General features: G+C 38.6%; 57 protein-coding genes (1 of these 57 running past the window's edge). 51 read left to right on the top strand and 6 right to left on the bottom strand.

What is annotated here, in order from left to right:
* A protein-coding gene (locus IBX42_RS01915; RefSeq protein WP_294927968.1) for a histidinol-phosphatase crosses the window boundary here: on the bottom strand, positions 1 to 478 show its 5' portion. The gene continues 302 nt to the left of window position 1, outside the view; 478 of the gene's 780 nt are visible here — the first part of the coding sequence; it begins with the start codon at positions 476 to 478; its stop codon lies off the left edge, out of view.
* A gap of 84 nt (positions 479 to 562) precedes the next feature.
* On the opposite strand from IBX42_RS01915, the gene IBX42_RS01910 reads away from it, so the two are divergent.
* The 5 genes from IBX42_RS01910 (at position 563) to IBX42_RS01890 (ending at position 4525) form a co-directional block, all read left to right on the top strand.
* Positions 563 to 1300: a chemotaxis protein gene (locus IBX42_RS01910; protein ID WP_294927967.1), complete on the top strand. Its 738-nt coding sequence runs from the start codon at positions 563 to 565 to the stop codon at positions 1298 to 1300.
* On the top strand, positions 1300 to 2592 hold the full coding sequence (locus IBX42_RS01905; RefSeq protein WP_294927964.1) for a peptidase U32 family protein: 1293 nt from the start codon (positions 1300 to 1302) through the stop codon (positions 2590 to 2592). Before IBX42_RS01910 ends, IBX42_RS01905 begins: the two co-directional genes overlap by 1 nt.
* A 70-nt stretch (positions 2593 to 2662) precedes the next feature.
* Positions 2663 to 3160, top strand: coding sequence for a 5-(carboxyamino)imidazole ribonucleotide mutase (purE, locus tag IBX42_RS01900; RefSeq protein WP_294927961.1), 498 nt, complete (start codon positions 2663 to 2665; stop codon positions 3158 to 3160).
* 21 nt (positions 3161 to 3181) lie between these two features.
* Positions 3182 to 3655, top strand: a complete 474-nt coding sequence (locus tag IBX42_RS01895; protein ID WP_294927958.1) for a DUF3972 domain-containing protein — start codon at positions 3182 to 3184, stop codon at positions 3653 to 3655.
* Positions 3656 to 3667: 12 nt separating this feature from the next.
* The gene (locus IBX42_RS01890) at positions 3668 to 4525 is read left to right on the top strand and encodes an ARMT1-like domain-containing protein (protein WP_294927956.1); all 858 of its coding nucleotides are present in this window, start codon (positions 3668 to 3670) and stop codon (positions 4523 to 4525) included.
* Between the two features lie 3 nt (positions 4526 to 4528).
* On the opposite strand, the gene IBX42_RS01885 is transcribed toward IBX42_RS01890, so the two are convergent.
* Positions 4529 to 4975, bottom strand: coding sequence for a DsrE family protein (locus IBX42_RS01885; RefSeq protein ID WP_294927953.1), 447 nt, complete (start codon positions 4973 to 4975; stop codon positions 4529 to 4531).
* Positions 4976 to 5118: 143 nt separating this feature from the next.
* Here IBX42_RS01885 and glyQ point away from each other — a divergent pair, with 143 nt between their 5' ends.
* From glyQ to IBX42_RS01805, 16 genes are all read left to right on the top strand, one after another.
* Entirely contained in the window at positions 5119 to 6000 is an 882-nt protein-coding gene (gene glyQ / locus IBX42_RS01880; RefSeq protein WP_294927950.1) for a glycine--tRNA ligase subunit alpha, read from the top strand.
* 4 nt (positions 6001 to 6004) lie between these two features.
* Entirely contained in the window at positions 6005 to 6565 is a 561-nt protein-coding gene (locus IBX42_RS01875; protein WP_294927948.1) for a zeta toxin family protein, read from the top strand.
* Positions 6562 to 6741, top strand: coding sequence for a hypothetical protein (locus tag IBX42_RS01870; protein ID WP_294927945.1), 180 nt, complete (start codon positions 6562 to 6564; stop codon positions 6739 to 6741). Before IBX42_RS01875 ends, IBX42_RS01870 begins: the two co-directional genes overlap by 4 nt.
* A 155-nt stretch (positions 6742 to 6896) precedes the next feature.
* Positions 6897 to 7664, top strand: a complete 768-nt coding sequence (locus tag IBX42_RS01865; protein ID WP_294927943.1) for a DpnI domain-containing protein — start codon at positions 6897 to 6899, stop codon at positions 7662 to 7664.
* A 57-nt stretch (positions 7665 to 7721) separates the two neighbouring features.
* Positions 7722 to 8162 (top strand): hypothetical protein, encoded by a 441-nt coding sequence (locus tag IBX42_RS01860; protein WP_294927940.1) that lies wholly within the window; start codon positions 7722 to 7724, stop codon positions 8160 to 8162.
* A 189-nt stretch (positions 8163 to 8351) separates the two neighbouring features.
* On the top strand, positions 8352 to 9008 hold the full coding sequence (locus tag IBX42_RS01855) for a hypothetical protein (RefSeq protein WP_294927937.1): 657 nt from the start codon (positions 8352 to 8354) through the stop codon (positions 9006 to 9008).
* On the top strand, positions 9005 to 10078 hold the full coding sequence (locus tag IBX42_RS01850; protein WP_294927934.1) for a hypothetical protein: 1074 nt from the start codon (positions 9005 to 9007) through the stop codon (positions 10076 to 10078). Before IBX42_RS01855 ends, IBX42_RS01850 begins: the two co-directional genes overlap by 4 nt.
* 194 nt (positions 10079 to 10272) lie before the next feature.
* Entirely contained in the window at positions 10273 to 11556 is a 1284-nt protein-coding gene (locus tag IBX42_RS01845) for an ATP-binding protein (protein WP_294927931.1), read from the top strand.
* Positions 11549 to 13786: an AAA family ATPase gene (locus IBX42_RS01840; protein ID WP_294927929.1), complete on the top strand. Its 2238-nt coding sequence runs from the start codon at positions 11549 to 11551 to the stop codon at positions 13784 to 13786. Before IBX42_RS01845 ends, IBX42_RS01840 begins: the two co-directional genes overlap by 8 nt.
* An 80-nt stretch (positions 13787 to 13866) precedes the next feature.
* Positions 13867 to 14739 (top strand): TIGR01777 family oxidoreductase, encoded by an 873-nt coding sequence (locus IBX42_RS01835; RefSeq protein ID WP_294927926.1) that lies wholly within the window; start codon positions 13867 to 13869, stop codon positions 14737 to 14739.
* Between the two features lie 76 nt (positions 14740 to 14815).
* Complete coding sequence (amrA, locus tag IBX42_RS01830) at positions 14816 to 15391, top strand: AmmeMemoRadiSam system protein A (protein ID WP_294927923.1); 576 nt, start codon at positions 14816 to 14818, stop codon at positions 15389 to 15391.
* Between the two features lie 21 nt (positions 15392 to 15412).
* Positions 15413 to 16201, top strand: a complete 789-nt coding sequence (gene amrB, locus IBX42_RS01825; RefSeq protein WP_294927920.1) for an AmmeMemoRadiSam system protein B — start codon at positions 15413 to 15415, stop codon at positions 16199 to 16201.
* The gene (locus IBX42_RS01820; protein WP_294927918.1) at positions 16194 to 16508 is read left to right on the top strand and encodes a cupin domain-containing protein; all 315 of its coding nucleotides are present in this window, start codon (positions 16194 to 16196) and stop codon (positions 16506 to 16508) included. Before amrB ends, IBX42_RS01820 begins: the two co-directional genes overlap by 8 nt.
* A gap of 152 nt (positions 16509 to 16660) precedes the next feature.
* Positions 16661 to 17737: a hemolysin family protein gene (locus IBX42_RS01815; protein ID WP_294927915.1), complete on the top strand. Its 1077-nt coding sequence runs from the start codon at positions 16661 to 16663 to the stop codon at positions 17735 to 17737.
* A gap of 11 nt (positions 17738 to 17748) precedes the next feature.
* A complete protein-coding gene (gene aguB / locus IBX42_RS01810; RefSeq protein WP_294927912.1) occupies positions 17749 to 18591 on the top strand; it encodes an N-carbamoylputrescine amidase in 843 nt (280 codons plus the stop codon).
* A gap of 59 nt (positions 18592 to 18650) precedes the next feature.
* Positions 18651 to 19448 (top strand): J domain-containing protein, encoded by a 798-nt coding sequence (locus tag IBX42_RS01805; protein WP_294927909.1) that lies wholly within the window; start codon positions 18651 to 18653, stop codon positions 19446 to 19448.
* Here IBX42_RS01805 and IBX42_RS01800 read toward each other — a convergent pair.
* A complete protein-coding gene (locus IBX42_RS01800; RefSeq protein WP_294927906.1) occupies positions 19445 to 20383 on the bottom strand; it encodes a DUF234 domain-containing protein in 939 nt (312 codons plus the stop codon). The two genes, IBX42_RS01805 and IBX42_RS01800, sit on opposite strands and share 4 nt — an antisense overlap.
* A gap of 12 nt (positions 20384 to 20395) precedes the next feature.
* Positions 20396 to 21667 carry a DNA polymerase IV gene (locus IBX42_RS01795; protein ID WP_294927903.1) on the bottom strand — a complete coding sequence of 424 codons (1272 nt, stop codon included), beginning with the start codon at positions 21665 to 21667 and terminating at the stop codon, positions 20396 to 20398.
* Between the two features lie 235 nt (positions 21668 to 21902).
* On the opposite strand from IBX42_RS01795, the gene IBX42_RS01790 reads away from it, so the two are divergent.
* Positions 21903 to 22211: a TM2 domain-containing protein gene (locus IBX42_RS01790; protein ID WP_294927900.1), complete on the top strand. Its 309-nt coding sequence runs from the start codon at positions 21903 to 21905 to the stop codon at positions 22209 to 22211.
* Positions 22212 to 22324: 113 nt separating this feature from the next.
* Here IBX42_RS01790 and IBX42_RS01785 read toward each other — a convergent pair whose 3' ends face one another.
* On the bottom strand, positions 22325 to 23128 hold the full coding sequence (locus IBX42_RS01785; RefSeq protein WP_294927896.1) for an ion transporter: 804 nt from the start codon (positions 23126 to 23128) through the stop codon (positions 22325 to 22327).
* Between the two features lie 82 nt (positions 23129 to 23210).
* On the opposite strand from IBX42_RS01785, the gene IBX42_RS01780 reads away from it, so the two are divergent.
* From IBX42_RS01780 to IBX42_RS01745, 8 genes are all read left to right on the top strand, one after another.
* Positions 23211 to 23681: a hypothetical protein gene (locus IBX42_RS01780; protein WP_294927893.1), complete on the top strand. Its 471-nt coding sequence runs from the start codon at positions 23211 to 23213 to the stop codon at positions 23679 to 23681.
* Positions 23674 to 24519: a deoxyribonuclease IV gene (gene nfo, locus IBX42_RS01775; RefSeq protein ID WP_294927890.1), complete on the top strand. Its 846-nt coding sequence runs from the start codon at positions 23674 to 23676 to the stop codon at positions 24517 to 24519. The genes IBX42_RS01780 and nfo overlap by 8 nt, the downstream gene beginning before the upstream one ends.
* Before the next feature lie 17 nt (positions 24520 to 24536).
* Positions 24537 to 25715 (top strand): outer membrane protein transport protein, encoded by a 1179-nt coding sequence (locus IBX42_RS01770; RefSeq protein ID WP_294927887.1) that lies wholly within the window; start codon positions 24537 to 24539, stop codon positions 25713 to 25715.
* Between the two features lie 8 nt (positions 25716 to 25723).
* Positions 25724 to 27460, top strand: coding sequence for an ATP-binding protein (locus IBX42_RS01765; RefSeq protein ID WP_294927884.1), 1737 nt, complete (start codon positions 25724 to 25726; stop codon positions 27458 to 27460).
* Between the two features lie 78 nt (positions 27461 to 27538).
* On the top strand, positions 27539 to 27892 hold the full coding sequence (locus tag IBX42_RS01760) for a CbiX/SirB N-terminal domain-containing protein (RefSeq protein WP_294927881.1): 354 nt from the start codon (positions 27539 to 27541) through the stop codon (positions 27890 to 27892).
* Between the two features lies 1 nt (position 27893).
* The gene (locus IBX42_RS01755) at positions 27894 to 28337 is read left to right on the top strand and encodes a nucleoside deaminase (protein WP_294927878.1); all 444 of its coding nucleotides are present in this window, start codon (positions 27894 to 27896) and stop codon (positions 28335 to 28337) included.
* A 148-nt stretch (positions 28338 to 28485) separates the two neighbouring features.
* Entirely contained in the window at positions 28486 to 29748 is a 1263-nt protein-coding gene (locus IBX42_RS01750) for a serine hydroxymethyltransferase (RefSeq protein ID WP_294927875.1), read from the top strand.
* A 26-nt stretch (positions 29749 to 29774) separates the two neighbouring features.
* Positions 29775 to 30602 (top strand): methylated-DNA--[protein]-cysteine S-methyltransferase, encoded by an 828-nt coding sequence (locus IBX42_RS01745; RefSeq protein WP_294927872.1) that lies wholly within the window; start codon positions 29775 to 29777, stop codon positions 30600 to 30602.
* A 28-nt stretch (positions 30603 to 30630) separates the two neighbouring features.
* Here the strand turns inward: IBX42_RS01745 and IBX42_RS01740 are convergent, their stop codons facing one another.
* Positions 30631 to 31104, bottom strand: coding sequence for a pyridoxamine 5'-phosphate oxidase family protein (locus tag IBX42_RS01740; protein ID WP_294927869.1), 474 nt, complete (start codon positions 31102 to 31104; stop codon positions 30631 to 30633).
* A 247-nt stretch (positions 31105 to 31351) separates the two neighbouring features.
* On the opposite strand from IBX42_RS01740, the gene IBX42_RS01735 reads away from it, so the two are divergent.
* The 21 genes from IBX42_RS01735 (at position 31352) to IBX42_RS01635 (ending at position 57533) form a co-directional block, all read left to right on the top strand.
* Positions 31352 to 32173, top strand: coding sequence for a hypothetical protein (locus IBX42_RS01735; RefSeq protein ID WP_294927866.1), 822 nt, complete (start codon positions 31352 to 31354; stop codon positions 32171 to 32173).
* A 368-nt stretch (positions 32174 to 32541) separates the two neighbouring features.
* Complete coding sequence (locus IBX42_RS01730) at positions 32542 to 33150, top strand: DUF6448 family protein (protein ID WP_294927863.1); 609 nt, start codon at positions 32542 to 32544, stop codon at positions 33148 to 33150.
* A 328-nt stretch (positions 33151 to 33478) separates the two neighbouring features.
* Positions 33479 to 33868 (top strand): NAD(P)H-quinone oxidoreductase subunit 3, encoded by a 390-nt coding sequence (locus IBX42_RS01725; RefSeq protein ID WP_294927860.1) that lies wholly within the window; start codon positions 33479 to 33481, stop codon positions 33866 to 33868.
* Entirely contained in the window at positions 33850 to 34359 is a 510-nt protein-coding gene (locus tag IBX42_RS01720; RefSeq protein ID WP_137014965.1) for an NADH-quinone oxidoreductase subunit B, read from the top strand. Before IBX42_RS01725 ends, IBX42_RS01720 begins: the two co-directional genes overlap by 19 nt.
* Positions 34359 to 35165, top strand: a complete 807-nt coding sequence (locus IBX42_RS01715; RefSeq protein WP_294927856.1) for an NADH-quinone oxidoreductase subunit C — start codon at positions 34359 to 34361, stop codon at positions 35163 to 35165. The genes IBX42_RS01720 and IBX42_RS01715 overlap by 1 nt, the downstream gene beginning before the upstream one ends.
* 8 nt (positions 35166 to 35173) lie before the next feature.
* Positions 35174 to 36412, top strand: a complete 1239-nt coding sequence (nuoD, locus tag IBX42_RS01710; RefSeq protein ID WP_294927854.1) for an NADH dehydrogenase (quinone) subunit D — start codon at positions 35174 to 35176, stop codon at positions 36410 to 36412.
* A gap of 94 nt (positions 36413 to 36506) precedes the next feature.
* Positions 36507 to 36728 carry an NADH-ubiquinone oxidoreductase subunit E family protein gene (locus IBX42_RS01705; protein ID WP_294927851.1) on the top strand — a complete coding sequence of 74 codons (222 nt, stop codon included), beginning with the start codon at positions 36507 to 36509 and terminating at the stop codon, positions 36726 to 36728.
* A 14-nt stretch (positions 36729 to 36742) separates the two neighbouring features.
* Positions 36743 to 38776 carry an FAD-dependent oxidoreductase gene (locus IBX42_RS01700; protein ID WP_294927848.1) on the top strand — a complete coding sequence of 678 codons (2034 nt, stop codon included), beginning with the start codon at positions 36743 to 36745 and terminating at the stop codon, positions 38774 to 38776.
* A gap of 12 nt (positions 38777 to 38788) precedes the next feature.
* Positions 38789 to 41032 (top strand): 2Fe-2S iron-sulfur cluster-binding protein, encoded by a 2244-nt coding sequence (locus IBX42_RS01695; protein ID WP_294927845.1) that lies wholly within the window; start codon positions 38789 to 38791, stop codon positions 41030 to 41032.
* Positions 41032 to 43518, top strand: coding sequence for an NADH-quinone oxidoreductase subunit G (locus tag IBX42_RS01690; RefSeq protein ID WP_294927842.1), 2487 nt, complete (start codon positions 41032 to 41034; stop codon positions 43516 to 43518). Before IBX42_RS01695 ends, IBX42_RS01690 begins: the two co-directional genes overlap by 1 nt.
* 3 nt (positions 43519 to 43521) lie before the next feature.
* A complete protein-coding gene (nuoH, locus tag IBX42_RS01685) occupies positions 43522 to 44508 on the top strand; it encodes an NADH-quinone oxidoreductase subunit NuoH (RefSeq protein WP_294927839.1) in 987 nt (328 codons plus the stop codon).
* 9 nt (positions 44509 to 44517) lie between these two features.
* On the top strand, positions 44518 to 45153 hold the full coding sequence (gene nuoI, locus IBX42_RS01680) for an NADH-quinone oxidoreductase subunit NuoI (protein ID WP_294927836.1): 636 nt from the start codon (positions 44518 to 44520) through the stop codon (positions 45151 to 45153).
* Between the two features lie 11 nt (positions 45154 to 45164).
* Positions 45165 to 45743: an NADH-quinone oxidoreductase subunit J gene (locus IBX42_RS01675; protein ID WP_294927833.1), complete on the top strand. Its 579-nt coding sequence runs from the start codon at positions 45165 to 45167 to the stop codon at positions 45741 to 45743.
* A complete protein-coding gene (gene nuoK / locus IBX42_RS01670; protein ID WP_294927830.1) occupies positions 45740 to 46048 on the top strand; it encodes an NADH-quinone oxidoreductase subunit NuoK in 309 nt (102 codons plus the stop codon). The genes IBX42_RS01675 and nuoK overlap by 4 nt, the downstream gene beginning before the upstream one ends.
* 3 nt (positions 46049 to 46051) lie before the next feature.
* Positions 46052 to 47974, top strand: coding sequence for an NADH-quinone oxidoreductase subunit L (gene nuoL, locus IBX42_RS01665; RefSeq protein ID WP_294927827.1), 1923 nt, complete (start codon positions 46052 to 46054; stop codon positions 47972 to 47974).
* A 3-nt stretch (positions 47975 to 47977) separates the two neighbouring features.
* On the top strand, positions 47978 to 49525 hold the full coding sequence (locus IBX42_RS01660; protein WP_294927824.1) for an NADH-quinone oxidoreductase subunit M: 1548 nt from the start codon (positions 47978 to 47980) through the stop codon (positions 49523 to 49525).
* Positions 49525 to 51033 (top strand): NADH-quinone oxidoreductase subunit NuoN, encoded by a 1509-nt coding sequence (nuoN, locus tag IBX42_RS01655; protein ID WP_294927821.1) that lies wholly within the window; start codon positions 49525 to 49527, stop codon positions 51031 to 51033. Before IBX42_RS01660 ends, nuoN begins: the two co-directional genes overlap by 1 nt.
* 172 nt (positions 51034 to 51205) lie before the next feature.
* A complete protein-coding gene (locus IBX42_RS01650; protein ID WP_294927818.1) occupies positions 51206 to 53569 on the top strand; it encodes a flagellar protein in 2364 nt (787 codons plus the stop codon).
* 171 nt (positions 53570 to 53740) lie between these two features.
* On the top strand, positions 53741 to 54082 hold the full coding sequence (locus IBX42_RS01645) for a TraR/DksA family transcriptional regulator (RefSeq protein WP_294927815.1): 342 nt from the start codon (positions 53741 to 53743) through the stop codon (positions 54080 to 54082).
* Positions 54083 to 54376: 294 nt separating this feature from the next.
* A complete protein-coding gene (locus tag IBX42_RS01640; protein ID WP_294927812.1) occupies positions 54377 to 54751 on the top strand; it encodes an ASCH domain-containing protein in 375 nt (124 codons plus the stop codon).
* A 61-nt stretch (positions 54752 to 54812) separates the two neighbouring features.
* Entirely contained in the window at positions 54813 to 57533 is a 2721-nt protein-coding gene (locus tag IBX42_RS01635; protein WP_294927809.1) for a TrlF family AAA-like ATPase, read from the top strand.
* The last annotated feature ends 138 nt before the right edge of the window (positions 57534 to 57671 follow it).

Raw genomic sequence — 57671 nt, 5'->3', positions numbered from 1 at the left:
AGTTAAAAATCTTAATCAAATCCAAATGCCCTACAATGTCAAAAAGCCTGCTTTTAGCCATCTCTTCTATTGCGCCGAAGTATTTTTGCCATATCTCGTCAATGTCTTGGTCTTTGTAGTTTCCTATAAACTCCGGATTGTCAAAACCCCACTCCTCGATAAAGTGGACAGAGCCTATTAAGAAATCAACATCGGCATTCAAAACTCTCTCATCCATGTAGCCTTTGAGGTAATCTACCTCATAGCCCAAAAGTATCTCAAGGCTCTCTTTATACTTCTCTTTTGCCTCAAGAACACTTTTTTCATACTCTCTCATCTGCTCAAATTTGATGCGGTATTTTTGGTCAAAATTCATTGGCGCATGTTCTGAAAAACCGAAATATTTTATGTTGCACTCTATCGCTTTTTCGACATAGTGGGATATTTCGCCCTCTGCGTGATTGCAAAGTTTTGTGTGGTTATGGAGGTCGACTATCATTAGTATCCATTCTCAAATTTATATATTTTATGATATTATAGTGCTAAAAATTAAATTTAGCCAATTTTAAATGGAGAGTTGTTTATGACTCAAGAAGAACTAGATGCCTTAATGAGCGGTGATATTGAAGATTTAGAATCTTTTGCGGATGATGATATAAGTGATGATGTCTCAGTTGATGAAGATACGGGACTTGAAGACAGTGATGAAAAAGATGACGAGAAAGATTTAAGTTCTTCAAAGTCAGCCGATGAGAAGCCGCTTGGATACACTCCTGAGACTGCGCACCATTGGCCTCTTCCTGCAACAAATGAAAATAAAATGGTGCATCAGCTTGATGATGTAACAAAAGAGAGTGAAGAGAAAGCCAGCGAAATTTTCGACATTATAGAGGGAATCAGCAATGATCTGCTTGAGGAAGAGAAGAGGGCTGAGGAAGTAATAGAGGTGTTGAATAGTAATATCGAGCTCTTTAAAACTTTAAATAGTAAATTTCCGGACGTAGAGGCTTTTAGAGTTCAGCTGGAGAAAAATAACTCAGCACTCAGTAGCACAAATGAAGCGCTAGAGACGCTTCAGTCAAGCGGTAATGCAATAATGGACGTTATGGATATTATGCAGTATCAGGATATTCACCGCCAAAAAATTGAGCGTGTTATCAATGTTATGCGCGCACTCTCTAACTACATGAACTCGCTTTTTGAGGGTAGAGTTGATGATGAAAAAAGGGTCTCTTCTGCTACGCATATTGTCGGAGATACTCATAATGAACTGGCATCCAATGAAGATATAGAAGCACTTTTGGCGCAATTTGGAAGTTAATGCAAAAAGTTGAATTATTATCCCCTGCGGGAACACTGGAAAAATTAAAAATTGCTATTGACTTCGGTGCTGATGCGGTTTACGGCGGGGTAAGCCACTTTTCGCTTCGCATACGTTCGGGTAAAGAGTTTAGTATGGATGAGTTTGCAGAGGGGATTGAGTATGCTCACTCTCGCGGCAAAAAAGTGTACGCAACACTAAACGGTTTTCCTTTTAACTCCCAGATTAACCTTTTGAAAAAACATATTTTGGCTATGGCAGATCTTGGACCGGATGCGTTTATTGTTGCGACTCCCGGCGTGCTTAAACTCTGTCATGATTTAGTACCGCACATGCCGCTTCACCTCTCAACTCAGGCAAATGTCATGAATGTGCTTGATGCAAAAGTCTACTGCGATATGGGGGCAACACGCATCATAACCGCAAGAGAGATTTCACTTCGAGATTTGGTTGAGATAAAAAAAGAGCTTCCTGATTTGGAGCTTGAGGTTTTTGTGCATGGCTCTATGTGCTTTGCCTACAGCGGGCGTTGCCTTATCTCGACTCTGCAAAGCGGACGTGTGCCAAATCGCGGAAGCTGTGCGAATGACTGCAGATTTCCTTATGAGATGTACGCTGCAAACCCAGAGACCGGAACACTTTTTAGACTTGAAGAAGAGGAGGGCGTGGGAACCTACATCATGAACTCAAAAGACCTTAATCTCGCTTCACATGTCAAGGAGATTTTAGACAGCGGTGTTGTTGATTCTCTTAAAATTGAGGGGCGTACAAAAACAGCTTACTATGCGGCGGTAACGGCAAAAGCGTATAGAATGGCGATAGACGACTACTATGAGGGCATAAATGACGTAGAGAAGTATCAGTATGAGCTGAACTCTCTTCAAAACCGCGGCTATACGGATGCTTATCTTATCTCAAGACCGTTTGAAAAGCATGACACGCAGAGTCTGGATTTTACTATGCAGCTAGGAACGCACCAGGTAAGCGGAGTGGTAAATGAAGAGGGCACACACTTTTTATGCAAGTATAAAACATTGCCAAATGATGAGCTTGAGATAGTCGCTCCGCTTGGCACCGTCATAGAAATCGCAGATAATGAGATAGGCAGTACATACGAGCGTGATGGAAAAAGTTACATGAAGCTAAAGAAGCTGTTGGCTCAAAACAGTAAAGTTTTAGATGAGGTTCACAGCGGAAATACTAACCCGATTACACTGCCTATAAAGCTTCCACCGTATACTTTTTTAAGAATACCTGCACATCCAGATATGGGAACATACCCTAAAGTGTAATTTTAAAATATTAATTATTAGATAAGGCTATGATATAATCACGCCATTAAAAAATAAGGAAAAAGCTTAAATGAAATTTGTTTCAATTATAATAGGGTCGAAAAGTGATTATGAGGTAATGAAATCTTGTTCAGATACGCTTGAAGCATTTGGTGTTCAGTATGAGATGATAATTTCATCGGCTCATCGCTCACCTGAGAGAACAAAAGACTATATTATTACAGCAGAGAAAAAAGGTGCTCAAGTTTTCATAGCGGCTGCGGGAATGGCTGCTCACTTAGCGGGTGTTCTTTCATCTAAAACAGTCAAGCCTATTGTCGGTGTTCCTATGAGCGCATCTGCTCTTAGCGGAATCGATGCTCTTTTATCTACTGTTCAAATGCCTGCTGGAATGCCTGTTGCTACTGTTGCAATAGGAAAAGCAGGAGCGATAAACTCTGCTTATTTGGCAATGCAGATATTGGCACTCGATAACGAAGAGTTGGCAATCAAGCTAAAAGAGGATCGCATCTCAAAAGCTAAAAAAGTTGAGATGGATTCAATGGAGATTGAGACAATTCTTTCGTAAATTTGTAACAGGGGCACACGTATGAAGTGGATGAGTGATGAAGAGTATATGGAGCTTACGGGTTTGGATATATCTGCAATTGATGATTTGGCAGACAGAGGCAAACTTACTCTTAAAGTTGAAGACGGAGTGCGATATATAGACCCTTCAAAAGGTGCAGGAGAAGTAGTCCCGGCTCAACTCAAAGAACTCTCATCTCATAACACAAAAGAGATGTTGGTGCAGCCCCAGTTTATTGAAAAGACAATAGGCACCATCATCAATCTTCATGAAAAAGTTCTTGATGCAAAAGATGAAACTCTTGCGGCGGTAAGAGTTGAAAATGAGTTTTTAAGAGAAGCTCTTGGCTCTTTGCAGGAACTTTACGACGAAGATAGAAAAACGATTCACACACTTCAAGAGCAGCTGAAACTTTCTCAGCAAGAGGTTGAGTTCATGAGAAGAAAATATAAGCTCATGTGGAACAAGGCTATTGATGAGCATACAGATAAGTAAGCATTTTCGGATATGACGATTGATGAAGCCTGCGTAGAGTGCATAATAAACCAAAGTGCTAAAGTAGCAAATGCGTTGCATGCAGACGAATCTCTCTCAAACGAGCTTATCTCTAGCGTTACCAAGATGAGCAAATCCTTCTCTTTTGATGACACCCCTCCCGAAATAGCATCCTATGTTTATGAAAAAATGGCGCTTATTGCCCGTAAAACAGATTTGTATGATGAAGTAAAAGAACTCTCTACAAAAAAAGCTCTCTCTTTTGTTCCGCTTTTAGAAAAAGAGCTATCAAACTCAAAAGACAAACTACTAACAGCCACAAAAATAGCCGTTGCGGGAAATGTTATAGACCTCGCCGCAGAAGTGGAATTTGACCTTGAAGAGGAGCTTGAGAAGATATTTGACACGGAGTTTGCGCACAACGATTTTGCTCTTTTTGAGAAAAAACTCAAAAGCGCAAAGAGTGTTCTCATAGTAGGCGACAACGTAGGAGAACATATCTTTGACTACATGTTCATTCAGACGCTCAAAGAGTTGTACCCATGCGCAAAATACTCCTACATGGTACGAGGAAATCCGATTATAAACGACGTTACTATAAAAGAGGCGAAAGAGGCAGGCTTTGAGAAGATTTGCAAAGTTGTCGACAGCGGAGTAAATACTCCTGGGTTTACCTACAATCGTGCAAATTCCTATGCGAAAGAACTTTTTGACACGGCAGATTTGGTTATAAGCAAAGGGATGGGAAATTATGAGTGCATGAGTCCATCACATAGACGCGACATCTGCTTTTTACTAAAGGTAAAGTGCGGTGTCGTCGCCGCCTCGCTAAAAAAAGAGGTCGGCGATATAGTCTGCAAAGTTGTTTGATTTCTACTCAAACACCATCAGTGCGTAACCGTTGTTTTGGTAGGAGATAGTCTCTAAAAAGCTGTTGGGAGATATTTTTACGGATGGAATTACATCCTCTTTTTGAATTGTATTTGCATTTAAACTCATGGCACATACGACTATCTCAACGCCTCTTTTAGCTAGTTTTATAAGTTGTTTTTGAGACAACTCAATGGAGCCTAAATCCTTCTCATCAAGAACTATTTCATCATAGTTTTTTGAAACAATCGGCGCGCACCCTCCATGAATAGTAATGGCAAACTTCGGTATATCACCGTTTTTCTCAATCATATCCATAGTTCTCTCAACAAGGACCATACGGCTGGCAATATACTGCATGTCGTTGGCGTTACAGTTAAAAACTGCTTTGTACTCTTGGGCTTGCAGGGCTGTAATAATAACAGACAATATAAAAAATAGATGTTTCATCACTCTTCTTTTTGTTAGATTAATGTATTATATTAGATAATTTTTAAAATAAACTAAACAAATAAAAAAGCCGCCTTGTTTTTTGAATTATAAAATAAAGTTTTGCTTTGTTATAATTGCGCAACTATTTACAAGAGGCACTCATGATAACTTTTAGCTCTATGTTACTAAAACTACAAGAATTTTGGATGAAACAGGGGTGTAATATTGTCCAGCCCTACGATATTCCTGCGGGTGCGGGAACGTTTCATCCGGCTACATTTTTGCGCTCACTCGATTCTACTCCATGGTCGGTTGCTTATGTGGCACCAAGCCGTCGTCCGACGGATGGAAGATACGGTGAAAACCCAAACCGTTTAGGAAGCTACTACCAGTTTCAAGCGCTCATCAAACCATCTCCAGACAACATTCAAGAGCTTTACCTAAAGTCGTTAGAGTATCTCGGACTTGACGTAAAAAACCATGATATCCGCTTTGTAGAAGACAACTGGGAATCACCGACACTCGGTGCATGGGGTCTTGGCTGGGAAGTTTGGCTTAACGGCATGGAAGTGACACAGTTTACCTACTTCCAACAAGTAGGCGGCATAGAGTGCAGTCCCGTAGCGGTTGAGATAACCTACGGAACAGAGAGGCTAGCCATGTACCTTCAAGGCGTGGACACTGTTTTTGACATAGTTTGGGGCGAAAATGAGCACGGAAAAACACTCTACCGAGATGTTCACAAAGAGGCAGAGATAGAGTTTAGCAAGTACAACTTTGAAGTAGCGGATACCGCGATGCTCTTTGCAGAGTTTAACGCAAAAAGTGAGGAGTGCCTAAAAACCATAGAAACAGGACTTCCTCTTCCCGCATACGACCTATGCATGATGGCAGCAAACACTTTTAACGTACTAGATGCCAGAAAAGCCATCAGCCAAACAGAACGCCAAAACTACATTCTAAAAATCCGCGAACTCTCACGCGGCTGTGCGGAACTATACAAAGCGCAGGAAGCTGATAGAAACAAGAGGGTTAAGGCGTAAATATATGAAATCTGATAAAACTCTGTATATTATTGCAGGTGCGAACGGAAGCGGAAAAACTACCTTTGCACTTAATTATGTAGAGTTAAATAATCTTTATTTCATAAATGCCGATGAAATAGCTAAAAAATATGATCCTCAAGATATCCAAAAATATAAAGTAAAAGCGGGTAAAGAATTTTTTAAACAGCTTCATGTAAGCCTCTCCAAAGAGAGTTCTTTTATGATAGAATCTACACTATCTGGAAAATATCTTGCAAATATTATAAAAGAAGCTAAAAATAGAGGATTCGTGGTAATATTGATATATCTTTTTTTAGAAAATGATGTTGAAAATATACTAAGAGTGCGAAACAGAGTGCTCAATGGCGGACATAATGTACCCGACGAAGATATAAAAAGAAGATATATAAGAAGTAAAAAACTTTTTTATCATACATATAAAGAAATGGTTGATGAATGGATGCTATTTTTTAACGGCGATGATAATTATGAACTAGTTGCTAATAAAGAGCAGATATTTTTAGATGACTTGTACAATAAATTTTTAAAAGGATTGATATGAAAGATTTAAAACTTGAAATGGATATTTTAAAAATAGCTTCAAAGGCTGTTAAAGAAGCTCAAAAAAAGAGTTTGGAAAATGGTGTTGCAAATGTTTATGCCAAGAATGGAACTATCTACTTTCAACTTCCAGACGGAACAATAACACAGCAGATGCCAAAAGAGTATATGAGATAAAAAAGAGGGTAAAGGCGTAAAAATATGACTATTTGTCATATTTTTTAACTATTAAAAAATATTTTATTAAACTTTTGCTGATATAAAACCATGGGAGAGAAGATGACCGCACCGTTAAACCAAGCCAGCTTTACAAAGTATCAGCCGTTTATAAAATGGATTTAGGATTTGATATATCGCTATCATCGGGGTATGAAAATAAATCGCAAATAGCTAGGGTGCTTACTGAAAGTTGGGTTGAAAAAAATATTTTTTGTCCAAATTGCGGAAGTTATCTTTCAAATTATGAAAACAACAAACCTGTTGCTGATTTTTATTGTTCTAAATGCAGTGAAGATTATGAGCTAAAAAGTAAAAAAGACAAAATGGGTAAAAAAATTGTCGATGGTGCCTATACTACGATGATTGAACGCCTGCAAAGTGAATCAAATCCTAACTTCTTCTTTTTGAATTATGATAAAAACACTCTTGATATCTCTAATTTTATAGTTATTCCCAAACATTTTTTTATTCCAGAAATCATTGAAAAGCGAAACCCGCTCTCTTCAACAGCTAGAAGAGCGGGATGGGTAGGATGCAATATTCTTCTCGATACTATTCCAAATAGTGGTAAAATATTTTATGTAAAAGATTCCAAGATACAAAGTAAAGATAAAATTTTAGAAGAGTGGCATAAAACAAGTTTTTTAAAAGAGTCTCATAATATCAAATCCAAAGGTTGGATACTTGATATTTTAAAATGTATTGAAAAACTTGATAAAAAAGATTTTACGCTCCATGATATTTATAAATTTGAAACTTATCTTAAACTCAAGCATCCAGATAACAATAATGTTCAAGCAAAAATCAGGCAACAGCTTCAAGTCTTAAGAGATAAAAATTACTTAAAATTTGAGGGTCTAGGAAAATATATATTACAATAGATATATCGCTTTGTTTTCTATTCTTTTTTGCTAAGATCCAAAAAAAGGAGTTAAGTAATGCCTATCTCAAAAGAATTAGCACTGAAAATTTTAAGATATTTGCTGGATAATCCATCTTTTTATTTTCCATTTAAAATTGTTTGTATAAATTTTGATGAAGATGATGAGCTGTATGATGTTGAGGTTTCCCAAGAGATGCTTGATGAAGTTTTAAATAGTGATGAATTTAAGGACTTTGAACTGGTAGAAAATTTACAACATTTGGATTTAAAAACATTGCAATTGATGTCAAAAGGTTTTATTGAAAAAATAGTTCATGCCGATGTTCTAAAGCAAATTGAGACTGCAGCAAAAGAGTACAGAAATCTTTGGAAAATTGATATTTGTGAATCTGTTGAAATAGAAGAGTATGGTTTTAATGAATTTGTTGGTGGTAAGGCAGAGGGTTTTGAGGAGTCATTGGAGATTTTAAAAGATGGTGCTACTGGAGAGATTTAAACTTTTAAATACTTTCTGTATCTTATCATTTAACAATATGTCTTTTTAAATTATTAATACGCCTTAAATTAACCAAAATACAAGTATTCATCACAGCCTTTAGTTTATTATGATACCATATTAATCTATTTTAAATGTGTTTTTTTATTTTATAAAAATTATAAGCACTGATGTAAAAAAAGGACTTGCATGAAATTTTTGTCAATTATTTATCTTATTATTATTTTAAGTCAATGTATGTTTGGGAATGATGAGTATTTTAAATCGGTTTTGGCTCTCGAAGAAATAAGATTAAAAGCAATGTATTCTAAAGAAGCAAGGCTAGAGAGGGAACTTGTTCAATTAGACCAAGAGAGGGAAAACATTCATAAAAAATATGATAAAAAAAGAAAATTATTAGATGAAAAAGTTAACGCTGATATTGCCAGAATAAAAGTAAAAGCAAACATGGGCAAAAAAGATGATAATGGGGGATATTTAAAAGAACCATACAGTCCTTCCCCAGCAAAAATATCTAAAAGCAATAATATAAACCATAGCAATACTACAAAAATGACAAAAAAAGAGGAGCAAAAATATTTAAAGAACAAATATGAAAATACTCCAACTTTATATGTTAAAGATAGAATTATTTATGACATACTTAAAATAGATTATTTCAGAGGAGATAAAAATAAAATCATAATTGAAGGCAGAGAGCAAAGTTACATGTTCTCTTATAAAGATTTAGATAATGCAAAGTTTTACAATGCGACAGAAGAATTACTGCAAAGGTTTAATTTACTAGTAAAAAATTCAAAAGTTGAATTATCTACTACGACGGAAAACAAAGGCAGTAATAGATGAAATTTTTTTTAATAATTTCTATACTTTTTAATCTTACAGAGGCTATTGATTTAGAAGAATATCGTAAATATAAAACAACCGAGTTATTTAAACTTAATAAAGAAAACCCTACAACGCCTTTTGCTATAGATACAAATATAAAAATAAATTATCTTGATAATGTTGTAGCCTGGAACTTTGTTTTAAAATCAATAGAAGAACAAACTGGAAATTGGGCTGACTTTGGTGCAATTGCAAAGGGGTTACACAGTGATTTTATTTATACAAAAATTTCAATATCATTTATGACTTATGATGATATTGAAGTAGCAAAATCAGAAACAATTAAGAGAAAAATTTATTTTAAAAAACGAAACAATATTAGTGAATTAACCTCCTACCCATCAGATTTAATTTTTACTTCTATAAAAATAAACTTTGATTTAGACTTAGAAGAAGAAACATACCGTAAATATTATCTTAATAAAGAAAAAAAATTAAAAAAAGAAAAGCTTGCCAAGCAACAACAGATAGAAAAGAAAAAGTTTGAAGAAATGAAAAAGCAAAGAGATAGACTTAAGATACGAGATAAAATAAATGAATATTGTAAAATCAAAGCATCAGAATATAAAACCAAAGTAATTCATGAACATGCTTTTAACAGTTGCAAAAAAACAAGTTTAAATGAAAATTTATCATTAACCGAAGTTGAGGATAAAATAGCGTATGCATCCTCTGATAAATTCAAAGAAAAACAAAAAAAATTAAAAATTGCAGCCGAAAAAGCAACTAGTGTTAAAAAGAAAAAACAAAAAATAATTTCTGAAAATAATAATGCCATGCAAAATTATAATAAAGAAAAAAACAGGATTGACACTATCATTAAAAATAGTTGTAGTGACAAATGGAGAGTTGACTATTCAATGGTCAAATATTGCATAGATAAACAAACAAAGGCTAAAAATACAATAGATTTAAGCTACTACAGCTACGAAATTAAAAATTTTTGTTCAAACAAATGGGGGACAGATTATTCAATGGTTAAATATTGTATGGACAAACAAACTGCAGCCAAAAATGCCATAGAATAAAAATACTACGACAGGGAAAATTTGAACTACTGCACATCCGAGGGCACCCCCCCTCTCAAGTAGTGTTTTACACAGCTATTTTTTAAGCATATGTCTAAAAACTATGCATGAACATCTTTTCATATTCAAAAAAAGCTAAAAATTCTTAAAAGTAGTGTATTATTAGGAATACATTCTTTATTTAGGATATAAATATGGATTCAATTCTTTTAGAAGATAATGTACATTGGGTAAATCAGAATATATATGGCGACTTTGTTTCAAGAGAAATTTTAGATAAAGCTCTGAAATTTCTTGGCACAAAAGAGATTTTGGCTCTTGTTGGTGCGAGACGAGTAGGCAAAAGCACTCTGGCAAAATTGCTCATTCGTGAGCTATTAAAAAGTGTTGAAGCAAAAAATATATTTTTCATCAACTTGGAAAAGCCGGAATTTATACCATATAAGGATGACGCTTCATATCTTGGAGTGATTTTTGATGCGTACTTAAAACTTGCAAATCCAAACAGAGAGAAGAAGATATATTTTTTTATAGATGAGGTGCAAATATTTCAAAATTGGGAAATCTTTGTAAAATCAAAATATGAGAACTCCAATATCAAATTTATTATAACCGGTTCAAACGCATCGCTTTTAACTTCAAACTATGCAACCGTTTTAACTGGCAGAGTGCTGAGGCTTGAGATACATAGTTTTAATTTTAGGGAATTTTTACATTTTAAAAAGATAGATTTTTCCACAAAAATTCAAAGAGCGGCAAACAAAATCGAGATAAGCAGAGCTATGGATGAGTACCTCAAATGGGGCGGATACTACTCAGTGCTGTCAAATAACGATGAGATGCTAAAAAAAGAGTATCTTATGAATGTGGCTGAAGATATCATACTAAAAGATATAGTTCCAAGATACAACATTAAAAGCTCTCAAATCATAAGAGACCTCTTTTATTATCTTGTTTCAAATGCTGCAACCACGCTAAATTACAGCTCATTGGCTAAAAAACTAAGTGTTGATCCAAAAATGATAAAAGAGTACATCGGCTATTTTGAAGACAATTTTTTAATCCATACTATTTCTGCACATCACGATAAACTGACCTCGCAAATAAAATCTGCTAAAAAACTCTATTTGAGCGATAACGGTTTTTTAAATCTAGGAGTAAACAGAACAAAAAATCTAGGTACTGCCTTGGAAAATTTGGTATTTAACGAACTATATAAAAAAGATGAAAAAGTCACATACAGGAAAGATAATCAAGAGGTCGATTTTTATACGCAAAATAGATTGTATCAAGTTGCGTATGATATAAGTGATGAAAAAACAAAAAAAAGAGAGTTAAACGCTTTTGGAGAGTTCAAAAAAGAGGATAGCAGATGTATCTTGATAACTTATGATGTAAATGAAGCACTCAGTGGTGTGGAAGTGCTAAGTATAGATAGGTTTTTGCTTGAGGCTGATGAAGGTTTAAATATTGAATGAAACCATAATAGGTCAGATTGACAAAATCCTTTTTGAAGAAGAGGCTTTTTTTATTGCCGTTTTGAAAGGCGGGGAGAAGGTTAGCGGCTCTTACTTTGAGAGCGCTGTCTCACATCTTAAGGATTCTGCGGTTACTCTTAAGGGGCACTGGGAAGAGCATAAAAAGTATGGCAAAACTTTTAAGTTTGAGCAGATAAAAGTGAACCAAAACGAACTCTTTTTCTTTCTCAACAAAATCGTAAAAGGGTTTACGAAAAAACTTACGGCTGAGCTTATAGAGCATTTCGGAAACGAGGGGCTTGTCGAGGTTTTAGACAACGATATAGAGAGACTTTTGGAGTTTAGCGGCATCAAAGAGAAGCGGCTGAAGAAGATTCAGGCTTCATGGAAAAAGTTCCGCTCCATGCGTGAAATAGGGGAGTTTTTAAGCCCTTACGATGTTTCCCCCGCATTTTTAACAACTATTGCAACTGCCATGAGGGACGTTGAAGAGCCTTGTGCAAAGATAAAAAACAATCCCTACGTTTTAACCTCCATAAACTCCATAGGCTTCAAACGTGCCGATGAGCTCGCCCTTAAGATGGGGGTAAATCCAAGCGATGAAAACCGCATAGGTTCGGCAATGGATTATGTACTGCTCAACTACTGCGAACAGCAGGGCAACTCATGTGTGGCAAAAGAGATACTCTTTAGCGAGCTTAATGAACTTCTTCTCTTTAGTGACAAAAATTATCTCTATGAGGCGATTTTGATTGAGCGGGTTAGTGAGGGGAGCATTGTTTTGATGAAAAACAATCGTGTCTCTCCTGCGCGCCTTTATGATGCGGAGAAATATTTATATGATGAGTTTAAAAGAAGAGCAAAGCTGCAAAACGACGGGTTTGTAAAAAATATTGACGAGTTCTTAAAAGAGAAAGAGCTTCAGTTGGGGGAGCAGCAAAAAGAGGCGGTAAAGAAGATAAACGATGGTGCATCAATACTCTTTTTGGTAGGTTACGCCGGAACGGGAAAGAGTACGACTTCTAAAACAGTTCTGGATTTGCTCAATATAAAATATGACAAAAAAGAGATAATGACATGTGCTCTTAGCGGTATAGCTTCGCAGCGCATCGCCGATACGACGGGGTATGAGAGCGCAACTATCCAGAGTCTGCTTGTTAAGTTTGAAGACAGGGACAACTTTCCCTACTCGGTTATTTTAATAGATGAAGCCTCCATGATAAACTCCTCCCTCTTTGCAAGGCTGGTTTCAAAAATAGACAAAAATGCCATCTTGATTATCGTAGGCGATGATGCGCAGCTCCCTCCCATCGGTGCGGGGAATGTATTGAGCGATGTTTTGACATTGGAGCTCGCACCCATTGTAAAGCTTACAAAAATCTACAGACAGAGTGAAGACAAAGCCATAACGGTTATCGCAAACGATATACGAGAGGGGATTGTTCCCGAGTATAGAAAAACATATGAAGATTTTGAGTTTTTGGATGTTTCTATGCAGAACTATTATGTTTTGAAAAACCAACTCTCTCAAAAAGAGCTGCAGGATATGAGAGAGAATAACTCCGCGCAAATAGTTGCCGAGATAGCCCACAAGGTCGTAGAATCAATAGAAAAAGCAAGGTACAGACTCAACAATAAGCAGATAAAAGAGTATCTGAACTATTTTCAGGTTATTACTCCCATGAAGGGTGGAACTCTGGGCGTAAACAACTTAAACACCGTCTTGCAGGATTACTTCAACCCAAACCCCAAAAAGTGCGTAAAAAAGGGCGGCGTAGAGTTTAGGCTTATGGACAAAGTGGTGCATACGAAAAATGAAAACATGACCTCATGGAGCGGCGAGGGGTATAAAAATGGCGAAGATTCGGCAATCAGGCGCATATTTAACGGTATGAGCGGACTTTTTTTTAAGATAGAAGAGGAGGATGAACAGGTGTTCGTTTTTTACCCGAATGAGGATGTCGTGGTAGTTTATGAGTATGAGGAGTTGAAGAGCCATCTTATGCTCTCTTACGCGCTAACCGTCCATAAAGTACAAGGGATGGAGTATGACATTGTCGTCATTCCCATGAGTTTTTCACACTACATTATGCACAATACAAAGCTCATCTATACCGCCGTTACGAGGGCAAAACACAAGTGCATCTTGATAGGCGAGAGCGGAGCTTTTGAGAGCGGATGCAAGAAGTTTGAAGCCACAAGAAGAGATACCGTGCTTTTGGAACTTTAGTGCGCAACATCAGTTATAAGGACTTTTTTATTAACTTAAACATATAATCAAAGCAGATGTATAACCTCAAGGAGTTTTAGATGGCGATAGGGAACAGGCTTAAGATAGCTATTTGCGGGAAAAGTGGTTTAGTAGGCTCAAAACTTGAGGAGTTTTTCAACCCAAATCACAATGAGATAGTGGGCTTGAGGGTACGCGAAGACACCTCCGTGGAGAATATGGCAGCGCAGCTTGAGAAGTGTGATGTTCTAATCAATCTAAGCGGTACTACTATTTTGGCTCCATGGAGTGAGAGTTATAAAAAAAAGCTTCGCAGCAGCCGCATTGAGACTACAAAAAAACTGGTTGATGCTATCGCTGTTTGCAAAGAGAAGCCCAAGCTTTTTTTAAGCGCTTCAGCGGTTGGAATCTATGAGTCAAATATAGCGCATGATGACAGCTCCAAGAGGTATGCCGATGATTTCCTCTCTGCTCTTTGTTTAGAGTGGGAAACGGAGGCAGAAAAAGCCAAAGCCTTTGACGTAAGGGTCGTGACGATGAGGTTTGGCGTTATTTTTGCCAAAGAGGGTGGCGCTATGGATAAGATACTGCCTCCTTTTAAGATGGGAGTCGGAGGAAAGCTGGGAAGAGGCACTCAGATGGTCTCATGGATACATATAGAAGATCTCCTAAGGGCTATAGAGTTTATTATAAAAACACCTGCTATCAGCGGTTCTGTAAATTTTACCGCGCCTTACCCTATCTCAAACATTGAGCAGACAAAGATTTTGGGAGAGGTGTTAAGGCGACCGACATTTTTTTGTGTTCCCGCCTTTTTAATAAAGTTGATTTTTGGAGAGGGCGCACATGTAGTTCTTGACTCGAAAGAGGTATACCCTACAAAGCTGCGTGAGAACGGCTTTGAGTTTCATTATGAAAAATTTGAAGATGCATTAAAAGAGATAGTAGGTTAATCTAAAAAAAATGTTTATTATTTCATAAAGTTTAAAGTTGTAAAATGAACGATTGGTTAAATAAAAAGGGGCTTTAATGATAGATGCTGTTTTATTACAAATCGCAAAACATGCCATAATTGAAGAGTTTAGCAGCGCATATGATTTTGACAAAGAGAAGCTCTTACAGAAGTACCCCTTTTTGAAAAATAGTGCCGCTACATTTGTAACACTGGAGTACGACCATCATCTAAGAGGATGCATAGGCTCCTTGGTTGCGCATCGTTCACTTTATGAAGATGTTTTTCAAAATGCAAAATCTGCTGCATTTAAAGATCCGAGATTTCATCCGCTTAACGAAAAAGAGCTTTCACATATCAATATAGAAGTTTCTGTTCTTAGCGAGCCTGAAATTTTGGAGTATGAAGATTTTGAGGATCTGCTTACAAAAGTAGAACCTCAGTTGGATGGTCTTATCTTTAAACATAAAGGGCATCAGGGGACATTTCTGCCTCAAGTTTGGAAAGAGCTAAAGTCGCCAAAAGTGTTTTTGGAGCATCTTAGCATTAAAGCCGGACTCAGCCCCTTGGTATATGAAGAGTATCCTGATATATACAGGTATAGAGTTCAGGCGATAAACGAAGATTTTGAGAAGATACCTCCATTGGAGTAGCAACAAAAGCAGGAGTTTAAGATGAAAAGAAAGATGAGCGTGAGCGGTGCTTTTTATCCGGGAAGAGCGGTTGAGATAGAGAGATATTTTGAACACTTTAGCACTGTTTATGATGAAAAAAAGAGTCTTCCGCAGTTAAAATCAAGAGTTGCAATAGTTCCTCATGCAGGGTATATCTACTCAGGCTACAGCGCGAATATAGCATATAGAGTTTTGCGCCAAAGTGGAGTAAAGAAGTTTGTCGTTATGGGACCTTCGCATAAGATTGGTTTTGATGGAGCATCACTTTGCGATTTTAGCTCCTACGAGACGCCGCTTGGAGATATAGAGAGCTCGGCTTCGTTGCATCTGGCAATAAAAGAGAGGTTCAATCTTCCATGTGTTCTAGAAGCGCATCAAGAACACAGCACAGAGGTGCAGTTTCCATTCATAAAGCACTATATCGAGGATGCCCAGATAGTGGAGATTGTCTACTCATACGCAGATGCTTCTGAGCTTTGCCAAATCATAGATTATGTTTTGAGCAACAAGGATTGCGGTGTTATCATAAGTACGGACTTAAGCCATTTTCACTCTCTTAGCAACGCGGCAAGGCTTGACAATATCTGCCTTGAAGCAATTGAGAATATTGATATAGGCAAACTCCACAGCGGATGTGAGGCATGTGGAAAGATTGGTGTTGAAGCAGTGCTTCTTAGTGCAAAAAAATTCGGCTTGAAGTCACAACTGCTTGACTATAGTACAAGTGCAGATGCTAGCGGAGACACTGATAGAGTTGTCGGATATGTGAGTGCATGCTTTTATGAGTGAAAACATCTTTGAAAACATCCCAAAACCTGCGGATGAGGAGTTTTTTGAAGAGCTATTTTTAAAAGACGGGGTAAAAATAGAGAGAATTGTCTCCTACGGGCACGCTACGCCTGAGTTTGAGTGGTATGACCAAAGAAGGGATGAGTGGGTGATTCTACTCAAAGGCGAGGCGGTTATAACTTTTTTGAACGAGGATGAGGTAAGGCTAAGGGCGGGGGATTATATAAATATTCCTGCACATAAAAAGCACAGAGTCTCCTGGACAAAGCCTAATGAAGAGAGCATTTGGCTCGCAGTGCACTGTTGAGTTTGCTTGTATATAGATATAAGCTAAGCTTTTTTAAACAGGCAGTAACTATAATATGCTATAATTTGCGCAAAAATTAAAAGGAAATTTTAAATGACCCAAAGCGACCCGGCCTCGCGTAGTTTTACCCACGTTTTCATGGGAGCAGTTCTGTGACTCTGCTCATTGTTTACCTCTCACTTGCCATTTTTATATCGTTTCTCTGCTCAATCTTAGAAGCAGTTTTACTATCAAGTACAAACTCATATATTGAAAGCTTATCAAAAGACCAAAATGAACAGTTAGTCAACAAGCTAAAAGGTTTAAAATCAAATATTGACAAACCAATTTCATCGATTTTAACGGTCAATACTTTTGCGCATACAATGGGCGCTGCCGGTGTCGGTGCTCAAGCGCAGATTCTTTTTGGAGAGGAGTGGCAAGCACTGGTTGCTTTTGTCGTAACACTTCTTATCTTATATTTTTCAGAGATTATTCCTAAGACTATCGGCGCACTTTACTGGAAAAAACTTTTGGTTCCATCGGCATATGTGATTTCATTTATGATGACAATCAGCGCGCCTTTTACATGGTTTTCATCATTTTTGACCAACTATATTTCAAGAAACAAAAAGCATCAAAGCAATTTTTCACGTGATGAGATTATGGCAGTCGTTGCCATGGGTGAGAGAGAAGGAACGATTCTCAGTAAAGAGAGTGACCTAATTGAGAATCTCTTAAAATTAAAAAATATTAAAGCAAAAGACATTATGACACCGCGAAGTGTTGTTTTTTCTCTACCGGCAGAAACAACAATCGAAGAAGCGGTAGAAGATGACCGTATGTATATTCACTCTCGTATTCCTATCTATAGAGAGACGCTTGATGACGTTGTGGGTATTGTTTTTAGTCAAAAAATTCTTGAAGAGAGCAATGAAGATAACGACAGTATGACTTTAGAGAGTATCTCACATGAAGTGCATATGGTCTCCGAAAATGTACCTGTTCCGCATCTTATAGATCTTTTTGTCAAGAGAAAGACTCACCTATTTATAGTCTACGACAGCTATGGTCAGACAGTCGGTGTTGTTACACTTGAAGATGCGATAGAGACTCTTTTGGGTGTCGAGATTGTTGATGAGATGGATGAGATCGAAGATATGCAGCTTTTCGCAAAAGATAGAAGCAAAAAGTTTCAAGACAAGATGAAGTTTGAGAGAACAAAGATGGAAAAAGCTAAAAGCGTTTAGTGAGGTAGAAGATGGTTAAGGTTAGTGCCCTTCAGATGCAAATGAGTGAAGATAAAGCTTCAAATATAGACATAGCCGAGAGATTGGCAAGAGAAGCTGCCGCGAACGGTGCGCAAATCATACTTCTTCCCGAACTCTTTGAGGGTTTATACTTTTGCAAAGATATGGATGAGAAGTACTTCTCATGGGCAGCTCCAAGAGAAGGCAACAAGCTTATAGAACGCTTTGGCAATCTTGCAAAAGAGCTTGAAGCGGTTATCTTAATCAGCTATTTTGAGAAAAGTGAAGAGGGTTATTTCAACTCTTTGGTTGTTTCGGATGCGGATGGCACCATTATGGATAACTACCGCAAAACACACATTCCCGACGGTCCCGGATATGAGGAGAAGTTTTACTTCAAACCCGGTAATACGGGCTTTAAAGTCTACGATACCAAGTACGCAAAAATAGGCGTGGGCATCTGCTGGGATCAGTGGTTCTGTGAAACGGCAAGAGCTTTGACGCTTATGGGTGCGGAGATTATCTTCTACCCGACAGCCATCGGAAGCGAACCTGAGATTCATCTCGATTCAAAAGAGCACTGGCAGAGAGTTCAGATGGGACATGCCGCGACAAATACCGTTCCAGTGGTTGTCGCAAACAGAATTGGCGAAGAGGTTGGCGAGAGTTGCACGCTCAACTTTTACGGCTCATCGTTTATAACAGACTACGCTGGAGCAAAAATTGCAGAGGCCTCTAGGGACAAAGAGGAGATACTCTACGCAGAGTTTGACATAGAAGAGAATCAGAAACTGAGACACTATTGGGGACTCATAAGAGACAGACAACCCCAAATGTATAAAAACATCTGCTAATTTGGAACCATTTTTGCTACAATGTAGATAGCAAAAGAGTCTAAAAAAGGGTTGAGTTGATGGATATAGTATTAAGAGATAGCCTTATTCTTGTTACTACAGATTTTGATACGCTAAATACTCAATGGATGAAGGATTTTTTAAATCATCACTCAAGAGGGATGCTTTTTTTACCAAAAGCTGTAATGGTCTTTAGAAACGACACTTTGGCGGATGATAGAAAAATATTTATAAACCAGCTCTCTCAACATCATGCCGCAAAACATGATTTTTCACACGAATTTTTTCTTCGTTCACTTATTAAATTTGGAAATCAGCCAATTCGAATAGAGCTGGGCAAACAAGAAGAGCCCCAAGAGATAGCGGTCAATCTCTACGCTTACAATAGCGATACGGTGCTTATTTCGCTTGATTATCCAAACTCCTGGATTCTAAGTTATCTGCGTTCGCAACTTGAAGTTTATGTCGAGAGAGGAACCGATGTCTCTTTAGTGCTTGATGTCTCCGAATATAAGGCAAAAGCGAGATTGGAGAGAGCTCTTAACAAGCGCCATGTTTTGCACTACCAGATAAAATATAGCTACAACAACCGTTTTATGAGCAAGCTATATAGTGATTTTGCAAAATATAGTTTTGGAAGTCTCTGCAAAGAGGACGAAGATACACAAAAAAACAATTTTTACGCAATCCTGCAGTGTCCGGTAGGAGCAAGTCAAAGCGCTCTAAGAGACAGCTATAAAAGACTTGCAAAAGCGTACCATCCCGATAAAATTTTGCAAGAAGCTCCACACATGGTAGAACACTATACGCAGAAGTTTCAACTTCTTCAAGAGGCATATTCTGCGCTAAGAGCTTAAAAAAAGTTATCTATAATCTCCTCTTTTTTTGCACTTTTTACAAGTGCTTCAAAATCCTGCGCGCTATAGAGGGCAAGTTTTTTACCCTGATGGCTAAGCAGCTCTTTTGAGAAACCTCTTTTAGAAAAAATAACTGCCTGAGTAGGTTCAATACCGAGTTTTTTACACTTGTCCAGAAGCTTATGCCACTCGCTTTTGTTGACTTTGTGATTTGACCATTTACACTCAGCGACGTAAATTTTTTCATCTTTTGTAATAGTCAATATATCTATTTCTACATTCGCATCCCAATAGCTTCCTGAGCTTAAAATCTGTGCGTCTCTGAGGTTGTAGTTTAGCAAAACTTCCGAGAGCTCCTCAAAAACCAGACTTGTATAGCTGTGTCTTCTTTTGTAAAAATCCTTAAAGAAGGTCTCATACTTGAGCGCTTCAATCTCTCTTGCATGCGGGGCGATAAAGTAGAACCAAAACCTTATGAATGGGTGCGTAAAGAGAACTTTGTGAGAGATTCTATATCTCGCCACCTCTCTTCTTAGTTTGCCTTTTGGATTTAGGCTGCGAGCCGGCTCCTCTCTTGAGAACTCTATCTGAATCAGCCCTTTTTGTTCTAAAAAGTTAAGTGCACTTCCTCCGTTTGCATTGTTAAGTCCCGCTCTGTTAAATGCTGAAAATATCTTTCTATCACCAACCGCCAAAGCACGAAGAAGACGGAGGCACCCCTTGTCCGCAAGAGTTAAATCCTCTATTTTTTTTCTAAGCAGTACAAATTTATTTAAGATGAGTTCTTCTATAAGTGCGTTTATATCTTTAGTGGTATCTATCTCCCAACCGAGTCCGCCAAAGATTGAAAAGTACTCAATCTGCGTCTCCATGTCATCTGGATAATTTCTTGAGTAAAAGGAGCGGAACTGCTCTAAGAGTCTGTTTTTTATCATTGATTTATTCTATCATAATTCACTTCCCCATTTCAACATATCGATGCCGTATTTTTCTCGTATGTTTTGCGAATGCTCGGTCAGTTTTTGCATCCTTTGTTCGTCATGAAAGCCTATAAGTGAAAGCCCTCTTCTTGACTCTCTCGTAAAACTTGAGCAGTTTATGCTTAAGCGGATAACATGGAGTCTTTTATGGATATCTGCTTCATTAAAGAGCGTTACGCACAAAGAGTCAAATTTTTTCTCGGTAAAAATCTCGCACAGAGTGATGTTCTTATGTGATTTTTGACTCATTTCGTAGGCAAGAGAGAGATGAAAAACTGTAGGAATCACTTTGAGTTTCAAGATGGCAAAACTGAGATGGCGGGCTAGAACATGCACTCTTCTTCTAAGTTCGTCTCTATCAAAGAGCGGGTCAAATGTTCGTGAAATTCCTATGGATTTGCGTACATGTTTTGTATGAATTTCATCATCGCTAAGTCCGCAAACTCTGGCGTAAAGCTCTTTTGCATAAGGGCTCCATGACTCAAGCGTGCCTCTTCTTCTGCTCAACTCTCCGAGCGTGTGAATCTGCGCGCTTTGGAGTTTTGCCTTCATGCTTTTGCCGATACCGGAAAACGCACCGACGGGAATCTTCTCTATAAAACTTTGCACCTCATAGTGGCGGACGACTTTGCAGCCAAAAGGTTTGGCATGTGAAGTGGCAAGTTTTGCAATGTAGCGTGTCGGTGCCGCACCGATTGAGACCGGAAGCAGTGTAATCTTTTTTATCTCATGTCGTAAATCATCGATAAATCTTGGTATATCCTCATCATCTATCCACCCGCTAAGATCCCCGTAAAACTCATCTATACTCGCCTGCTCGACAAGCGGGATTCTGGAAGACAAAAAGTTGTGAAGCTCATGCGAGAGTTTTTGATAGAGCGACATGTCGGGAGCTTTTATGATGAGATGAGGGCACAATGAAAGCGCTTCTCTAATGCTCATGGCAGTCTTCACGCCATACGCTCTTGCTTCGTAGCTTGAAGTCGTAAGTATGCCGCGAACTCGCCCATCTGCATCTTTAAAAGCGTCTATGTCGTCATCCTTTTCTTCATAAGCTTTGTAAAAAGTAGGCACAAAAGAACCCGAGTTCTCAAAGTTGACAGTCTGTTTTTTGGCATCTTTGTTAAATATTTTCGTATCGCTCCGCCCGCCGATGGCTACAGGCTTACCTTCTAAAAAAGGCTCTTTGATGCGGGCGGCACTGACAAAAAAGCAGTCTATATCTATGTGTATTTTCATAAATGCGATTATAGGTAAATTTCTACATGTAGGTTTAAAATATGGCAAATTGCAAAGATATTTTTTACTTCTTTATATTTTGATACAAAAGCAGTATTTAATATATATTGACGCAAAATTATTTTAAGATACATATTGTAACACTGGACATTATTATGACAAAATTATCACATTATTATTGACTAAAATATAAAAAATAATAATAATTAGTAAAGTTTAATATAAAAGGATCCAAATGAGTGTAAATGTAGATCAGATGAGATTAGAAGAGCAGAAAAAGAACCCTGTGGTGGCGTATATATTATGGTGGTTTCTTGGACTTTTTGGAGCACATCGTTTTTATATGGGTAAAAGTAATGCGGTTACTATGCTAGTTATTACAATAGTAAGTTTTTTTACTATGATAATAGTAGTTGGTTATATTGGATTAATTGCAATGTTTATCTGGTGGGTACTTGATGCAATATCTCTTCATAAATGGGTTAAAGTTTATAACTTAGAACTTATTAATAATTATGAAAAGGCAAGAGTAAGCAATAATTAAATACTAAAATCCCATGTATCCGGCGATGTGTATGTAATATATTTTCTATATTCTATATAGGAATCATACATGGGTTTAGGCTATAGAAACTTCTGGAGCTAGAAATATGTTCTCTAGCTCTTAATGCTCGCTTTTAGCAGACTCTTTAACTCCGAAATCTCTTCTCTAAGCATAGCTAGTTCGCTGCTTGTGTGATTTTCTACTACATGTAGTTCCTCTACAATATGTTCCTCTTCTTTTTTGTTTATAATCGACATCGCATCAACTACTATAGCTACTATGAGGTTTATCATAACAAAGGTTACGACAAAGATAAACGGAACAAAGAACATCCATGCCAGCGGGTAAACCTCCATGATAGGGCGTACTATTCCCATGGACCATGACTCTAGCGTCATAATTTGAAAAAGGGTGTAGAAAGATTCGCCCAGAGTTCCAAACCACTGGGGGAATTTCTCGGAGTAGAGCTGTGTTGCCATTATGGCAAAGATATAAAAGAAGAGACTCATAAGTGCTGCGATGGAGAGCATACCGGGTATAACGCTGATAAGTGCGGAGACTATCTTTCTCATCTGAGGCACGACCGTGACAAGCCTAAAGAGTCTTAGCACTCTTAAAACTCTCAGTATCTCAAAACCGGCACTCAGTGGAACAAGCGATATTGCCACAATGCTAAAGTCAAAAATGCTCCACGGGTCTTTGAAAAAAGAGAGCCTGTGAACATAGATGCGCATCGCAATCTCTATGGTAAAGATGGAGATAACAAGAGTGTTGAAAAGAGAAGTAACTCCGCCGAAATTTGCCATAAACTCTTTTGAAGTCTCCAGCCCCATGGTTATACCGTTTAGAATGATAAGGTAGGTTATGAAGTTTACAAAGCTCTTGCTCTCTACTATCGATTGGATTTTGTTGTACATTTATTTCCTCTGAATTTTTTTGGAATTTTAGCAACCTTTGAATAACACATGGCAGTTAATTTTATGTAGGTACAATTCGATTATGAAATATATACTACTTGTTTTTGCTCTTTTTTTTAGTGCATGCAGCATCAAGAATTATGAACATACGCAGACAAAAATCATCACTATAAAATCGCCAAAGATGAAGTTTTCAGACGTGGGTTATCTTAGAAACAGTGACAAATCCATAGAGCTTGAGCTCTTTATGGCGGGAAAAAGTATAGAGAAGATAACTCTAAACCATCTAGTCTGCACCAGTGAAGGGTGCATGAGCAAAAGCGGGTTTAACAAAGAGTATTTAAATGCCGCATATCCAGATGATACCATGCAAAATATGCTGCTCTCACATGCCATTTATGATGGGAAAAATCTAACAAAAACGGCAGACGGATTTGAGCAGCATATAAGAGATGAAGATGTAGATATAGTCTATAGAGTAAATTCAGATGCGGTATATTTTAAAGATAGAAAAAACGGCATAATTTTTAAGATAAAGGATTTAAATGAGTAAATTTGTAGGCGCACATGTAAGTGCAAGCGGAGGCGTTTTCAATGCGGTGGCAAATGCAGTGGCAATCGGAGCAAAAGCGTTCGCACTCTTTACAAAAAACCAGAGACAATGGAACGCCAAAGAGCTTGATAATGAGACGATAGAGAAGTTTAAAAAAGCTTTGCAAGAGAGCGGTATTTTGCCTCGTCATGTACTTCCGCATGACTCTTATCTTATAAATCTCGGTCACCCAGAAGCGGATAAAAGAGAAAAATCGATGGACGCTTTTTTGGATGAGGTTCAGAGATGTGAGCAGCTTGGGCTTGATAGACTCAATTTTCATCCGGGGAGCCATCTTAAGCAGATAAGCGAAGATGAGTGTCTCGGCAAAATTGCAGATGCTATGAACAGAACTCTGGAGAAAACGGAAGGTGTAAGTTTGGTTCTTGAAAATACCGCAGGACAGGGAAGCAATCTCGGCTGGAGATTTGAGCATCTGGCACAAATCATCGACAGAGTAGAGGACAAAAGCCGTGTCGGAGTCTGCATAGATACATGCCATATGTTCACGGCAGGTTACGACATAAGAACAAGAGAAGCTTACGATAAAACTTGGAGTGAGTTTGATAAAATCATAGGTTTTAAGTACCTGATGGGAATGCATATAAACGACTCAAAAGCAAAGTTTGACTCGCACGTTGACAGACATCACTCTTTGGGCAAGGGCGAAATAGGGCTTGATGCTTTTAGGTTTATTATGAATGATGAGCGCATGGATGACATCCCGCTTATTCTTGAAACAATCGACGATAGCATCTGGAAAGAAGAGATAGCGCTGCTTTACTCTTTTGAAAATTAAGGGAGAGGGGAAGATAAGTGAGAAATATTACTCTGTTTTTAATGCTGGGAAGCGCTTTGTTTGCGGGGGGATATAAGATACCCGAGACCTCTTTAAACTCGGTTGCACTAAGTGCCGCAAATGTTGCACATGTTTCAAGTGCCGATGCGGCGTACTACAACCCTGCAAATATGGTTTTTATGAAAAATGAATCTGTTATGGAAGCAAATCTGATGTACATCGGACTTAGCGATGTAAACTATAGAGCGGCGGGCATAGATATAGACTCAAAAAAAGAGAACTTTGTCGTTCCCTCTCTTCACTATGTCTCACATGAGATTGGCGGTGCACGTTTTGGACTTAGCGTAGTCTCTCCCGCAGGACTTTCAAAGAGGTGGGATGATGCTCCCGCTATTTACAGTGCGCAGGAGTTTTCGCTTCAAAGTGTTGAGGTAAATCCGAGTGTTGCGCTACCGATAGGCGATAAAATTGCCGTTGCGCTGGGTATTAGAGCAATCTACTCAGAGGGAGTAGTGAGAAGCAGCTCGCCTATCGCATCACGAGACATGGAGGGTGATTCTATAGATTTTGGGTATAATTTGGCACTATCTTACAAACCGATATCCGAATTGGAACTTGCATTAACGTACCGTTCAAAAGTAAATTTGAGTATTGATGGCGATGCCACTCTCTCTTATTTGGCAAACAGTTCGACAAGCAGCGCATCGGTAAGCGTGCTGGTTCCTGCACTTTTAAATGTCGCAGTTGCTTACACATTGGAAAGCGAAACAACTTTTGAGTTTGTTTATGAGAGAAATTTTTGGTCGGAGTATAAAGAGCTTGATTTTAACTATGGCGAGGGTGTAAATCCTGTTACAAATGTCGTTTTTGGCACGCCGATAGTAAAAAATTACAGAGACACGGATGTTTTTCGTTTTGGTATAACGCAAAAACTACAGAAGCTTACGCTCATGGGCGGTGTCGTTATAGACGAGTCGCCTGCACCGGATGCAACGCTCGGATTTGAACTGCCAGACAGCGACTCGGTCTCTTTCTCTTTTGGTTCAAGGTATCAAATAAATGAGAAGATAAATATAGGATTGGCAGCTTTGTACTCTATAAGAGAGGACAGGGCAGTCTCAAACGGCACGCTCGATGGAGAGTTTTCAAACGCAAACGTGCTGATGGTCTCATCGGCTTTAGAGTATAAATTTTAAGGATATATTTGGAAACATTAATCGATTTTTTAGAAGCAAAAAATATAGAAAAAACACTTATTTACGCGCAGTTAAAATGTAGTAAAACAGAAGCACAATTGTTGCAAACACTTGCAAAAAGGTACATGCGCGGAGAAGATGATGCTTTGATTCTTGACCTTTTGCAGGAGATGTACGGCAGTGAAAAATATGAAGCTATTAAGCACATAACAGAGGTAAAGCTTCTTTTAGAACTCGGCTGGCTGCATCAGCAGAGCTTTACTCCCATAAAAATCTCAGACGTAACACCGCTAGAGCTTTTAAACAGTGCAGTCGGACTCTCTCCTTCGTTTCTTAAGCTGCTTCAAGATGGTGCGCTCGAGAGTGAACTGCCCGACATTAAGCCCTATTCTGATCACCTTGAGTATCTTCAAGACCAGTTTTTGCGTATAGATCTCTACCAAAAGATGAGTGCAATCCGCCAAAACGTACATGAGCACTCTTTGGGCATTGACAGAACGCAGGTAAAGCTAAAACTCTTGGAAAAACGCATAGAGGAGAGAGTGGCTCAAACTGCCGGAAAACTAGTACTCGATAAGTTCTTCAAACAAAAAAAGATGGATGCTAAAGAGCAGGTTATTTTTCTTGCCCTTCTTCGTGAAGAGTATAGCGCGACGGATGCCTCTTTGCGCGAGATGAACACGCTTATAGAGCTAATATCGCTTGATGAGTATGATCGCATAAAAAACCGCTCACTTTTGGAGGATGGTTCAAACCTTATAAATGACGGAATCATTGATTATGAGGAGATGTTAAACCCTTTTGGGGGAATTTCGCGCGCTTTTTATATTGTAGATGATATTCTCCAAAGCATCATCCACCCGCAAAAAAACAAAAAAGTTCGCCGCATAAAACTTAACACGCTTATAGATGAGCAGGATATTTTTGAGCTTGTAGAGCCTGAGACTTCACTTGAAGATGTCGTACTTGCAAAAGAGACGCAAGAGACTCTTAAAAATCTTATGAGACAGCTTGATAAAGAGGTTATTGGGAGGCTTGTAGAGTGGGGCATCAAAGATAAAAAAAGCGGCATTGACGCAAGAATCATCTTCTACGGCGCGGCTGGAACGGGTAAAACCATGACGGCATATTCGCTCGCAAAGTCGCTTAAACGTCAGGTTTTGGCATTTGACTGCTCAAAAATTCTCTCCATGTATGTGGGAGAGAGCGAAAAAAACGTTCGTAAAATTTTTGACACTTTTTACGATTTGTGTGAAAAAACAAAATCAGAACCTATACTTTTGCTAAACGAGGCAGACCAGTTTTTGGGTGCGCGTTCAAGCGGAGCAAACAGCGGGGCTGATCAGATGCACAACCAGATGCAGAATATCTTTTTGGAGCAGATTGAGAAGTTTAAGGGCGTTCTTATCGCTACTACAAATCTCTTAGAGAACATTGACAAAGCATTCTCAAGACGTTTTAACTACAAAATAGAGTTCAAAAAGCCAAACAAAGAGCAGAGGCTCTCCCTTTGGAACAAAATGCTTCCTTTGCATGCGCCATATGAAGAGGCTTTTGACCTAAACGAGCTTGCTGAATACTCTTTAACAGGCGGACAAATAAGCTTGATTATTAAAAACACCGCATATAAAGTAGCTGTAAGAGAGGAACCTGTTTTTTATTTAAAAGATTTTGAACATGAGATAAAAAAAGAGAAGAGTGCAAGTTTTGACAGTGAAAAATTGATGGGATTTATAAATAAATAAGATTTTTATAAAATTATATTGATGAGTTGTCAATGAAAAATTATCTCAGTTAGATATAGCAGTAGAGGAGAAGAGAAGATGGATGGATATATACTTCTTTCACATGGAAGTAAAGTAAAAGCTTCAAATGAAGAAAGTTTTAATGTTTTAGAAGAGCTTAGAAAAAATATTCAAAACATAGAGTTGGCCTTTTTGGAATTAGCTGAGCCTGATTTTGAAAATGCCGTAAAACTTCTCAAAAAAGCCGGTGCAACCTCCATAAAAGTTTTACCTCTTTTTTTGGCTCCGGGAAAGCATGTAAAAGAAGATATTCCCTCTCTTAGTGAAGTATGCAGTAAAAAATATAAGATTGAGATTACTGTTTTAGAGCATATTGGGGCAAACAGCGGATATGTAAAGTTGATTGAAGATATTTTTTTATCCGGTAGATAGCATGAAAAAATTTATGCGTCAAGCCGTAAAAGAGGCATTTAAGGGTGTAGAACAAAACCACGGCGGACCTTTTGGAGCCGTAATAGTAAAAGAGGGCAAAATTATTTCAAAAGCTCATAATGAAGTTATAAAACAAAATGACCCGACTTTACATGCCGAGATAAATGCAATTAAAAAAGCTTCCAAAAAACTCCAAACTTTTGATTTAAGCGGATGCGAAATTTATATTACATGCATGCCGTGCCCTATGTGTATGGGAGCGATAAGATGGGCAAATATTAAAACAGTTTACTACGGAGCAACAAGTGACGATGTGGATGCTATTGGTTTTAGGGATAAAGAGTTCTATGAAAAAGAGTTTTTGGAGTTAAAAAATATTGACAGAGAAGAGTGCTTGAAACCATTTGAAGCATGGAGTGCAAAAAGGGATAAAATACTCTACTAATAGTTCAATAATAGTTTTTCAATACTCATAATCAACACCCTATTTTTAAAAAGCTTTTATTAAAGATAAACCAAAGATAGCAATTTTTGGATTGTTAAATCTTTTTGATTCGGTTATTCTTTTAAAAATAAAAGATTGGAGAAAAAGGATGAGTTTTATATCAAATGCAAGCTTGGAAGTTGCAGACAGTGAAGTTTTTTCAATTATTGAAAAAGAGCTAAAGAGACAAACCAATCACTTAGAGATGATTGCTAGTGAGAACTTTACAAGCCCAGCCGTTATGCAGGCTATGGGAAGTGTTTTTACTAACAAATATGCGGAAGGGTATCCATATAAAAGATACTATAGCGGTTGTGAGGAAGCTGACGCTGTTGAGCAGTTGGCGATTGATAGGGTTTGTAAAATCTTTGGCTGTGCTTATGCCAATGTTCAGCCTCACTCAGGAAGTCAAGCAAATGCTGCTGTTTATGCGGCACTCCTTCAAGCAGGAGATAGAATTTTAGGTATGAATCTCTCTGATGGCGGACATTTAACTCATGGAAGCAAACCATCTTTTTCAGGTAAAAACTATTCTGCATTTTATTATGGCGTAGAACTTGATGGAAGAATCAATTATGATAAAGTTTTAGAAATTGCAAAAATAACTCAACCAAAAATCATAGTTTGCGGTGCTAGCGCATACGCAAGAGAGATAGACTTTAAGAAATTTAAAGAGATAGCCGACGAGGTCGGTGCTATTTTATTTGCCGATATTGCGCACGTTGCAGGTCTTGTTGCTGCTAAGGAACATATGAGCCCATTCCCTTATGCAGATGTTGTAACAACTACTACACATAAAACTCTAAGAGGTCCAAGAGGCGGCGTGATTATGACAAATGATGAGGAGATTGCTAAAAAAATCAACTCAGCCATTTTCCCCGGAACTCAAGGCGGACCGCTTGTCCACGTTATAGCTGCGAAGGCAGTTGCATTTAAAGAGGTGCTAGATTCATCATGGAAAGAGTACGCAAAACAGGTAAAGGCAAATGCTAAAGTGCTCGAGAGAGTACTGCTTGAGAGAGGATTTGAACTTGTTTCGGGTGGAACGGATAATCATCTTGTTTTGGTCTCATTTTTAGACAAACCTTTCTCTGGTAAAGATGCAGATACAGCTTTAGCAGATGCGGGAATAACTGTAAATAAAAACACAGTTCCGGGAGAGAAGAGAACACCGTTTATAACCTCGGGTATCAGAATAGGAAGCCCTGCATTAACGGCAAGAGGCATGAAAGAAAAAGAGTTTGAGTTTATCGCAAATAAAATCTGCGATGTTTTAGATAATATTGAAGATAAAGTTCTCCATGCTAAAATAAACAAAGAGTTAGAAGAGTTAGCTGGGAATTTTGTAATTTACAATCAATCTACTTACTAAGGTTTTTTTGAGAGTTTGGAGAGGCGATGCATACTTTTAACAGCAACTATATACAGATAGAAAAAGCAATCAAATATATTGATGAGAATTTCAAAGAGCACCCTTCAATTGATGAAGTCGCTAAAAATATCGGCATGAGCAAATACCACTTCATAAGAGTATTTAAAGAGTATGTAGGCGTTACTCCTATGCAGTTTTTACACAGCGTGACACTAAACTATGCAAAAGAGCATATAAAAGAGTCTAAATCCATACTTGAGAGCAGTTTAGATATGGGGCTCTCAAGCTCAAGCAGACTGCATGAACTTTTTGTAAACCTAATCGGGGTAACTCCAAAAGAGTGGAGAGAAAAGGGCAGAGATGTTTTAATAACTTACGGATTCGGAGAAACTTCTTTTGGAGAGGCTTTGATAGGATTTACGGACAAAGGCATCTGTTATTTGGGTTTTATTGATAATAATAAAAATGAAATTTTCAACAGATTTAAAGAACTTTGGGAAAATGCAAATCTTTGTTTCGATGAAAAAGCCGCAAATGAGTACTTAGAGAATATCTTCATAAAAAATAAAAAATACTCCCTATTTGTAAAGGGAACAAATCTTCAGATAAATGTCTGGAGGGCTCTTTTAAATCTGCCAAACGGGATAGTCGCAACCTACCAAGATATAGCAAACTTCCTAGATAAACCAAAAGCAACCAGAGCAGTAGCAAGTGCCATCGGAAGAAACCACATAGGATACTTAATCCCATGTCATAGAGTTATAGCTAAAAGCGGAGCCATGAGCGGTTATAGATGGGGAATTGAGCGTAAAAAGATACTGATTGCTTATGAGTCTTTAAACAAAGAAAAATAGATCACTTTTAAGGGGAGAAATTTCCCCTTTATTTATAATACCTTCCGACACATGTTAAAATATCCACTCTTATAACAGCGGTTGCATTTATCATCTTAAGAGGCATCTCTCTATCTGCCAAATGTGGTGTAAATTTTTCTACGATTTTAGATAAAGCGATTTTTTTCTCATCAAAATCAGTAACAATTGAAGCCGTGCCCTTAGCGATAATGCTATTGAATGCCGTGTTTACATCACAAGGGTTTTCAACACCTTCATGCAACAAAGAGAACATTTCATCTATCTCAAAACAGACATTTGGGTTAAACGCAATATTGTCAATTTTTTTGCCCTTTGGCAAGCCATGCATATATATTTTATCTTCAAAATATACAAAATGCATAGGCAATATATATGGAAAAGCATCTTGAGAAAAAGTCCCAAGTCGTCCAACTTCAGCTCTCAAAAACAGCTCTTCTATCTGCTCTTTGCTTAAGAGGTGTGTTTTAGTTCTATGTCGCATGTTTGCCCTTTTTAAATATATAAATCTAGCACTATTATAGACTAGTTATAGAACTTGAGTCAATCCAAAAATTGCTAACTCTCTTTTGATATTTTTCTTAACTACAGCTTTCTACAGAAGATTTTGAGCAAGAGATTAAAAAAGAGAAAGATGCAAGTTTTGACAGTGAGAAGCTGATGGGATTTTTAAATAAGTAACTTTCTGTAATCTTATGATATTATGTTAAAAATTAAGCTGGGAGAGATTAATGAAAAAAAGTATAGCAGTATCGTTATTTTGTTTTTTGATTATTAGTTTGGCTGAAGCAGATACATCTGAGAGAAACTTCTCTCTTAAAACTGTTGACTCGTTTGAAATTGGGGTGCAGTCATACCTCTATGAGTACGAAGAAGAGGTAGAGGGCGCTTTTTTTATGTCTAACAAAGGCACAAAGTATGGATTTTCTGCCTCAGCGACTAAAACCCTTGCTGATGCGTATTATCTTAAAGGCGAATTTCGTTATGCAACGGGAGACGTAGAGTACAAAAGCGCTTCCGGAGTGGCTGATGTTCCAGATGACTTGTATGAAATGCGTCTTGTTGTGGCTAACGAAAAAATTGTAGACGGTTTCCTTTTAGGCTCATATATAGGTGTCGGATACCGTGTATTAGAGAATGATTTAAGAGACCTTGGAAGCGGAGGATACCGCCGAACAAGCCACTATCTCTATATTCCAATCGGGGTTAATCACCGTTTTAAAGTCGGCAAAGATGCTCGCATCTCAACAAATATTGAGTATGACTATTTTGCATGGGGTGAGCAAAAAAGCTATCTTTCGGATGTAGGTCCATGGCAAGCAATTGTATTTGGAGACCCCGTAAATGAGCAAAAAAGCGGCTACGGTTTTCGAATAAACTCTGCTTATGAGCAGCAGAGTTGGTCTATAGGCGCTTTTTTTAACTACTGGAAGATAGAAGATTCTGAAAAAAACTATTACTATGACGGTATGTATACATATACATTATATGAACAATCTGAACCTAAAAATACAACCAAAGAGGTCGGTGTAGAGTTAAAGTATAGATTTTAAAAACAAACAAGATAGAGTAAATAACATGAACAACATTATGGCGCAACAAGCAAAGACGCCGATGCGATAGGCTTTAGAGACCAAAAGTTTTACGAAAAAGAAGTTTTGGAGTTTAAAAATATAGACAGAGAGGAGTGTTTAGAGCCTTTTAAAGTGTGGAGCGCGAAAGAGGATAAGATTTTATACTAAGCCATGCATAGGTAAGCGATAAATGGCGACTTTATGTTGCAGACTCTTCGTTTTTGCTTTTAAACTGTTCCGATTTTGACGCAATCTGAAACAATTTTATTTTTGTTTTAAACACTAATCAATAACCTATTAACTTATCTGCAATAAACTCTCCCATAACAAAATTAAAAAGGAATCACATGTTAAAAAAATATATTAAAAAAGGTTTTATCCCTCTGCTTGCCGTAGCATTCTCAGGCAATGCCTTCGCCCACTGCGATACGTTAGACGGTCCTGTTCTCAACGATGCAAGGATTGCTCTAGAGAAAAAGGATATTACTCCAGTCTTAAAATGGGTCAAAGATGCCCATCAGGAGAATGAAATTACCCATGCTTTTAACGGTGCCCTGAAAGTTCGCACCAAAGGAGAAGATGTGCAGGAGATGGCGGACCGTTACTTCTTTGAAACGCTTGTGCGTGTTCACCGCGCAGGAGAAGGCGCCCCTTATACCGGTCTTAAACCTGCCGGCAACGTTGAACCTGCAATAGCGGCGGCCGACAAAGCACTGGAAACGGGTTCGGTTGACGCTCTTGCCAAAAAAGTAGCCCAAGCTGTCGAAACAGCCATCAAAAAGCGCTTTGAAGAGACTAAAGAAAAAGATGCCCATAAAGAGGAGGGTGTCAAAGAGGGTCGGGATTATGTGGAAGCGTACGTAAGGTACGTCCATTTCGTCGAGGGCATACACAACATGGCAGCCGGCAGCGGCGGACATGACCACGGTTCAAAAAAATCGCACGATAACCATTAGAAAAAAAAGGGGGGGGGCGAAGAAATATTGCTCACCCCGTGAATGAATCTCTCAAAATCCGTTGATAGGTAAAATGATAAAAAGTAGAGATTCTCCCACAGTGGCATAAATGTGTGTTTCGGCTTTACACAAGAGTAATAAAAAATCAAAAAAACATGTAGTGTTTAGTAACAGCAACTACTTCAAATAACCTCTTAATCTTTTATTTAATACTCTTTTTGCTACAATCCACGTAACTGTTTTTCCAAAAAATAAGTGAAAATATTTAAGTCAAACGACTTATGTTTTTATGCGTTTTAAAACAATAACAATAACAAAGGTAGGTTATATGGAGCATGTAGTGACTTCAAATCCGTATTTTGGGGTGTTTGTACTTTTTCTTCTGACATTCGGTGCATTTATAACGACGACGGTAATAGCACGTTTGGCAAGTCGCGCATTAGCGGCTAAAAGTAATGAAAAAATTAAACTATCGGTGTATGAGTGTGGACCTGAGATTACAAAACAGCCAAACAGAATCTCTCCGCAGTTCTATCTTTTTGCTCTGCTTTTTCTGCTTTTTGATGTAGAGATAGTCTTCATGTTCCCTTGGGCGGTTGACTTTAAACTGCTTGGATGGTTTGGTTTTGCCGAGATGTTAATGTTTATACTGCTTTTAACAATCGGTTTTATTTATGCATGGAAAAAAGGAGCGCTTGAATGGCACAACATAAAATAAATTATACGCAAAATGGCGGATTGCCGGTTGCACTAACAAGTATAGACAAGATAGTAAACTGGGGACGTTCAAACTCTATTTGGGCGCTTACTTACGGTCTTGCTTGCTGCGGTATCGAGATGATGGCAAGTGGAGCTTCAAGATATGACTTCGATAGATTTGGAACAATCTTTAGAGCCTCTCCTCGTCAGGCAGACGTTATGATAGTTGCAGGAACGCTTACAAAAAAACATGCAGAGTTTATAAAAAGACTTTATGATCAGATGACAGAGCCAAAATGGGTTATCTCGATGGGTTCATGTGCAAACACGGGCGGTATGTTTAACACTTACGCTACGGTTCAGGGAGTGGATAGAATCATCCCTGTTGATCTGTATCTTCCAGGGTGTGCTCCTCGTCCTGAGACGCTTCAGTACGGTGTTATGCTACTACAAAAAAAGATTCGTGCGAACCATGCTTCAAGAGCGCAAAAAGCTAAAAGGTTGATGTAATGAGAGCTTATAAACCTAAAGACGATGTACAGAAAAAAGCGTACTACACGGACAGATTTTATGTGTCACCTCAAGTGCCGAAATTTTCTGTTGAAGATGATGAGGTGTTTGCTCATGATTTAGAGGCTATAAAAGCAAAAGTAGAAGTTCTTGACGCATATATACAAGTAGGTCAGATGGTTGTTTTCATCAAGCCAGAGGATAACTATAAAGTTTTAGAACTCTTAAGAGACAGATGTGAATATACGCAGCTAAGCGAGATGAGCGCGATTGACTGGCTTGCAAAGAGTGGCGGTTTTGAGATTTTTTACCAGATGCTAAGCATGAACAAACGCAAGCGTCTGCGCATTAAAATGTTTATCAACAAAGGCGAGGCTGTAAACTCTGTAGAGAAACTTTTCCGCTCTGCTGACTGGTCTGAGCGTGAGATGTTTGACATGTTCGGCATCGAAGCAAACGGACATCCGTTTATGAAAAGAATTCTTATGCCTTACGATTGGCAGGGACATCCGCTTCTAAAAACATATCCATTGCAAGGCGATGAGTTTGCTGCGTGGTATGAAGTTGACAAGATTTACGGCAAAGAGGCACGCGATATTATCGGGCCTGAACTTCGAGATACTGCAAAAGTTGACCGCTACGACAGCGAGAGATTTGCACGTCTTGGACATGAAGTGCCTAAGGGAACCAAAATCACTGGTAATGAGCCTAAAAATGAGCAGAACTATCAAGAAGAGGGTGGTGTTTTCATGATTAAAAAATTCGATAAAAAAGATTCGGTCGTTATTGACGACCCTCAAAGATAGGGAGTACCATGCAAGTAAAAAACAGATTAAGCCCATTTTTTGAAAATATCACGTTTGATAGAGAAGACAATGAGATGATTTTAAACTTCGGTCCTCAGCATCCCTCTGCTCACGGACAGTTACGTTTAATGCTCCATCTTCAACAAGAGATGATAGTAAAAGCTCATCCGGATATAGGGTATCTTCACCGCGGTATGGAGAAGATGGCTGAAAATATGATCTATAACGAGTTTATGCCTACAACCGACCGTATGGATTACATCGCATCATCTTCAAACAATTACGGATTTGCTCTGGCAGTTGAGAGACTTATAGGTCTTGAAGTGCCTCGCCGTGCAAAAGTTATCCGTATGATGCTTCTTGAGATTAACCGTATCATGTCACACCTTTTCTGGCTGGCAACTACGGCTCTTGATATCGGTGCTATGACTGTTTTTCTTTTTGCTTTCCGCGAGAGAGAGTATCTTATGGACATCATCGAGGGGTATTGTGGCGCGAGACTTACGCATGCGGCTATCCGTATCGGCGGGGTTCCTTTGGATATTCAAGAGAGTTTTATAACTCAGCTAAGAACATTTTTGGATAAGCTTCCTGCAAATATCAAAGATTATGAAGATCTTCTTGATACTAACCGTATCTGGCTTATGAGAATGGAAGAGGTGGGAACAATCTCAAAAGAGATGGCTCTTTCATGGGGTTGTTCAGGTCCTATGCTTAGAGCGTCAGGCGTTGCTTGGGATATCCGTAAAGAGGAGCCGTATGAGCTTTACGATGAAGTAGAGTTCAGAGTTCCTTACTCAGACAAAGGCGACAACTTTGCAAGATATAGAATGTACATGGAAGAGATGAGAGAGTCTGCAAAGATTCTTTACCAGACAATCGACATGTATGAGAAGACGGTAAAAGAGGGACAGACTGAGCTAATGGCTCATGCGCCGAAATATGTCTCTGCTCCAAAGCTTGACATCATGACGCAAAACTACTCTTTGATGCAGCACTTTGTTCTTGTCACACAAGGCATGAGACCTCCTGTTGGAGAGGTTTATGTGGCAACCGAGTCCCCAAAAGGAGAACTTGGTTTTTTCATCAACTCTCAAGGCGGACCGTACCCGTACAGACTAAAACTTCGCGCGCCCTCATTCTGGCACACGGGGATTTTAACAGACCTTCTGCCGGGTCACTATATTCCAGATGTTGTTTCGATTATCGGTACGACTAATATCGTATTTGGAGAGGTAGACCGCTAATGAAAAATTTTAATAATTTTTCTCTCATCGCTAGATGTAGCTTTAGTGAGGGGAATTTTGCAAAGAATTCACTTCTTTGCAAAAGGAGATATATATGAAAAGATATGATTTAAGACATTTAAAAGATGGTTTTGAGCCTCGCATGAGAGAGATTTTAGCATCTCACAAAGCGGGAGAAGTTGCAATTTTTTTATTTGAGATAGGTGATTTTTCACCTATTCAAAAATCAGCTGATTTGGTAAAAGAGTGCGGATATGAGTTGTTAAACTCTTTAAAGTTCAACGAAGTCGACTGGACTATCGTAACAAAAAAATAAGTGGGATTTGAATTTTGAGTAAAGTATATTTTTCTACTTGGAACGGTGAGTTTATAAACAATATTAACAAGCCGCAAGAGGAGTGGGAAGAATCAGCTTACAACCTGCCTGCACAGTATGACAGCCATAGAGAGTCCAAAGCTTTTATAGGCTGGGACGGTGTGGCGCTTTTTGATGAAGATGTAGACGTAATCCGTTTGGCTATGGAGTACGCTGCACAGTATCAGGAGTATTCTGAGGCATGCGGGAGATGTGCACCTGGGCGTTGGGGCGGACGTATTTTATATGACCAGCTCGATAAAATCGCTCGCGGTGAGGGAAGTGTAGCTGATTTGGACCATCTAAGGGAGATCGGTAAAAGTATGCAAATCACTTCAAAATGTGAGATTGGCAAAACTGTTCCAAATCCGATTATTGATCTAATGAAGCACTTTGAAGATGTTTTTATGGAGTGCATAAACGAGCAGAAGCCTTCTAAGCATTATGGTGATGAGATTGGCTATATTGCAAAGATAACTGCGCCGTGTACCGATGCCTGTCCTTCTCATGTAGATATTCCTGCCTACATTGAGGGCGTAAGAGATTTACGAATGGACGATTCGCTTATGGCAACGCGTCAAACTATGCCTCTTGCGCACGTTTGCGGTCGTGTCTGTCCACATCCATGTGAGGATGCATGCCGTCGTACAAATCTTGATGAGCCCATATCGATTATGTCGCTTAAGCGTTTAGGTGCCGATTGGGAGACTGATCACGGATATGATTTCTTTCATCCGATGGAGAAAAAACCAAGCATCGGTAAAAGAGTTGCTGTTATCGGTGCAGGTCCTGCAGGTCTTACAACCGCTTACTATCTTGCTGCTGAGGGCATAGAAGTTGATGTTTACGAAGAACTTCCGGTGCTTGGCGGGGAAGTTGCCGTTGGTGTTCCTGAATACAGAATGCCGATTGACAAATATAACAAAGATATTGAGTGTGTCAAAGATATGGGTGTTAATTTTTTAGTAAACTCTAAAATCAACGCTGATGATATGAGAAGATTTGAGAGTGAGTATGATGCGACAATGGTTGCAACGGGTACAAGAATCTCTAAAAAAGTATATTGTGATAACGAGAGACCTGAAATAAAAGGTTACTGGGGCGCAATCGACTTTTTGGACAAAGTAAATCTTTATGAGAAGTATGGCTATACAATCACAAAAGCCGAGCAAGAAGAGAATCTTTTAACTACTGATTATGTTGATTTAACAGGTAAAATTCTTGTGTGCGTCGGCGGCGGTTTTACATCTATGGACGTTGTTCGCTGTGCAATCCGTGCCAATGCGAAAAAAGTTTATATGATTTACCGAAGAGATGAAAAAACAATTATTAAAAATACTACCTATGAAGAGTATCACGAGGCGGTAGAAGAGGGCGTTGAGTTCCTTTTTCACTCAGCAGTTGCACAGATGAGAGATGAGGACAATCTCTTAAAATCTCTTTTGGTAGACAAGTTTGAGCTTGTTCCTGATCCAAACGGAGGACGCGCAGAGCTTGTAAAAATCGAGGGTGCTTCTTATGAGATAGAGGCGGATTATATTATTCCTGCGGTTTCTCAGTCGGCTGATTTGGAGCTTCTCCCCGAAGAGTGGGAGATTGAGAAAACCTCATGGGCTACCATTAAGACAAACGGCAAAGATTATATGACATCCCGTAAGGGTATTTTTGCCTCAGGGGATTGTGAATATGGACCTATGACGATTGTAAATGCCGTAGGACAGGCAAAACGCGCGGCTTCTGTTATGGCGCGCTATGTTCAGAGTGGAGAGGTTAGTTTAAGTGATGATGAGATTATGGAAGACCACTTAAGAAAACTTCGCGTTTACGATAAAAAAGAGAAAGTTACCGGATGGCTACCGGGCATACCTCGCCAGCACTCTACAGTTCTTGATGCTGAAGATAGAAAATACAACAACAAAGAGGTAAAACTAGGTTTTACTCAAGAAGAGGCAATGAGTGAAGCAGAGAGATGCATGCGCTGTTACTATATCGCAATGGTGCAGGCGTAAAGGATGGATGCTATGAATAAAATAATTAATTTTACAATTGACGGTATCCAAGTCCAAGCTCAAAAGGGCGAGACTATACTGACGGTTGCCCGCAAAAACGGAATCTATATACCTACTATGTGCTATATCTCTAAAACTTCCCCATGTGCATCTTGCCGCATGTGTGTTGTTGAAGCAAACGGTGTAGACGGATTTGTTTTAAGCTGTAACACGCCTCCGACCGAGGGTATAGAGATAACTACAAATAACGATGCGCTGCAAAACGAGAGAGTAAACATCATGAAGCTTTATGATGTAAACCATCCTCTTGAGTGCGGTGTTTGCGATAAATCAGGAGAGTGTGACCTTCAAAATAAAACGTTGGAGTTTAGTGTAGAACGCCAAAATTTTTCAGCTCGTGATCAGCTTAGAGAGATTAAACATTGGGGACTTATAGATTATGAACCTTCACTCTGTATTATGTGCGAAAAGTGTGTTCATGTCTGCAATGAGGTTATCGGTGATGATGCCATAGAGGTTAAATTCGGCGGATACAGCTCAACTATTATCCCAAAAAACAGCGAGATGCTTGATTGTACTTTCTGCGGAGAGTGTATAGCCGTATGTCCTGTGGGCGCACTGACAAGCAGCGGTTTTCGCTATAGGGCAAATGCATGGGAGCTAGAACGCGTTCCTGCAACATGTGCTCACTGCTCGGCGGGATGCCCACTGGAGTATGAGACAAGACACAGCGCCATTAACGGTGCAGATGAGATATTTAGAGTAAAAAACAACTTTGAATTTACGTCGCTTTGCGGGGCAGGACGATTCGGCTTTGATTTTGACAACAAACAGAGTAGTGAAGCGAACTCTTTTGAGTTAGCACTCAAGGCGATTGAGAATGCAAAAGCAATCCGTTTCTCTTCTATTATTACAAATGAAGAGGCGCATATTTTACAGCTTTTAAAAGAGAAGTTGGGAATCAAGCTCTTCAATGAAGATGCAAGACTCTTTGGCGAATTTATGAAGTCATACGGCTCTCTTAGCGGAAAACTTCACCACAGCGGTTCTCTTGATGCGATTAAGCACTCAGATGCGGCAATCGTTATAGGTAGCAGAATAGCAACGGACAATCCGGGCGTGAGATATGCACTTACAACGGCTTCAAAACATAACGGTGCAAAAATTGTTTATGCGCACCCCATGGAAGATGTGCTCATGCAAAACGTCATAACGCAGATGATGAAGTATGAAGTTGGAACGGAAGAGGGCGTTATGGCGCTTCTGGCTTATGAGATACTCAAAGATGCTGATTTAACCGAGAGCGAGAGAGCATTTTTTGATGATCTTGATCTTGGTTACATCTACGCTGAGACAAATATCGGCGAAGAGGAACTCTCCTATATGAGTAAATCTTTCACAAGAGCAAAAAAGCGAGTACTTATCATCGGCAACGATCTTATTGCGCATGAGAGAGCGGGCAATATAGCAATGCTGGCGGCGCTTATTGAGAAGTACAGCGATTTCTCTTTGGTGGTAGTTCCTCGTGAGGCAAATACCCTTGGCGTATCGCTTATCAATACGCTTGAGCGCGATGAGAATATAGAAAACGTAGTGGGATATAACGCAAAGGGCGACTTTGTTATCTCTTCTCTTGGCAGTGCCGACTTGGCGATACCTGCCCTTAATCAGCAAGAGGGAACGGTTGTAAGCATTGACAATAGAGTGCTTCCGACAAACGTTGCGCTGCACTTCAGCGGATACACGCTCAATGACTTAGCAAAAGCGTTGGGAGTCCATAAAGATGAGACCACCCACTATACGCAAGAGCTTAGGAGAGAGGCTGGATTTAAAGGGATTGCATTTGATGATTTAGAGAACTTTTTATCTCCTCTGGGCGAAGATAACCGCGGATATCTGCTTGATGAGGTTGCTCTTGAAGCAAACGGAGAATTGGAAGAGCTTGATGATCTGCCTGAGTTTAACGGTACCATCATCTACCAATGTGATCCTGTGCTTCAGTTTAACAACTACACCCTAAAAGCGGAGCAGCTTCCTAAGGATAACTTCCTGCACGGCTCTGCACAGTTTAGCGTAGCTGCTAGAATTTCGGATGGAGATATGGTTGAGATTAGCTTTGCTAAAACAAAAATCCAAAGAAAATTCAAGCTAGATAGCGAACTAAAAGGAACTGTAGCGCTTAATCCTACCTTTGATATAAGTGTAGATGCAGGTAGATATAGATTTGAAAAATCCAAGATAGTGAGAGTAATGTAATGAGTAAAATCAGTATAAATATTGATGGAAGAGAGATAGAGACTCAAGAGGGCGAGTATATACTCAACGCTGCCCGCGCGAACGATATCTTTATACCGGCAATCTGTTATTTAACAAGATGTAGCCCGACACTTGCATGTCGTCTTTGTCTTGTTGAAGCCGACGGCAAACAGGTGTATGCTTGTAACGCAAAATCAAAAGAGGGCATGAGCGTTGTAACATCGACTGAAAATATTATCAAAGAGCGCCGCGCAATCATGGAGGTTTACGATGTAAATCATCCTCTTGAGTGCGGTGTTTGTGATCAATCCGGCGAGTGTGAACTTCAAAACTACACTTTAGAGATGGGCGTGGATGCACAGCACTATGCGGTCAAAGATGTAGATAGAAGCGATATTGACTGGGGACATATTCACTATAATCCGGGTCTATGTATCGTTTGCGAGAGATGTGTCACTGCATGTAAAGATATGATAGGTGACAATTCGCTCAAAACAGTACCGCGCGGTGCAGATGCACTTGAAGCAGAGTATAAAGAGAACATGCCAAAAGATGCGTATGCTATGTGGAACAAACTCAACAAATCCCTTATCGGCTTAACGAGCGGCGAAGAGATGCTTGATTGTACAAGTTGTGGCGAGTGTGCTGCGGTTTGTCCGGTCGGAGCGCTTGTTGATACACACTTTATCTATACTTCAAATGCATGGGAACTGAAGCAAATTCCTGCAACATGCGGACACTGTTCTGCGGGATGTCAAATAAATTACGATGTAAAACATATAAGCATTGAAAACAATGATGAGAAGATCTACCGCGTTATGAATGAGTGGAACTATGTATCACTTTGCGGTGCGGGAAGATACGGATTTGATTATCAAAACGAGGTAAAGAGTAAAGATGAAGCGGCATTTGCAAATGCTTTGGAAGCGTTTAAAAAAGCAGACACTATCAAATTTACATCTACCATCACAAACGAAGAGGCTCTTCTTTTACAAAAACTAAAAGAGAAGTTCGGCTACAAACTTCTAAACAGTGAAGCAAAAGCGTTTCAGACATTTTTAAACAATTACAGCGAAATCAGCGGTACAAAACTCTACGGTTACGATCTTGAAGCTACACACAACGCAAATTTTATTATCTCTGTGGGAACTGCTATTAAGAGTGACAATCCAAATGCACGCTATGCTCTAAATAACTCTATAACAGTAAACAAGGGCGCGGGTCTTTACTTCCACCCTGTAAAAGATCCTGTTGTTGAGGGATTTGGCAAAAGCATTATGAGTGTGTATCATGCACCCCTGCAAGAAGAAGCAGTTCTCTATCTGATTCTTGATCTATTTGCTGATAAAGAGAAGCTTCCAAGCGAGATAGTCTCTTATCTGGCATCGTTTCACTCTACAAAAACTATAACGGTTGAAGAGATAATCAAAGAAGAGATTACCGAAATAGTTAAAGTTATGAAGAAAAACGAAGAGAGCGGCGAAGAGGAAGAGGTAGAGGAAGAGAAGAAAAAGATGGTTCCTAAAAAGGTTTCAAAAGAGGTTGAAGTTGATGAGAACCGTCTTTTAGAGATTTTAGGTGCTGATGAGAAGTTTATGGAAAATTTAGAGAAAAATCTTGCTAAAAAAGATACGTTTGCTTTGATTGCGGGACCTGACCTCTATACTCATCCAAACTCAAAAAATCTTGCTCGTCTTTTAGCGCTTATTGAAAAATATAGTGCGTTTGAGCTTACGATGATACCGAACCTGACAAACACTCTTGGCGTTGCGCTTATCTGCGAGCTTGATGAAGTGGCAGGTTCTTATACCGTAGGCTACAACACGAAGGGAGATTTTACTCTCTCGGCTTTAGGCGATGGCGATTTGGATATGCCTGCTATTAATCAGCAAGAGGGAACGCTTACGAGCATCAACAAAAGAGTAAACCCGACAAATGCGGCAATCGGTTATAACGGATATGAGTTAAACGACATTGCAAATGCGCTTGGTTTAAAAGCTGAACTTGTTATTGAGTACACGAAAATGCTTCCTCTTGAGAGTGGGTTTAGGGCAGAAGAGTTTGACAATCTTCCAAACCACTACGATAACGACGGCACGGAGCATCGCGGGTACCTATTGGAAAATATCGCTACGGCAAAAAGCGGCGATGAGTCTGTTGCTGTGATAAGCGACGAAAAACTAGAGGGAACACTTATCTACATGGCAAATCCTGTAAGACAATTCACTCCATTTACCTATAAAGCTACCAATCTTGATGAGGTAAGCGGTGTCTACATGAGTGAGGAGTTCTTGAGTAAATCTGATTTTAACGAAGGAGACAGCGTGAGAGTGAAGAGCGCAAGCGGTGAAATTGTGGCAAATATAGTAAGTGACAATAAAATTAGCGGTAACATTGTGTTGTTGCCGACATTTGATTCTAAATTAAATACAGAGGCTCTGTTTAGCTCATACCGCTTTGCAACAGCTTCGATTGAAAGGGCGTAATATATGGAAACAGCATATTTTGTTGAGACGATTATTAAAATCGTCGTCATTTTACTTATATTTTCTGCATTAGCGGGAATAGGTACCTACTTTGAGAGAAAAGTTCTTGCATTTATGCAGCGTCGTCTTGGACCTGTCAATGTCGGACCTTTTGGACTCCTGCAGGTTGCGGCGGATGGTATTAAACTCTTTACAAAAGAGGATATTGTCCCTGCCAACGTAGTCGGTCGTATCTTTAAAATCGCACCGGTTATTACGGCGGCAACTGCTTTTATGGCAGCAGCTGCTATCCCGTTTTTACCATCATTTACGATTTTTGGATACGAAGTTCATCCGATTGTAGCAGACATCAATATCGGTATTCTTTATATTCTTGGAATTATGGGTGTGGGACTTTATGGTCCTCTTCTTGGAGGTATGGCATCTGCAAACAAGTTCGCTTTGCTCTCAGCGGCAAGGGCAGCTGCTATATTTATCTCTTATGAGGTTATTACAGGATTATCGATTTTAGCACCTGTTATGATGGTCGGTTCTTTATCTCTTATCGACTTTAACGAGTATCAAGCAGGCGGAATTACGGACTGGATACTCTGGTCTCAGCCTGTTGCGTTTGTACTTTTCTGGATAGCGGCATTTGCTGAAACAGGTCGTACACCGTTTCACTTAATAGCAAACGACCATGAGATTATTGACGGATTTGGAACGGAATACTCAGGTATGAGATGGGGTCTTTTCTTCATCGGCGAGTATGCAAATATGTTCTTTATCTCTTTTGTTATGGCACTTCTATTCTTGGGTGGTTATGGAGACGGAAGCTTCTTAGGCGCACTTGGGCTGTTGGCTAAAGTTGCATTCTTCTTCTTCTTTTTCTTGTGGACAAGAGCCGCATGGCCTGACGTTAGACCTGACCAGTTGATGTGGTTGTGTTGGAAAGTTTTAATGCCTATAGCTATGATAAATATAGTTATAACTGCAATAGTAATGATGTAAGGGGTAAGTATGCATAATGAACATATACAAGAGCATTTTAACAACAGAAATGTTACGGAATTAGACAGCAACTACTACATGGTGGATATTGCGCCTTATCCAACTGACGGATGGGGTAAATTTCAAAGAGTTATAAAAAGAGCTTTCAGAGGCGAACTTTTTGTCGGTCTTTGGGTTGTACTTCGTGAGATGATTAAATTTGACACTCATACGGTGCAGTATCCGGCTGAAAAAATGCCTATAGGTCCACGTTACAGAGCTGTTCATGAGATGAAAAGACTTTGGGAGTCAGATACTGAGAGATGTATCGGTTGCGGACTTTGTGAGAAGATTTGTATCTCTAACTGTATCAGAATCGACACTAAGCTCGATGAGAACTCTCGCAAAGAGGTTAGCGAATACAGCATCAATCTGGGTCGCTGTATCTTCTGCGGCTACTGTGCGGAAGTTTGTCCAGAACTTGCTATCACGCATGGCGGTGAGTATGAAAATGCGAGTGATCAGAGAGAGCATTTTGTAATGTATGAGGATATGTTGACGCCGCTTGATAAGATGAAAGCCGGAACTCAGCTTGAGTTTGAAGGCTTCGGCGCGATTACACCACATGAAGATGAGCGTGTTAAAAAAACACCTCTAGCATATTAAGGAGTTTGGTTATGTTTGAAGCAGTTGCATTTTATCTGTTTGCCTTTTTGACTATTTCGATGTTTTATGTAGCGGTAACGACTTCACAGGCGTTATATGCTCTTAGTTCATTGGCAGCAGGAATGATTTTTATATCGGCGTTTTTCTTTATTTTAGGCGCTGATTTTTTAGGTGCGGTTCAAATCGTTGTTTACTCCGGTGCCGTTATGGCGCTTTATGCTTTTGGTATGATGTTCTTTGATACGACAAGAGATGTAAAAGAGAAGCAGGGCAACAAGGCGATAATCTTGGGACTAAGCGTTATAAGTGCTCTTTTAATTGTTGTTATAGTTGCGGCTCCTATAGTCGGAAGCAATATTGAAGCGCTCTATCCGGTTACTGAAGGTGCAGGCAACACTCAAGAGGTTGGTATGATTCTTTTTACAAAGTACCTCGTTCCTTTTGAAGTAGCGGCGGTAATGCTTTTAGTTGCTATGATTGCAGGGATTGTACTTGCAGGAAAGAAGATGGATCTCTCTCTTACTCTTATGAACGAGCAAGAGATATTAAGGATGAGAGAAGAAGATAAAAACAAGAAGGTGCTCTCATGATGGAAATAGGACTAAACCACTATCTTGTACTCTCGACAATCCTTTTTGCTATAGGTTTGGTCGGGGTTATGAGAAGAAAAAATCTCCTTATGCTATTTTTTGCAACAGAGATACTTTTGAACTCTGTAAATATCTCTTTTGCCGCAATTTCACACTATTATGGTGATTTGACAGGTCAGATGTTTGCGTTTTTCGTTATAGCTATTGCCGCATCTGAGGTAGCCGTAGGACTCGGTCTTTTGATTGTTTGGCATAAGAAACATAACAATATAGATCTTGACAGCATGTCAACGATGAGAGGATAAGATATGGAACTCTTTTTATATACGGCACTTTTCTCGCCACTGGTGGGTTCTTTGTTTGCTGCGCTTTTTGGTGCATCGCCAAAAACTAAAATTGCGGGAATCGTTCCGAGTATTCTCCTTGGGGTTTCGTTTTTAAGCTCTTTGGTGCTTCTTGTTTTGGTTATGGTTACGGGACACACGATACATGTAGAGATGATGACATGGATGGCAGTTGGCGACCTTTATATCCCTTTTGGATTCGTAGTTGATCAGGTAAGTGTTACCATGATGATAGTCGTAACTTTGGTCTCAACCGTTGTTCACGTTTACGCTATCGGTTATATGGATCATGACAAAGGTTTTAACAGATTTTTCTCGTGGCTATCGGCGTTCGTTTTCTCAATGATGGTTCTTGTTATGAGTGATAACTTTGCAGGTCTCTTCATAGGTTGGGAAGGCGTTGGTCTCTGTTCATGGGGACTTATTGGCTTTTGGTACCACAAAGAGAGCGCAACTTGGGCGGCAAACGAAGCGTTTATTATGAACCGTATCGCAGACCTTGGGATGCTAATCGGCATCTTTTTGGTTTACTGGAACACGGGAACTCTTCAGTATGCAGAAGCTTTCGCGGCAATGCCGTCACTTGATACTGCAGTACTGACTTGGATGGGGATCTTCCTCTTCATCGGTGCTATGGGTAAATCGGCTCAGTTTCCGCTTCACACTTGGCTCGCAGACGCAATGGAGGGACCGACACCGGTTTCTGCTCTTATCCATGCGGCTACGATGGTTACGGCAGGTGTTTATCTTGTTATCCGTGCAAATCCTCTTTATGATTTGATTCCAAATGTAGGGCTTTTTATCGCTTCCCTTGGTGCTTTTGTCGCACTTTTTGCAGCCTCCATGGCTCTTGTAAACCGCGACATGAAGAGAGTTATCGCATACTCGACACTCTCACAGCTTGGCTACATGTTTGCAGCTGCAGGTTTGGGCGCTTACTGGGTTGCACTATTTCACCTTATGGCTCACGCATTCTTTAAAGCGCTTCTCTTTTTGGGCGCAGGTAACGTTATGCACGCTATGCATAATGAGCTTGATCCGTTTAAAATGGGTGGTCTTGGCAAAGTGATGAAGGGAACGTTTATCATGATGACGGTAGCTTCTGTCGCACTTGCGGGCATATTTCCACTCGCGGGCTTCTTCTCAAAAGATCTAATCTTAGAGGTTGCGTTTGTTGAACATCACTTTATCATCTATACAGTGCTGCTCTTTACTGCAGGTCTGACGGCATTTTACTCATTTAGACTTGTAGCGCTCATCTTTCACGGTGAAGACAGATACAAGCATTTCGGCATCCATCCGCATGAGGCGTACAAGTTTATGCTAGTTGCAATGAGTCCGCTTATGCTTCTTGCTATCATTGCAGGCGCATTTAAGATGGGATATTTCAACATGGTAACTGATCTGCTTCCAGCAACCGAGTATCATGTTCACTCAGCTACGACGTACTGGATTATGACCATCGGAACTCAGCTTTTTGTAATCGCGGCAATTGTTTTTGCCTACAAAAAATATACAAGCAAAGATATCAAAGTGCCGGACGGAACATCAAAGATGGAGAATAGTTTTGGATATAAACTGCTTATAAATCAGTACTATATTCCATACTTCTATGAAAACTATATTGTAAAAGCATATAGAGAACTCTCAGAGATATTTTGGACTAAAATTGATCAAAAAATTGTTGATGCAACTGTTGATGGCATAGCAAACGTATTCTATCAAACAGGCGAAAAAACAAGAGTTATGCAAAGCGGTAATCTATCGACTATGCTTAAGTGGATGGTAGCCGGAACTGTAGTTCTGCTCTCATTGGCTGTGGTTTTTGGACTTGCAGCAAGATATTCCGGGGAAATCAAAACATTTCTCTCAGCTTTAGGAGTTTAATAGATGTTGGATCATATTTTATCGATTTTAATTTTCTTCCCGGCAATCGCAGCGATGCTTGGATTTGTAGTCAACAAGGATAGTATGCGCTCTTACGGTATTGCCGTGGCTACTATTGAGTTTTTTCTTGCACTGTGGTTGTGGTTTGCATTTGATTCAAATGCTTCAGGAATGCAGTTTATGGAGACCATTGCGCTTGTTCCGACATTCGGCATTAACTATATAGTAGGGGTTGATGGAATTTCACTCTTTATTATTATACTTGCTGCATTTTTTACCATGATAGGTATCGCTTCACTAGGCGAGACCAAAGATATAAAAAACATGATAATCACGCTTCTGTTTTTACAGATGACGATGGTGGGTGTTTTTGCTGCTCTTGATGCCATAGTCTTTTACATATTTTGGGAACTTTCACTCGTGCCGATGCTCTATATTATCGGTGCATGGGGCGGACCTCTTCGTATCTACGCATCTGTAAAGTTCTTCCTCTATACATTTACAGGTTCGCTTGTCATGCTTGTGGGTATGCTATTTATGGCGTACTTCTACTATCAGGCAACCGGTCAGTGGAGTTTCTCAATTTTAGAGTGGTACCGTCTGATTCTGCCTGAATCTTTCCAGACCTGGTTGTTTGTCGCATTCTTTATCGGTTTTGCAATTAAAGTTCCGATGTTTCCTTTCCATACTTGGTTGCCATACGCTCACGGTCAAGCACCGACCATCGGTTCCGTAATCCTTGCGGCAATTTTGCTAAAGATGGGTACATACGCGTTTATCCGCTTTTCGCTTCCGTTGTTTCCGGATGCGTCGGTCTACTTTATGTTCCCGATAGCTATTTTGGCAATCATCATGATTATCTATACGGCAATGGTGGCATACGCGCAAAAAGATATTAAACAGGTTGTTGCTTACTCTTCGGTGTCGCACATGGGTGTTATTATCCTTGGTACGTTTGCACTAAATGTCGAGGGTATTTCAGGTTCAATCTTCCTGATGATAGCGCACGGTGTTGTCTCAGGCGCGCTCTTCTTCCTTGTAGGGGTTATTTACGACAGAAGACACACAAAGCTTATGAGTGAGTTTGGAGGCTTGGCCTCGGTTATGCCGCGCTATGCGACTATATTTGGTCTGATGCTTATGGCCTCTGTGGGTCTTCCTCTGACTATCAATTTTGTCGGAGAGTTTTTAAGTTTGCTAGGTTTTTATAAGCAGTCACACATCTTAACGCTTCTTGCGGGTATGGCTATTATAGTCGGTGCTATCTATATGCTTGCGGCTTATAAAAAGATGTTCTTTGGAGTTATCACAAATGAGGAGAATAGAAATCTTCCCGATGTTAACAAAAGAGAGATGCTTGCTCTTATACCGCTTGCAATCATAACCGTATGGCTTGGAATATACCCTAAACCTGTTTTGGGAACTATAAACACAAGCGTTGAGGGCGTTGTTCAATTAATGCACGAAAAAGCGATTTCACAAGAGGCAAAAGAGAGAATTCCTAGTTTGGATATTATCATCAAAAGAACTTCGGCTAAGGAGGCACACTAATGTTATCACCGGTAAATGTTTCGATTGAGTCGTTAAACTTAATGACTCTAGTGCCAATGTTGATTCCAATCGTCGGCGCTTTGTTAATCATAGTTATTGATCTTTTTAAGAGCGATCAACACAAGTCTCTTTATGTAATGCTGAGCCTCCTTGTTTTGGGAGTCGACTTTGTTGCACTAATGGATTCTGCGGGCGTATTTACTCAAAACGGTACGGTCATGGGTGTCTTTGACGTTATGCTTATAGATGGTCTGGCAATACTTTCTCAGTTTATTATTGTCGGTGCATCTATGCTCTTTATCCCGCTGGCACTTACCCATAAGAGATTCCATGAGTTCTCTTATCCTGAGTTCTTTGCGCTCTTTTTGTTTATGATTGCAGGCTTCCAGTTTATGGTCGCAACGGACAATCTTATACTTATATTTGTAGGGCTTGAGACTGCTTCTTTAGCACTTTACACGCTTATTGCAATGCATAACCGCGACAAATCGTTTGAAGCGGCTGTTAAGTACTTTACTATGGGCGCGCTTGCAGCCGGATTTTTCAGCTTCGGTTCTATGATATTTTACGCTCTTACGGGCTCTGTTGAGATTAACCAGATTGCCGCGGTTTTAACTGCCAACAACTATGAAGATATAGCATTTGTGCTTATCGGTGTTGTCTTCTTGCTTGCATCATTTGGATTTAAACTCTCAATGGTTCCGTTTCATACATGGACGCCTGACGTTTACGAGGGCTCATCTGCCGCACTTGCGGGTTATATGTCAATCGTTCCTAAAATAGCGGCTTTTGTCGTTGCTATGAGAATCTTTGAGTTTTTAATCCACAGCGGCGTAGTTTGGCTTGAGGTCATCCTCTATATGGGCGTGGTTTTAACCATGACTATGGCTAACGTCTGGGCGCTTGTTCAGACAGACGTAAAAAGAATGCTTGCGTACAGTTCAATCTCGCATGCAGGTTTTGTTATGGCGGCAATTCTAATCGGAACGACGCAGTCAAACAGCGCACTTTTCCTCTACTGGATACTCTTTAGCTTTACAAATTTAGGTTCATTCTCGATGCTTTGGATAAGCAGACAGAAAAATCTTCCGGCGCATCAGCAGTCAGACCATAGCTACAACAAATTTGCAGGTATGATTAAAACTGCGCCGGTTGCCGCAACTATTATGGCTCTGTTTATGTTAAGTTTGGCGGGTCTTCCTCCGTTTGCTCTGTTTTGGGGTAAACTCTATATGATAAGTTCCGCAATTACAGGCGGATATACGGTTTTAGCGCTTATTATGGCGCTTAACTCCGCGATAGCAGGGTATTACTACCTAAAGCTTATAGTCTATATGTTTATGAAAGATCCGATTGTTGAAGATGGCGGTCATGTTTACAGCGCAAATGCAACACTTCCGCTCAAGACAATCATCGGTATAGCAGCCATAGGAACTATTTTTGCTTTTGTTGGCGTAAATGAGCTTTTAGATTTTATTACGGTGTTTGTATATAATAGCGGCTATTAAAATAATAACTGACCTTACGCACTTTTGCAAAAAAGTTCGTAAATACCTCTAATCTTCTCGAAAAGTACCCTTTTCGTAGCTTTAGGGGGTTGTAGGGACATTTGTTCCTGCCACTAAAACGGACGAGTTCGTTTTAGTGCGTAACATCAGATGATAAATAAGGGGTATTTAATTGTTAAAAATAGTACTTCTTGTTTTTTTTATATCTCTTAATGTTTTTGCCCTTGAAATATCTCTTCAAGGCGCAAAAGAGAAGCATCAACAATACTCCACTCTTCATATAAGAGACAGCGAAAAATTTCTTTGCCAAGAGTTTAGGGATGACTTTGACGCCGTCTCTAAAATAGTCTGTGCATTCTCTAAATCTCCCACGCAAAAACTTCAAAAACTTCAAAACAATTTTTTTGAGATAGGTACGCAAGCAAAACAAGAGACCTTTTTTCTTGTTATAAAACCATATCAAAAGATGAAGCTCTTTCCTATTGTTTTTGATCTCAAAAAAGATGATACAACTTTTAGCGCAGAGGTAAAACTCTCAAACCACTGGATGATTGTGGGCTATATAGATGAAATGCCTTTAATCCAGAAGCATGAATTCTCCGAAGCGGCGATAAATTTCCCATTTACATACGCTGAAGATCTGCTCCCCTATGTCGGCAGCCTAAATATGAAGGGCAATCCGGTTCATCTTAAAAAAGTCGGGGATGTAACCGAATATATAAAAATAAAAAAGTATTATGAAGAGAAAAACTATGAGTTTACGTTAGAGTTAATCAATGATATTATGAAAGAGTATCCAAACTCGCTTTTTCGAGCGGAGTTACTTTTTTATAAGATCAGAGTTTACTCAAAACTAGACGAAAATGACAAGCTTGTCGAAGCTGCAAAAGAGTACTTAAGAGAGTACTCATCAGATGAGAATGTTGCAGAGGTTCTCTCGCTAATTGCTAGAGCATATACAAAACTCGGGATAAACAGCGATGCAGATTACTTTTTTGACAGACTCTTTAGTGAACATGCAGGTTCTGTCCACTCCTATTGGGGTTATATTTATCTAGCAGAGTCGCTTGAGCTCGACGGTAGTTTAGTTAGAGCAAGAGGACTTTACGAAAAAGTGCTCTCACAGAGTGACGACATAGACGTTGCAGCAGAAGCCGCATTTAAACTGGCGCAAAACCATATGGCAAACTCAAATGCAAAAGGAGCGGCTGCTCAGATAGATAAAATCATTAAAGCAAAGCCAAAATACTTCTCAGAGATAGATATCTATAAATCTATGGATATGATGTATGATTTGGCAGACAACACAGAGCTTGTCCAAGCAGCGGGAATAGCAAAGGCTATTTTTGAAAATATTGAGCCTACAGAAGAGGTCTATGAAGAGCTTGCAAGAAATATCGGGATATGGTTGAGCAAAACCCAGATGAAGAAAGAGGCATTAAGCGCGCTTAACAACTATCTTGAGCGCTTTAAAGACGGCATGTATGCAGAGGAAGTTCAAGTTGCAAAAGATTCACTCTTCTTTGATGTCAGCGATGAAAATGCTTCCCTAAAACTTGAGACGTACGACAAGCTCATGCAAGAGTATCAAAATGACAGCATCGGAAATAAAGCCATATATGAGAAGGCAAAGCTTCTTTTGCAAAACGAGAGATTTGCGGAGTCGCTCGCTATGGAGCGGGAGCTTTTAAGCCTCAGCCAACAGGAGTATCCTGACGTGCCAGAGGTAATAACTCAAGCAGCAATAGGAACCATGAAACAGGCACTTAGTGTAAAAGAGTGTAACAGCGTTCTTCTTATCTCCTCACAGTATAAAATCGAACTCTCAGATGAGTGGGATGACGGGGTTTATGAGTGCGCCATGAAGGGTGCAGACTTTGAGCTGGCGAAAAAGATGGCGGACAAAAACCTTAAATCAAAAGATTTGGCGCAGAGAAAAAAGTGGCTCTACAGATATATTAAAGTCGATTTTGCAACAGGAAACTACTCCAATGTCATCGAAGCTTCCAAAGAGCTAGTAGCACTTATTAAAGATGATGAAAATTCAGAGTACAAAGATGTCTACAGAACTCTATTTGACACTTACCACAGGCTTGAAAATCACCAAAAGATGATCGAGTCCATCACCGAGCTGCTAAAAGCATACAAAGACGACTATAGAGATATAGAGAGATATGTAGCGGTTATGGCGGTAGGAAGTGAGATAAAAGATAACAACATGGTCATAGAATACGGCGAGAAGATAATGGCAATACAGCAGAGTTCAAACTCATATGCGCAAAGCCCTTTTGTTGAGTTCGCACTCTATCAAGCCTACAGCGACAAAGAGAACTATAACAGAGCGCTGGAGGTTATACAATCGCTCGATGTTTTAGAGTTAGATGCTACTCAAAGAGCAAGACAAAAGTATCTTCTGGGAAGTGTGTTAGAGAAACTCTGGAGAGACGACGCCTCACAAAAAGCCTACCAAGAAGCTATAGACGCCGAACCTAGCTCCGCATGGGCAGAGCTGGCAAAGAGTGCAAAAGAGATATAGTAACTAACTGATGTTACGCACTAAAACGAACTCGTCCGTTCTAGTGGCAGGGACAGATGTCCCTACAACCCCCTAAAGCTACGAAAAAGTATCTTTTTCGAGAATTATAAGGTGTTTTACAAACTTTTTTACAAAAGTGCGTAAGGTCGGTAACTAAAACAAAGGCATAAAATGCAGAATGAAAAATTACAATACTTTAAAGAAAAACTTGAAAACTTAAAGAGTGAGGTTGAAGAAGGTATTGCTTCTTTAAAAGAGAGAACAAAACCCGTAAGCCCCGACGTCTCTTTAGGCAGACTTACAAGACAAGAGGCAATGCAAGAGCAAAACATGGCACTGGAAAACTTAAGACAAGCCGAGATAAAACTCAAAAAAATAAACTCCGCACTCAATAGAATCCACAACAAAACCTTTGGCGAATGTATAGACTGCGGCGATGACATCGCAAAAGAGAGACTTGAAATTATGCCCGAAAACGGGCTTTGCATAGAGTGCGCCTCCGTTAAAAGATAATGAGACCACAGCACAACGATGCTTTTACCCAATTTCTTCGTTGAAATCAAGTAAAATTTCGTCATTTACATTAGGTTTGAGGGGCAGGTGTTTGGTATGAATGAGCTAGCGATACAAACAGATATAGAAGATAGAATTTTCAAGGAAACTTTTTTGCTAAAGCAAAAACCGCAAGCGCTAGTTTTGGGTTGATGGGGAAGGTGCAGGATGTGGTTGGAAATGAGTAGAACAAAAAAGCTTTTTGCAATATGCTTTTTGATAAAATATAACACAAGTAGAGAGCCGGAGAAGTAGATGAAAGTATTATTATCGATTAAACCTCAATTTGTAGAAGAAATTTTTAACGGTAATAAAAAGTTTGAGTATAGAAAAAGCATCTTTAAAAGAAAAGGTATCAAGTCGGTTGTTATATATTCTACCATGCCTGTAGGTAAGATAATATGCGAATTTGATATTGAAGCTATACTAGAAGAGCATCCAAAAGCTTTATGGGAAAAGACGAAAAACTTCTCTGGCATAAGTGCTGATTTTTATGATAGCTATTTTATGGATAGAGAAAAAGGCTATGCCATAAAGATAAAATCTTTAAATAAATACGACAAGCCTAGATGCCCTCATGAGATGTACGGTAACTTTACCGCTCCACAATCGTTTAAGTATGTGGTTTGAGGGAAGTGGTGGGTTGGAATATTGGGCATGAGTAAAATAAATTTTTTTGCAGAGGTAATTTATGAATAATTCCAATAGAGGCTCTGAGTGGAGAAAATGGGATTTACATGTACATACAAAAGATACAAACAAAAATGACCAGTTTAGCAGTAAAACTTTTGATGAATTTTGCATTGATTTTTTTAAAAAAGCAGTTGAAAATGAAATTGCTGTAATCGGTATAACAGATTATTTTAGTATTGAAAATTATAAAAAAGTACAAAATTTTATGCAAAGATTAAATACTTTTCAAGAATTAAAAGAAATTAAAGAAGATATAGAAAAAATTTATTTAATTCCAAATGTTGAATTTCGAATGCTGCCATCAACTGATAAGGGTAGATTAATAAATATCCATTGTATTTTTAATCCTGAATATGTGTCTGAACTAGATAATGATTTTTTTGGAACTTTAGAATATTCCTCAGGTTCGAGAAAACATAAAATGAATGATAATGGATTTATCGCACTAGGTAAGGAGTTGGGTGAAACAGATGAAAATAGAGCATTGAAAAAAGGAATAGATAGTTTCGTAGTTTCACATTCTGATTTGCAAAAATTACGGGATGAAAATAATGATTTTAGAAGCAATACTATTATTGTGGTAAGTAACTCTAATCAAGATGGTGCTTCGGCAATTCAAAAACATTATGATTTATTTGAAAATGAATCAGGTAGTTTGGATGCAACTAGACAAGCGATATATAAATTATCTAATATGATTTTTTCTTCAAATGAGAATGACAAAAAGTTTTTTCTTGGTTTAAAAGAAGGCGTGAATAAAGAAAGTGTAATACAAAAATGTGGTTCATTAAAGCCTTGTATTCATGGTTCAGATGCACATAAAGAGGATAAATTATTTAAACCTGACAACAATAGATATTGTTGGATAAAAGCCAATCCAACTTTTGAAGGATTAAAGCAGGTTATATATGAACCATCAAGGGTATATATCGGTGTAAACAAACCACAAGAAGCTTTGCATAAAATTGAAAATTTAAAATTAGAATTTGATTCAAATGCAAAATGGGATAATGATACATTTTGTTTTGCTAATTTCAAAAATATAATTAATTTTAGTCCATTCTTGACTTGTATCATAGGTGGCAGAGGTAGTGGAAAAAGTACGCTATTAAATTTAATTGCAGAAAAAATAGATAAAGCAGATAAATTTTTTTTTGATAAATTAAATCCTAAAGAAGTTAAATCAAATGTGATATTTACACCTGATGAAATAGAAAATATAGAGTTTTTAGCTCAAAACAGTATTGAGGAATTTGCTAAAGACTCAAAAAAATTCACAGAAGCTATTTATCAACGATTAGATAAAAATGCAAATAAAGAATTGTCAAATATTGAAAAAAAAATAACAGAAAATCTAGAAATATTTGATGACCAAATCAAATTACTTGAAGATAGAAGGTCTTATCATAATCATTTAATTGAAAAAGCAAAAGAGTTAAAGAAGTATGAAAATATTGTTAAAACACTTACAGACAAAACATATTTAGAAAATAAAGATGCATTACAAAGCAATCATAAGCAAATACTTGAATTGCAAAATTCAAGAAATAAATATAACGAATTGTATAAAAAATTAAAAAATGTGTACGATGAATATCGAAAAGTTGAGAAACTTCAAAATAATTATGATGACTATTTTAATGAACTATATTTAAATATAGAAAGTTTGATAACTAAATGTAACGCTGTAGACTACAGTAAAGATGAACAGTTAATTGAAGATTTAGAAAAACAAAAGAGTACTTATTTAAAAAACATTGAAGAGTATTTAAAAAGCAAGGGCATGAATGATGAAAATATAAAAGACGCACAATCCGCAAGTTCAAATATTGAAAATGTCAAAGATGAAATATCTAAATTGAAAATGCAAATAAATAAACTACGAAAACAACGACATAAATTTACCATTGATGACATAGATGCTGAGATTGAAAAATTTAGAAGTAAAGTTAATTATAAGCTAGAAGAAATTAATCAATTATTTATCAATATAGCAAGAAAAAATGAAGAAGATGTAAAAGTGATAAGGGTTGAATATCAACTAAATGAAAATATTTTTGATACTATGTTTGAACAATTTGTAAACCAAATGAATCATTATAAAATTAATATTAGTGAAAAAACGACTTTTAAAAATTATCTTCAAGATATTACTTTAGAAGAAGTTTTGAAATGTAAAAAATCAAAAAATTTTACAGAAAAAATAAATACTAGAAACTCTCAGACATATCAAAATTTGATAAGTATATTTAGTGAAGAATTATATTTTCAAATTTATAAACTATTAATAATGAAAAATATGAGAGATGTTGAAAATAATAAAATATTAAAGGTCTTTTACGATAGTAAGCCACTTGATAACACTTCTTTTGGACAACGATGTACTGCTGCAATAGTTATACTTATTTCACTTGGAAACAATCCGATAATAATTGATGAACCAGAGGCCCATTTAGATAGTTCATTGATAGCGAACTATTTAGTTGATTTAATAAAAGAAAAAAAACAGCAAAGACAAATTATATTTGCAACCCACAATGCTAATTTTGTTTTGAATGCAGATGCAGAATTAATTATAAAATTAGAAAATAACGAAGGTAGTACAGAAGCAAAATCATTTACTATAGAAGATCATAACTATAGAGAAGATTTGTTAAAGCTTGAAGGTGGGAAAGAAGCTTTTCAAAAAAGAGAAAAAAAATATGGTATCAGCAAATAATTATTTGAAATATGAAATAAAAAAGGCAAAAGAAAAATGAAAAAAAAGTGTGGGTCAGAGTTTCATTTTTTACTACATATAGAAAAATCTATAACGTCCCCATTTGTCAAGACCACTTAAAGCAACATTCTTATTTCA

The organism is Sulfurimonas sp., from assembly GCF_014859695.1.
GTDB lineage: Bacteria > Campylobacterota > Campylobacteria > Campylobacterales > Sulfurimonadaceae > Sulfurimonas.
Note: the sequence above shows the minus strand (reverse complement) of the source record. Positions and strands in the feature narration are given on the sequence as shown.

What these genes read in the sequence shown, in the direction of transcription:
- nuoH (WP_294927839.1), top strand. Translation starts at nt 43,522, where the DNA reads ATGGAAACAGCATATTTTGTTGAGACGATTATTAAAATCGTCGTCATT.
- IBX42_RS01850 (WP_294927934.1), top strand. Translation starts at nt 9,005, where the DNA reads ATGAAATTTTTTTTAATAATTTCTATACTTTTTAATCTTACAGAGGCT.
- IBX42_RS01795 (WP_294927903.1), bottom strand. Translation starts at nt 21,667, where the DNA reads ATGAAAATACACATAGATATAGACTGCTTTTTTGTCAGTGCCGCCCGC.
- IBX42_RS01905 (WP_294927964.1), top strand. Translation starts at nt 1,300, where the DNA reads ATGCAAAAAGTTGAATTATTATCCCCTGCGGGAACACTGGAAAAATTA.
- IBX42_RS01715 (WP_294927856.1), top strand. Translation starts at nt 34,359, where the DNA reads ATGAGAGCTTATAAACCTAAAGACGATGTACAGAAAAAAGCGTACTAC.
- IBX42_RS01865 (WP_294927943.1), top strand. Translation starts at nt 6,897, where the DNA reads ATGGATTTAGGATTTGATATATCGCTATCATCGGGGTATGAAAATAAA.
- IBX42_RS01725 (WP_294927860.1), top strand. Translation starts at nt 33,479, where the DNA reads ATGGAGCATGTAGTGACTTCAAATCCGTATTTTGGGGTGTTTGTACTT.
- IBX42_RS01730 (WP_294927863.1), top strand. Translation starts at nt 32,542, where the DNA reads ATGTTAAAAAAATATATTAAAAAAGGTTTTATCCCTCTGCTTGCCGTA.
- IBX42_RS01635 (WP_294927809.1), top strand. Translation starts at nt 54,813, where the DNA reads ATGAATAATTCCAATAGAGGCTCTGAGTGGAGAAAATGGGATTTACAT.
- IBX42_RS01875 (WP_294927948.1), top strand. Translation starts at nt 6,005, where the DNA reads ATGAAATCTGATAAAACTCTGTATATTATTGCAGGTGCGAACGGAAGC.
- IBX42_RS01780 (WP_294927893.1), top strand. Translation starts at nt 23,211, where the DNA reads ATGAAATATATACTACTTGTTTTTGCTCTTTTTTTTAGTGCATGCAGC.
- nuoN (WP_294927821.1), top strand. Translation starts at nt 49,525, where the DNA reads ATGTTATCACCGGTAAATGTTTCGATTGAGTCGTTAAACTTAATGACT.
- IBX42_RS01695 (WP_294927845.1), top strand. Translation starts at nt 38,789, where the DNA reads ATGAATAAAATAATTAATTTTACAATTGACGGTATCCAAGTCCAAGCT.
- amrA (WP_294927923.1), top strand. Translation starts at nt 14,816, where the DNA reads ATGATAGATGCTGTTTTATTACAAATCGCAAAACATGCCATAATTGAA.
- IBX42_RS01870 (WP_294927945.1), top strand. Translation starts at nt 6,562, where the DNA reads ATGAAAGATTTAAAACTTGAAATGGATATTTTAAAAATAGCTTCAAAG.
- IBX42_RS01805 (WP_294927909.1), top strand. Translation starts at nt 18,651, where the DNA reads ATGGATATAGTATTAAGAGATAGCCTTATTCTTGTTACTACAGATTTT.
- IBX42_RS01785 (WP_294927896.1), bottom strand. Translation starts at nt 23,128, where the DNA reads ATGTACAACAAAATCCAATCGATAGTAGAGAGCAAGAGCTTTGTAAAC.
- glyQ (WP_294927950.1), top strand. Translation starts at nt 5,119, where the DNA reads ATGATAACTTTTAGCTCTATGTTACTAAAACTACAAGAATTTTGGATG.
- nuoD (WP_294927854.1), top strand. Translation starts at nt 35,174, where the DNA reads ATGCAAGTAAAAAACAGATTAAGCCCATTTTTTGAAAATATCACGTTT.
- nuoI (WP_294927836.1), top strand. Translation starts at nt 44,518, where the DNA reads ATGCATAATGAACATATACAAGAGCATTTTAACAACAGAAATGTTACG.
- IBX42_RS01855 (WP_294927937.1), top strand. Translation starts at nt 8,352, where the DNA reads ATGAAATTTTTGTCAATTATTTATCTTATTATTATTTTAAGTCAATGT.
- IBX42_RS01645 (WP_294927815.1), top strand. Translation starts at nt 53,741, where the DNA reads ATGCAGAATGAAAAATTACAATACTTTAAAGAAAAACTTGAAAACTTA.
- IBX42_RS01640 (WP_294927812.1), top strand. Translation starts at nt 54,377, where the DNA reads ATGAAAGTATTATTATCGATTAAACCTCAATTTGTAGAAGAAATTTTT.
- IBX42_RS01860 (WP_294927940.1), top strand. Translation starts at nt 7,722, where the DNA reads ATGCCTATCTCAAAAGAATTAGCACTGAAAATTTTAAGATATTTGCTG.
- IBX42_RS01720 (WP_137014965.1), top strand. Translation starts at nt 33,850, where the DNA reads ATGGCACAACATAAAATAAATTATACGCAAAATGGCGGATTGCCGGTT.
- IBX42_RS01760 (WP_294927881.1), top strand. Translation starts at nt 27,539, where the DNA reads ATGGATGGATATATACTTCTTTCACATGGAAGTAAAGTAAAAGCTTCA.
- IBX42_RS01745 (WP_294927872.1), top strand. Translation starts at nt 29,775, where the DNA reads ATGCATACTTTTAACAGCAACTATATACAGATAGAAAAAGCAATCAAA.
- aguB (WP_294927912.1), top strand. Translation starts at nt 17,749, where the DNA reads ATGGTTAAGGTTAGTGCCCTTCAGATGCAAATGAGTGAAGATAAAGCT.
- nuoL (WP_294927827.1), top strand. Translation starts at nt 46,052, where the DNA reads ATGGAACTCTTTTTATATACGGCACTTTTCTCGCCACTGGTGGGTTCT.
- IBX42_RS01800 (WP_294927906.1), bottom strand. Translation starts at nt 20,383, where the DNA reads ATGATAAAAAACAGACTCTTAGAGCAGTTCCGCTCCTTTTACTCAAGA.
- nfo (WP_294927890.1), top strand. Translation starts at nt 23,674, where the DNA reads ATGAGTAAATTTGTAGGCGCACATGTAAGTGCAAGCGGAGGCGTTTTC.
- IBX42_RS01835 (WP_294927926.1), top strand. Translation starts at nt 13,867, where the DNA reads ATGGCGATAGGGAACAGGCTTAAGATAGCTATTTGCGGGAAAAGTGGT.
- IBX42_RS01755 (WP_294927878.1), top strand. Translation starts at nt 27,894, where the DNA reads ATGAAAAAATTTATGCGTCAAGCCGTAAAAGAGGCATTTAAGGGTGTA.
- nuoK (WP_294927830.1), top strand. Translation starts at nt 45,740, where the DNA reads ATGATGGAAATAGGACTAAACCACTATCTTGTACTCTCGACAATCCTT.
- purE (WP_294927961.1), top strand. Translation starts at nt 2,663, where the DNA reads ATGAAATTTGTTTCAATTATAATAGGGTCGAAAAGTGATTATGAGGTA.
- IBX42_RS01735 (WP_294927866.1), top strand. Translation starts at nt 31,352, where the DNA reads ATGAAAAAAAGTATAGCAGTATCGTTATTTTGTTTTTTGATTATTAGT.
- IBX42_RS01790 (WP_294927900.1), top strand. Translation starts at nt 21,903, where the DNA reads ATGAGTGTAAATGTAGATCAGATGAGATTAGAAGAGCAGAAAAAGAAC.
- IBX42_RS01885 (WP_294927953.1), bottom strand. Translation starts at nt 4,975, where the DNA reads ATGAAACATCTATTTTTTATATTGTCTGTTATTATTACAGCCCTGCAA.
- IBX42_RS01675 (WP_294927833.1), top strand. Translation starts at nt 45,165, where the DNA reads ATGTTTGAAGCAGTTGCATTTTATCTGTTTGCCTTTTTGACTATTTCG.
- IBX42_RS01750 (WP_294927875.1), top strand. Translation starts at nt 28,486, where the DNA reads ATGAGTTTTATATCAAATGCAAGCTTGGAAGTTGCAGACAGTGAAGTT.
- amrB (WP_294927920.1), top strand. Translation starts at nt 15,413, where the DNA reads ATGAAAAGAAAGATGAGCGTGAGCGGTGCTTTTTATCCGGGAAGAGCG.
- IBX42_RS01895 (WP_294927958.1), top strand. Translation starts at nt 3,182, where the DNA reads ATGAAGTGGATGAGTGATGAAGAGTATATGGAGCTTACGGGTTTGGAT.
- IBX42_RS01910 (WP_294927967.1), top strand. Translation starts at nt 563, where the DNA reads ATGACTCAAGAAGAACTAGATGCCTTAATGAGCGGTGATATTGAAGAT.
- IBX42_RS01740 (WP_294927869.1), bottom strand. Translation starts at nt 31,104, where the DNA reads ATGCGACATAGAACTAAAACACACCTCTTAAGCAAAGAGCAGATAGAA.
- IBX42_RS01820 (WP_294927918.1), top strand. Translation starts at nt 16,194, where the DNA reads ATGAGTGAAAACATCTTTGAAAACATCCCAAAACCTGCGGATGAGGAG.
- IBX42_RS01690 (WP_294927842.1), top strand. Translation starts at nt 41,032, where the DNA reads ATGAGTAAAATCAGTATAAATATTGATGGAAGAGAGATAGAGACTCAA.
- IBX42_RS01890 (WP_294927956.1), top strand. Translation starts at nt 3,668, where the DNA reads ATGACGATTGATGAAGCCTGCGTAGAGTGCATAATAAACCAAAGTGCT.
- IBX42_RS01660 (WP_294927824.1), top strand. Translation starts at nt 47,978, where the DNA reads ATGTTGGATCATATTTTATCGATTTTAATTTTCTTCCCGGCAATCGCA.
- IBX42_RS01705 (WP_294927851.1), top strand. Translation starts at nt 36,507, where the DNA reads ATGAAAAGATATGATTTAAGACATTTAAAAGATGGTTTTGAGCCTCGC.
- IBX42_RS01845 (WP_294927931.1), top strand. Translation starts at nt 10,273, where the DNA reads ATGGATTCAATTCTTTTAGAAGATAATGTACATTGGGTAAATCAGAAT.